Here is a 53,002-nt window from a genome sequence, read left to right on the forward strand (position 1 = left end):
CATAACTTTCTACTATGTAATAGAAAAAGTCTATATCTGTTACTTGTCCACCTAAAGCTTTGGCTTTTTTATATGCAAATATGTCCTTTGTTGCTGTATATGGTATATCCTCTGGTATTGTTACACTGTCACCCTTTGGCATACCAAAGTGAAATCTTATTCCTCCCCTTATTATATCACATACTAATACTTGATTAAACTGACTAACTAGCCTTTTTAATAGTTGCCAATCACTTTCTTTGTACTGGATTATGGGGTGTTTTATTTTTACTCCATCCCCCACGATATTGTTATAGTCTTTGTCTTTATAGTCCTTTATTATTTCCTCTATTAAAGCTGGATACTCCATTTCTTTGTCTTGAAAGGATCTATTCTTTTCCTTGGTATCTAGCATATAGCTTCCCGATATACAGTGGATTTCTGCTGTATATACTTCTGTTGTATTTTTTACTTCTATGCTATATATTATTCCCTTAAATATATCTTTTTTACCTTCATCTTCACCATATATGTATATTTCATCCCCTAGGGATGTGTTTATGGATGTATCAAACTCTTCCTCTTCTTCTACTATTGCTTTTATGTATAATTTACCGTGTTCATTTATCCCTTGTTCCATTTTCATCTCTAATAATGTATTTATCTTTAAAGGTGATTCTATCTTAATATTGTTAAATCCTATCATAGCTTATCTCACCTACTTTTTATTTATCATCAAATTGACCATCACTACAAAAGCTGATTTTCCCACCTTTTCCACATAATAAATAGGAATTGGTTGTAAGGGCTGGGATTCCCTTTACCTTTGTATCATTCTTTGTTTTTAACCATGGTCCAAGTAATACGGGTATGCACCTTTTCCCTGTGACAGGGGCTCCATTATCCGTTGCTAGGGTTATGACTGGGCTTCCATCATTTATTGGTACACTACATACTCCAAAGTAAGGTATATTCTTCTTAAACATACTATCAGTTTTCCTCATCATAGGTTTTCCATTTATATATGACCCATGACTTTTAGGTAAGTTTATCTTTCTTTCATGACTTCCAAATTTACACTTCATCGTTCCTCCCCTTACTATGTAACTTTCCTTTTCTGACATTTTTATCACCCCCTATATAGTTTTTATTTTCTCTAGGGTTATCCCTACAAAGTTACGTCTTAATATGCTTTCTGCCACATCTAGTCTTACCACTACTAGATACTCTTTAGCACCTTTAATTACAAATATATTTCTATTTCCTATTTTTTCTTTATCTAATACTAGCTTTTTTATTACACTTTTATTTAGATTAAACTCACACTGTTCATGTAAGGCTTCTACTTCTTCAAATATGGGAAGGTAATACATCTGTTGTACTTGATTTTCTAGATCTATTAGGGCTATTGTTTTAAATATTATATTTGAGTTATACTCTCCCATTAAATCTTTTAATTCTTCTGATATTATGTATATTTGTCTATGCAATATATCTAAATATTCTGCCTTTTCATCTCCTTTTATATGGATTATGGTGGGGTCTTTTATCTTGTGACAATCTAGTCTGTTTATATCCCTTACATCTATTTTTCTTATTAGGTCTAGATAGGTGGGAGTGTGGATATATCTTTTGTCCTGTTTTAATAGAAAGTATTCCATAGATTATTTTCTCCCTTCATATATGACTTCACTTTTGTCTATATATTCCCCAGCCATAATTAATATTTCTTCATCCTTGTCCATCTCTTTATATCCCTTAGTTTTAACAAGCTTTGGTATAAGCTCCTTTATATATTCTTTAGTTAATATGTTGTATTTTTCTCCTTCATATAGTTTTACCTTTTCTAATACCATGGGCTTTACCCTTTTAGATTGTTTTTTTATATCTTCTTTTATATCTTCCATATGGTGAAATAGGGACTTATATATAAAGTTTGGTTCCCAATATTTAACACATTCTATTTCATCTACATACCACTTTTTATCATATATATCTATCCTATAACGACATGTATTATGGATGATACTGGTTCTTAAGTAGGAAAAGTGTATGTATTTTGTTTTTCCCTTGTCCCCTTCTTTTTGAAGCTTAGATGCTTCTTTACATAATTTGTCAAATATATCTATCAAATTATTATCTATTTCTTCTTTATTCTCTAAGTATCTGTTTTCTATATTAGGTATCTCTTCTTTCCATCTCTCAAATAGATGTTCTGCCATAAGTTTATAGTATCTCTCATTTATTTCTTTTATGTTTATCATTCCATATTCACCTTTGCCCCTCCAATGATTACATCCTCTTTTATGTCTATATTTGCGTCCCCTTGTTTTAGGTTAATACTTTCATCTCCCTCTATTAGTACCTTGTTTTCACTGGATAGTTCTATATCATCCTCTGCTTTAAGAACTATTTTTTTATCACTTAGTATTTCTATTCCCCCTTCATCGGTTAGACGCATTAAAAGTTTGTCGTTTGCTATTATTTCTATGGCTCCCTTTTTAAAGACTATTTGTTTACCATATTTAGTTTTTATTTTTTTTATATCCGGGTCTTTCCGTTCATTTGAATCCTCCGATTCTAAATGAGCTGCATTTGCAACCTTGGCATTTTTTTCATCCCTGTCGGGAAAATATAGCCTTATTTTATCTTCTTTTTCTGGCATACAGTACCATCCACTTCCATCGGGGGATGAATATACTGTTGAATAGGGAAACCATATGGTATTTGGGTCATCTTCCCCATTATCAATATCCAGCTTAATCTTTACTTTATCCTTTTCTATCTCTAAAACATTACCTGCCAATGATAAACCTATTAGCTCTTGATTATATATCTTTTCTACCTTTAAGCCCTTTAAATCCCTAAGGGTATATCTTCCCACTATGGTTCCCTGTTCCATGGCTATTACTGCCTTTGCCACATAGTATGTTCTTGATTTAATATTAACCTTATTACATAGATCAAGTACTGTATGACTTTTTACTTCATAGTTAATATGGTCTTGTTCGTTTATCCCATCTATATGATTTTCTGATAGATATTTATACGTCCCCAGTTCCTTTCTAACTGTGTATTCATTATGTTTTAGTGTATAGCTTTTAAAACCACCGGGTATTCCCACATGAAACTTCACTTTATTAAGTTTTGAGTTGGGAACCAGTGGTGCATTAAAATATGATGCTAACCTTTTTATATACTCCCAGTCGGTTTCATTGTATTGAACATAGAGTCTTTTTGTTTTTGCACCCTTTGTGACCTCATCTATAATTTGTGCCCCTGAGTAGTCTTTACTAATCTTTGAAAATATACTTTCATATGTGGCAGTTTTATCTTTAAAGGAACGTTTTTTTAAGTTTATATCCATAAGGGAAGTGGCACTTATTGCTTCAACTTGGAGGGTTCTAACATTTCCCGTTGCTTTAATAGATATATTTTTTACCACTCCTTTAAATAATGTTTCCGTTTCTTCATCTCCCCTAAGACTCACTGCTATGGGTTCATTTTCCTTTGCATTTTCCACATACTTATCTAGATTTTCTTCCTTTGTAATTCCCCTTAAGTATAGTTTTACATGATTATTCAATTCTTTAGTAACCTTTAAGTCTAAGACCTTTTCAAACTTATATGGAGCAACAATAACGTTTAAATAAGTATATATCACATCATTCATATTAAACTATCCCCTTTAATCCTTTTTAACTACTCTTATTGTCTTTATCATCTCAAATCCAATATTTCTCCAATGGATATAATCATCATACATACAACAAAATGTTCCAATTACCGTCTTTTTATCTAGTTCAAATACGAACATTATATTGTATATGAAGTCATCTATGGCAGGGCTTTTAAACTCAAAGTAACCAATGTTTTTGTCCTCTACTTTTTCTATACCATCTGCATAAAATACACTTGCTGGATTTGTCTTTTTTATCATTACCTTCATACTATCTTTAAGCCTACCTACTAATTCTTCTGTTAGATCACTATCAATAGGATTTAATGTTATGTTTACACTATTTGTTTCATCGGTTTTAATAACCTTAGGTCTATGGATAGAGGGATATTTCATATCCATAATCTCTTTTTTCATATCCTCAAAATCTTCTGGGATATACATCCTAACCCTATCTTCTAGAAAGCTTGTCTCTTTAAATTGGTAATATCTATCCTTTATTCTTACAGGTTTCTTTGTTATATCCATATCTTCTAGTTCTTTAGCTTCTTTAGCTTTTTTCTTAAACTCTAGTATTTTCTTGTCACCATAATCCATATAACTATCACCTCAAAACTTATTTTTTAATCAACTATTATCACATTATCCCTGTTTATTGTATTTAATCTGCTCTTATTTCCTGTTTTAATTTCCCTAAGTATTTTATTTAAATTATTAAATATCCTTTCATTTGAATAATCTTTATTTTCAACCCCAAGTCTAGATGAAATATAGCTTAATATTAGCTCCCTATCTAAAGGTCTATTATTTTCCATACACTGCATACAAAAACAAATATCAAAACTATTAGTTAAATTATAGTTTAATGCCTCTTTAGCAAAGTTTCTTAAGATGATGGGAGACAATGTACTTTTTTCATAACCTGAATAGGGAGAACTTATTATATTTAATGTATTGTATTCAGTGACCATATCTTCAAAATCAGTATAGTTTGTCCTTAATTTTGCTCCTGTTTTTAATTTAAATCTACAAAGTTCCAATTCATCTTTATAAATATTTGTATCCCTATCAATAAATATTTCTGTATCATGGATTTGAAAGTCTTTATTTGATTTTTTATCACTAAACTTTACTTTTAATATAGATAAATCATTAAAGTTTTCATATTGTATCAAGTGGTTTTTATTTAATAAATAATTAACCTTATTAAACCTTATTATCCCTGGAGATATAATGATATAATCATCGTCTATTGTTAATTCACATCCAGCCACTATGCCATTTGAATATTTGTATATATATGTATCAAAAACATCTATTGGAAAATCCCTTAAACTTTCTAGCATCTGGGGCTTTAGCACCCTTCCTCTATGGAAAGTAGGATATTTATTTATAAACAATATGTTCACCCTTTTCAAAACTTATATTATTTTAATCCATCGAAAAAATTACATTCCCAGTTATCATTTTCAAAATCATAAAATTCTTCTCTTCCTATAAACAATTTTTCATCTTTTCTTAAAATAGGTACTACACAAAATCCCCATTGTTCTCTGATCGACCATACAAAAAATTTTATTTCATTATTTATTATGGTATCTGTTTCGTCCTGTACTATGATACCTTTATATTTTTCTTCTATTTCTTCAACAGTTATTCTTTCATAATCATCTAAATAGTTCTCATATTCATATTCATACCTTCTATCTCCATTACTATCCTTTAAATATAGTTTAAGGGTTACTCTATCCATAAATCTTGATATAGAACCAACTGATTGTTTATCCTTTAAACTATCTATTAACACTTTTTCAGTTCCCATATGGGTATATGCACTAATAATATAGGGAAGTATAGGCAGTTTGTTATTTATTTTAACCTTCATATGTCCAAACTGCTTTGCCTGTAGATATCTAAGACTTCCCTTTAAACAACTTAATTTTAATTCATGGTTATTATCCCGTTTGCTATTATCATTAAACTGTATTATTCTCCCTGGAACAAACTCCTTTATAGCATCTTTAAATATATCTATCTTACAGGATTGTCCTGTTAACTTTATAATGGAATAGTTTAATAATTGATTTTCTTCGTATTTACTTTCTAAAAACTTTTTAATAATATTATATATATCTGCCTTTAATAAGGTCCTTATATGGTTGATGTTTAATAATATTTCTATATCTTCTTTAGGTTGTATTAATTTCATCTGTTCATATGTATGTAACTTCCATTTATCAAAACTTATAAAAGGCTTGTCCAGTATTTTGTTGTCTTCTTCTGTTATTATTAAGTCTAAAACATCCCTTTTAGTAAAAAAGTAATGTTTCACTCTATCAGCCAAATCAAATAGAAGATAGTAGTTATCCTTAACTTTAAAATAGTCCTCTCTACTTTTATTTATATAGTCATTAAATTTGGTTGGAATGACTTCTTCATACTTAATATATTGATCATTAAGGTATTTATATATGTACTTGATTCCCTTTTCATCAACGATTCTAAATAAATCCCCATTAAAGTTATTAAAAATATCTTCTTTTAAGTCTTGCTTTTTAAGTAGTTTATTTCCTATAAGCATTTTAAGTAGTTGTAAAATCCTATAGGTTAAATTATTTCCTCCAAAATCAGTATCTCCATTTTCGTAGGCTGTATCTATATCTATTTCATAGGATATCCTATTATTTCTTATCTTAAATTCACATGATGATAAATCTGTGGTTCCTCCACCACAATCTATTATTAAAGCCCTATAGGCCCTATCTTCTATATATTTGTTTTTATATATTAACTCCCATATTGTATTAAACAGTACACAGGTTCCTTCATCCAGTGTATTATAAACTTCAATGTTATATCCCTCTGCTATTTCTTTAAACAATCTATTAAACCTGTTCTTTTGTTTTGTTGGACATGATATATGTACTTTTTTAAATTTACATTTAAATCTATTTTCAGCTATACCTATAATGTAGTTAATATATGCATCAATTATATGCTTTCTTTTTACCCAAAGTGTTTCCCCAGTTTTATCTATTAATCTTTCTTCCCTTTCATAATCACTAATCCATCGTTTTATATCATAAAAAATACATATATTACTATCTGTATAACTTTCCTTTGATAACTTTATAGCATCATATCCAAATAGGTATTTAGCAGAATCATTTTTTATAGATTTAATCCCAACTATGCTTGGGATTAAGGGGGTCTTTTTAAGTTCTCCTTTAGTATTATCTATAACTTCTACTATATCCACATCCTTTAAGTTAGATAGGTCATTGGGGTTTCCCCCAACACTATTAAATATCTCTTCATTTGAAAAAATCCCTGCTGTGGTATTTGTGGTTCCAAAATCTATTGATAGAGGCTTATCACTATCCTTTAAATCCTTGATAGCAAAATCTATTATGGGAATCTGATGAAATTTGATATATTTAGGTATATTTTTTATATCCCCATAATATATGTTATAAATTAGTTCAGAATATTTCTTATCAAAGTACAATAAATTGTAGTGTTTATTGGTACCATCTATTACTTTAATTTCTCTACTTTTAACTAAATAAAATCTTCCTTTGCTATATTCAACTAGGTTAAATATAGTACAGATTTTATAATTATCATCCACCAATAATATATTTCCCTCATCTAATTTCTCCCTAGATATTAATTCTAAACTATCGAAGATCTCCACATCTAATCCCTTATATATGTTTATGTACCGAGGAGTTTTTATTGTGGTATTATATGTTACTTTTTTATCCACCCTATTTATAAAGCTCTGTAGAGCTTCTAAGCCTTTATCATTTTGTTTATTTATATATAGATTTTTTTTAAGACCCCTATATTTCATAATTAATCTAACTAACACCCTTTTATCCGAAGTGTCAATTCCATTTGTTACCAATTTTTCCTTTCTACAGATATCCCTTAGTTGAAAGGTGGTCATGTTTTTTAGATCTTCTTCTTTATACTTGAATTTTTTAATGTTATATTTAATCTTTTTATTTTTATATAAGTTGTATGAATATCCCATATCAAATCACCTAAATCTTTCAAAATTAGTAAATTACCATTTCTTCCAGTGTCATAGTATCTTCTATACCTATTACTCCAAAATGATACTTCCAATATAAAAACACATCAAATTTTATATCAAGAAACATATCTATCAATAAATCTATCTTAGACTTTGCTGTCTTTGTTTTTTCTTCACCAATAACTACTAATATTTCCTTTTTATTGTCATTGTTTAAATATACAATACTTTTCTTAAAGATTCCCTTTACCACTTTTTTAAATAATTCCAACGATACATTTGTTTTATATAAACTTAATATATTAGAAAGAACTATATCCCTTTCATAATCAGTAAAAATACTAAAGTTCTCTTTTACTTTATCTGACACCATTCCATTTAAAATATCTGCTTTTATAAATTTTTTATAATATTCCCATTTATATAAACCTTGTTTTAAATCTATAAATCCTAAAAAGTGCATTAAGATATCAAATAGAGATTCTCTAAATTCAGTGCTTTCATCATATTCAATATGAAAAAAATCTTTAAATATGTTTAAAAATCTATAATATGGATTTACCTCTACAGTATAATCTTCTTGTATTTTTGTTTCATTCAAATTCTCAAAGGATACCTCCATATAAGGACTATAGGATATAGGATGTTTAAACACTAACTTTTCCCTATCTATTTTTTGACTATCTGCTTTTAATAATGTATCCCAAATGTAATTCATACCAATCTTCCTTCACATTTATATTCTGGATAGAACTTTTGTATTTCAGATACTAAAAAACTCATTATATCCCTTGTTATAAAGTTTATTTCTTTATTACATTTAAAATATAAAACAAGTGTTTTTTTATATTCAAAATCCCTTATTTCATCTATTATAAAGAAGTTCATATTATAGGTTTCCTCTTTAGTGACCTTATCTTTATCTATAATTTTAATACCTACCATTTCCAAATCTTCTGATGCTTTAAATGAATTTATAACCCTTGTTAATTCTGCTTTAGTTTTAATATTACTTTCATATTTATTAGCTAATTTTTCCATAAAGCTTATGTATTTTCCATTTGTCATCAAATCATATTCATATCTATCTGTCTTTGATTTTTTAAGACCTAAAACTTTAAATACATCCCAATCTCTAGATTCTTCAATATCTGTTGTTATAATAAGTTGGTCCTTTGTACGTCTTATATCTTTAACAACTTCATTTTCATAATATACTAAGTATCCATTATTATAGTTTTCTTTATTTAATTCTATGGCATGTTCATAGTTTATTTTATCCTCACAGGGATTTGGAAACCCAATGGTTTTTAACTTCAGTTTCTCAATATTCCAAACTGGAACCATATCATATAGTACATCTTTACTAAGCTCTTGAAAATTAACATTTATCTCTTCTATTGACTCATCTTTCGTAAACTCCCCTTCATATTCTACTAAATATACATCTATCATTTTATATATATAAGGGGCATTAATAGTTCTCCAGGGTATATTGTTCTTTATAAACATTTGATACAAACTATATATTTTATTTAAATACTCTTTGTTTTTCTTTATTTGAAAACAAGCTTTATATATTTTTTCACTAGTTTTTATACTACCCTGAAATCTCCTATTAGACTTTAGTAACTGATTTATTGTTAAAGCATCCCTTTTAATAAAAACTTTAAATAATTTTATTTCATTATTTTCCATCATTAAGTTCTCTATTTCATTTAAATCATACTTTTTATCCCCTATATCTGTGTCAATCATTGGGTGTAAGAAGTAGTGTATTGGGTCATAATCTCTTTTTTTCATGATAGTAGTACATATACTATAATTTTGTTGGATATACTCTATTTCATCGAAAACCCTATTTTCAAGTTTTTTATACATATCACTACTATGTTCATATAGGGGGATAAAAACATCATTTAATATTTCTTTTAATAAAGCTCGGTCCTTTAAGTTTTCAATTTTATTTATACTTTCATAAATTTTATCTTTCATTTATTCTCCTTTATCTGTCTCGGTATCTTCAATTGACCCTTGATTATGTATAATTTCCTTTACTTTTTCTATCTTCTCATTAATCCCTTTCATCTCTTCAGACATATTATATTTTTCATATATATCCCTTGCAAAGATATAGAGGGTTTGGGCTTCAAAGATATCTCCACTATCAAACTCTTCATCTCCATATTTTTCATATGCCTCTGCTTTAGACTTATCTTTGTTGGCCTGTTTTATTATTTTGTCTACTAGTTCAATTTTTTTTGTTATATCTTCCACAAGTTCTTTTTCTTCAATCTCTTTATATATCTCTTTAGCAGTTTCATAATAGATTTTTGCGTCATAATATTTGCCTATACTATAACTCATATCCCCTTTCATATATGTTTCCATTGCCTTTGCTCTTTTGGCCTCCTTCTCTTTTTCCTCTTCTTCTTTTTTCTGATTTTTTTCTGATAATTCAGCTTCTATTTCAGATATTTTATCTAATTTTTCATTGGCTTCATCCTTTGCTTCAATAAAGAACAGATCATAAGCTAAGTCTTTTGCTAAAAGATAGTTTTCCTTAGCCCCTTGATAATCCCCTAGGTCCATTTTCTTGTCCCCTTGTTTAAGTACATCCCAAACCTTTAAATGTTCCCTGGTCTTATCTAATTTTTCATTTATATATTTCTTTGCTAAGTTATCTGTGTAGTATGTTTTTTTATTAGCCAGCAAATATTTATCTAAAGCTTCTTTATATTTCTTATCCTGATAACTTTTATCTCCTTCAATTATTATTTCTACTAATCTTAAATTTTTATTGATATCACCTTTTTCTACTTTAAGCTCCAGCTCTCTAGCTAAATCTAAAGCTTCAGTATATTCTTCAAAGGCTCTGGGAAAGTTATCATCTTCTATATAATTTGAAGCATCTTCTATATGATAGTTCATGGTTTCAATTTTATCTAATCGCTTTTGATGTCTAATATACCAGATTATAAGTATAATTATTATAATCACTAATATAGGTATTAAAATGAAAATTATTTTTTTAATTCTCTTTTTTCTCTTAGGATTTTTATAAGTCTTATCTATAAATATTACTGCCAATGTATAGTTGTCTAAGTCCTTTGGTTGCTTAGACAATAGCATGTCCTCAACATTATCAACTACTTCTTGACATTCTTTGGACTCTGTTAGAACATCTAGCATTTCTCCACTGTCAATCTGTTCCCATAATCCTCTAGTTGAAAGGGATATTATATCCCCATCCTTTAGTTTAAAAGCTTTAGATATATAAGGTGTTAATCTTTTTCTTTGCCCTAAATAGCAATAAAGATTATTTCTTTCCTCATGTTTGGCTGCTTTATCTAATTCCACCTGTTCTGTTTCTATTAGCTGTTGAGTTAGGGACTGGTCTTTACTTTGATGTTTAAAAAATCCGTCTCTAAATAAAGAAAATCTAGTATTTCCTACTAAGCCATACCTTACTTTTACATAATTAGTCACAACAATGGTAATTGAAGCTTTTAACCTTACTTCTTTACTTTCATTTATCAATTCTTTATTTGCAATATTTAAAAGTTTTTTGATATATCTTCTTTTCATACTGGGTTTTTGACTAAATGAACTTATTATTTTAGATACTGCTATTTTCCCACTTTTAAAGTGTTTATCATTATCTATGCCATCTACTATTACATAAATTGCATATTTATCTAATTCAGCAAAGGCAAAGTAATCTTTGTTATGCAGTTTACTCCCCGCTTCTGATGTGAATTTTGTTATTATTTTAGAATTAATTTTCCTCATATCTTACACCCTTAATATATTGCTTTTATATTTTATTAGTATAATACTGCCATTATCCTTACCCCTTATAGATAGATTATCTAGGTATTCTATTATTTTTTTAGATATTTCCTTACAACTTAATAATCTATGTCTACTTAAATAATCTTCTAATATAGTGGATGGTACAAAGTTATATATACCATCACTCATAAGAACTATAATATCGTCTTTCTTCATTTTTATTGGAATGTTATTGATTTCTATATTTTTAAATTCATCTTGACCTATATAATTAAATATATTTTTATTTTCTAATGCCCATTGGGCATAATGTTTAGGTATCTTTCCTTCTTTAAATCTTTTTTTTGCAATCACATCCACTGTATGACCTTCATTTAAGGGTATTAACTCATTATTTCTAAACAAACATATTCTAGTATTTCCAACAGAACCATAATATAATTTATTGTTTTTTATTATTGCTGAAACTACACTTGTACCTCCACTTTTATCATCTAAAGCTTTTAGTATTTCTCTATTGGCTATGTTAAATGTCTTTTTAAAAAAATATTTTGTATTAGAAATAGATTTTTCCGACTTAAACATATCTTCAAATATTTTTACTACCAATTGGCTACAGATCTTACCTATTTTATTTTTCCCATGTCCATCTGCCAATACTGCCATAATTCCTTTATCTAAAAAAAGTACCCCTGCACTATCTTCTTGAAATTCTCTATTCCCTGTATAAAAATCAGAAAATGTTTCAATATTTAAACCATATATATTATTGTTTGATCTTAGACTATAGTATTTATGCATTGTTAAAAATGCAATCATTATACTTGATAAAATAATCAAATATATATATTCGTTTCCATTTACTGTTATATTCATTTAAGACTCCTTTATGATATATTGTTCCATTCAAAATGTTCCCCACAAAATGGTACAAATAAAAATTTACTCTTCCCCAGTTCTATTATGTCATATGGAGATAATTCTGTTGGTATATATACTGCTTCGTCATTTAAGTATGCAATCCCTGAAGCATCCCCTGGTAGTAAGACTGTATTTCTTTTTTTGGGATCATATACTACTATGGCATGATTTCTTCTTGAAATTTTATTATCTCCTATAATTTGAATGTCCATATCATCAGCCCGTCCAATAAAATTTTTACCTTCTCTTATTTTGTAGTCCTTACCTACCCTTGCCCCTTCAATACAGACAAGCCATCCACAAACCGGTTCCACCTCTACTTTCATTAGTTCCTCTTCAATGTCAAAGTCCTCCGGTGGTTGTTGCTTTTCTTTTTCCTTTGTTTCAGTTTCTATATTACAATAAGGGCATATAGTCCCATATCTTCTGGCACTAAACATATGTCCATTTTTACATCTAATGAGGCTCATTTCTTATCCTCCATTTCATTTTATTAGTAATTTAGTTTTAGCAATAAATAATATATCTCCCATTTCAATTTTACATGGTCTATCCTTTGATAGTTTATATCTAATATCATCGTTATATTTTTGTATGCTAATACCATTATCAGAATATAAGTCCTCTACATACCAATTGCCAGATGCAAAGTTTAAAACAGCATGTTGAAAATCTATTAACGATGCATATGTGGCAGAATCTAAGTTTATATCAACTTCTTCATGATTATTCTCCCTTCCAATAACTATGGAAGTTTTATTAAATAAATCCCACTCTTTTATAGTTTTATTTTCTTCATTAATGAGGGCAATTTTAGTTATTCCCTTTGATTTATCTACATAGTTATTAGCTGCTCCATTTTTAAATAACAAATCATATAAGCTTTTTATTCCTATAATTAAAAATATGGACATTAATATGTATTTTAAATATCCATCTTGTATGTACAAGTATATATATGTATTGGCGATTATGGATGTTATCAAAATAAAAATTTCCATAATTTTAATTTTGTTTGAAACTTCGGTTTTCAAACTTATCAACTCCGTTAATCTTTTTTTACTCCAAAGAAACTATTAAATATATTTGATGTATCCATTGGATTTTTTTTACTTGTTTTTTTACTATTCTTTTTCATTTTGCCCTTCTTTGGATCAAATCCAAAATAGTCCTCAAATTGAAAGTTCATATTAAATTGACTTTTAACATTACTTTTAGATTTTCTTTTTCTCGTATTTTCCCTTTTCCCTTTATAAGACGTGTTATTTTGACCTTCATCATATTTTTTTCTTAAACTTTCATCCTTTAAGATTTCATAGGCTTCTTTAACTTCTTTAAACTTTCTTGTTGCATTCTCATCATCTGGATTTAAATCTGGATGATATTTTTTAGCTAGTTTTCTATAAGCCCTTCTTATTTCATTTTGTGTAGCATTCTTATCTACTTCTAGTATATTGTATAAATTCTCCACGACACTTCATCCCTCATTTATATATAGATGTCTCGTAACGAGACATCTATATTTTTATTAGGCTCCATAGCCTCCTTCAATTTTTACTCCTGATAATTTATCTTTCTTTTGTCTAATAATTAATTCAAAGGTTCCTATACCTTCTGTATCTCCAAAATTCTCATTATAATCTATTACAAAGGCATTTGGGAAAAATATTTTTCTAACAACTTGAGAAGCTGATATTACTTCCACTGTAACCTTTCTATAACAATCTGCCTTTTCTGCTGGTATTAAAGACCACAATCCCAGCTGTTTAGTACCATCAAAAGGGTCTCCATCTACAGCCGTTAATATTTTTCCACTGATAACCATTGTTGAACCAACATCTTTTGTACGTGCATTAGAATCTATTGGTACATCAGTTTTTAATCTAACATTTTGTATACTTTCAACATTAAGTTCTATAGTTTCAGAACCTTCTATTTTCACTCTAAATCCCATAATTACACATCCTTTCTTAAGTATTTATTATTCTTCAAAACCACCTTCAAATTTAACCATCGGTGTCTTATCTTTCTTCTGTTTCATATGAAGATAGAAGGTTCCAATTCCATCTTCATCTCCATAATCTTCTGTATAATCTACTATAAAAGCATTTGGCAAATGGAACTGTCTTACCACTTGAGAGGCTGATATAACATCCACTGTGGCTTTTCTATAACAGTCTGCACTTTCTCCAGGTACTAATGACCATTGAGCCAGCTTCATAGTAGAATCTGCCTCCTCACCATCTACTGCAGTTAATATTTTTCCAGTAATTCTTAATGAAGTACCTAAATCTGTAGATCTTGCATTTGAGTCATCTGGTGTATCAGTACTAAACTCTACTGTTAAGATATTTTCTATTCCTAACTCAATAGTTTCAGGTCCTTCAACCTTAAGTCTAAATCCCATAAAAAATCCTCCTTTTATTTTATATTTATAAATGATTAAAATTAATCATTTAATACTAATTTATAATAAAGCAATTATGCTTTAGCAGTACTTCTAGTTATCTCAACCTCTAAGTTTTTAACACTACCATTAAAGGTTATATCAATATTGCAGTTTCCTGTTCTTTCATCTATCGTAAAGTTAATGTCATCCCCTTCTTGAATAACAGAGTTTATATATCCCTTATCAGCCAACCATTTACTTTTTTGACTATTTGGATTATTACTAAAGAATTTAATTATATTATCTTGCTTAAAGTCATTGGTATGGAAACGTAATATTCTTTCTATATATGTACTAACTATTGTCTTATATATAGATTCAAAGTCATTTCCCACAGCCTGAAGGCTTCTTGATTTATATACAGTAATATTATGAATATTTTCCCCATTTACTTGGGCATTTTCAGAAGAGAATACAAATCCAAAATTCTTTCTGTTTATAGCATTTTTAGTATTATTGGTAAATCCAGATATTTCTTTAGCCAGTGTAGTTGTTACATTTAGTGCATTATCATCGGCTTCGATATCAAACCTAACTCCCGGATATTCATAAGTAGCTATTTTAAAGATATCTTTTAAGTAGGATGGACATTGATATGCTGCTACTAAACCAGCTGCAACATAAGCGGCATCTACGTATACCCCTTCTATCCAGAGTTTTAAAAGGTCTTCCTTTTCCTTTGATAGCTTGGCCATACCCTTTTCTGAAACATACATCTTACTATCAAGTATTACTCCAGATTTATCCTTAGGAATTATAGTAAAATTAGGAATACAAGGAATAGCAAATTCACTATAGCTCTTCTTAGTTAACATTTGGCATTTATCCACATATTTTTCTATGCCATTTATGGCCATTTGAGAGAATGTATTTTCTTCATTGGTCTCAAAGTTGAAAAATATTTGAACTTTATAGTCTTTTACCACATCTAATAATCTAGTTAGGGATTCCATAGTATTCATACCAGTTTTTTCAGAATGTTTATTTCCCTTAAACCTTTGTCTTCGTAATTTAGCTTTTTTATTCATACTCATCTGAACCGACGGAACTATTCCAAACCATATGGTATTAGAAAAGTCGTTTTTATCATTTACTGTATTTAAATATGTAATTAAACGAGGTAAGTTACTACTCTTAACTAGCATATCTAACTTTGTATTAGTTACTAAAAGACTTGGTTTCATTTCTTTATTTTCTGTTTTATATTGTTCAAAGAACATTTTAACTCCCAATATTTTTTCAATTAAAGGTTTTACAGTCTTTATAAAGTCATCTTTAGCAGTTTTATAAAAATCTAAATATGTATTATAGTTGCTTACTTCTGTTTCTATATCAACTTTACTTTCTAAGGTTGATGTTAGTGGACAAAATGTGCGAACAACTAGGTCTCTAACATAGTCTGACTTTTCTTCATTTATAGCATCATAGTCTTCTTTAAATACTTCTATTAACCCTGAGTTGGCATTATCATCTATTTTCACTAGTGCATTTTCTTCTGGTTTGGGGGCTTCTAAAATCTTTAGTTCCCCATCATCTCCCATACTTAATATACCAGCCTTAAAAACTTCATCGTCATTATCATTGTCACCTTGGCCTAAAAGCAACCTTGTTTTTATATCTTCTATTGCCAAGGGTAGCATAGCCATAACATTGTTATAGTTTTCACTAGCTTCTTCAAACATATAGTTTAATTTATCCCCTACATCTAACTTTTTAGGATCCTCTTCATCTAATTCTTCATACTTACTATAAACATACTGTATCTCTTTTCTTGATTGTCTTATATCATCCATTACTTTTTTGGGAGAAATCATATCTAATAAGTTTTCAAATTTAAAATCAACATTACGTAGTCCTTGGGATGTTTTAGTCTCAATAAGAGTAAACAACATCTTTAAAAAATCATTAGATAGATTTATTGGTATTTCAACAATATGTTCTTCTGGCATATTCTCCGGCTTTTTAAGGGTATACATTACCTTTTGATTAGTAGCATTAAAAAATGAATATACTACTGGAGAAAACTTGTCCAAAAACTCATCAAAATTATTAACCAATAACTTCTCATTAATCTCCTTTATTTTTTCATCATCCAGACTATTAATTCCCTTAGTATCTCCAACTAATGTAATTAAATCAAGTTTCTCTGGATTTATTTCTTCAAATAACATTGTTCTATTGGTTTGATTAATTATTTCCATATGATACCTCCTAATATAATTATTAATATATAAACATTAACTAATATTAGTTAATATTTAGTTGACTTTATTGTAGTATAATTCCAATTCTGTTATTCCATCTTTAAAGGTTATATGAATTTTCATTTTATATTCTAATTCATACTCCTTATTCTTTATTGCTATATCTGAATTTATCATTACAGTAGCATTTGATTTATTAATTAATGTTATTTTTTTATCATAGCTTGGTTTAAAATAAATATTCTCAGTAAAATCATAATGTTTTTTTATCTCAGAAGATTTTAAAATTTCTTGAAGTTTAAGCTTCTTTTTTTCAAATTTATATAATGGAACTTTAAATGGAGGGATATCTTCCTCTTCCTTTAAGCTTATAAAATACCCCTTTAGACTTCCTGTAAAGGTCCTTTTTTTACTGTTATCATTAATTTTTTTCTTAATTAATATATACATAATAAGTAAAATTAAAATAGTGAAAAATATTATTTCCCTTTTATAATATTGATAAAATTTCATAACAGATACTTCTATAGAATCCGTTATAATACTTAAACCTTCAGAATCTGTAACTTTTATTTTAAATGTAGAGCTTTTAATGTCATTTCCAAATAAAATTAAGTTATTTTCTTTTATCTTAGCTAAATTATCATCATTATCTATTATTTCATAACTTAAATTATCATTATCATCATCCATAAAATAGTTATTTAAGTTATAACTTTTATCCTTTGAAAAAAGCACATTTATTTTTTCTTTAAATTTTCCCTTTGGTGGATTATTTTTTATGTTAAATCTCGTGCCATCAAAGTTAAAGTTTATATTTTTATATTTAAAATTAAGATGTACCTTATAATTGCCACTATTGTGTATAATATTATCCACATGAATTTTATTATTTAAAACTTTAGTTGGCAAAACTATCTTATTATTCGCATCAACAAACTTAATATTTGACTTTATATGATTATAAAAGTTTTTTCCGTTAATTATTTTATTATCTTGGTTATTTATAAAATGTCCTTCTATCTGAAAAGATTGATTTTTATTAATTTTTTCAGGTATATCAAGGGTCAGATTCCAATCATAATAGGATAGCTTATACATATTTATCTCAGCATTTTTATCACCTTTAAAACTAACGTTAATATTATTTGTAAACTTTTTCACTCCATCTATATAAAAATAATTATTTAACTTAGAAACTTTTATATTATTAGATTCTTCTATTTTTACATTGGGGGCAGAAGATATTGCTAGCATTTTTGATGACTTCGCTAAGTCTTCTTTTAGCTCTATATTTATATCTCCACTTTCATCTTCCAGAACCACCTTGGCTATATGTTCTACCCCCAATGACCAATATTTCATTGCAATATCTTTAAATATATTTATGTAGTTTTCATATCCCTTTGCTTCATAAAATTCTCCATTAGTTTTTGCAGCTATATCATCAAGTCTTAGTCTATTATCATATCTATTATGGGTCCTAATAGTATATATTGGTATATTTTTTATTTTGGATAAATCAACTGTTTTTTTAACATCTTTTATAGAATCATCCACATCCCTTTCTTTTATTTTGGGGGTGGATATCCCCCCATCTGATATTAAAATCAAAATAGATTTTTCATTGCTATCAGTACTACTTAATAGTTTTAAACCTTCTTTTAATCCTTTTCCTAGATCTGAGTACCCTGACATATTAATCTTGCTAATCTCTTTTGTTAAAAACTCCCTATTATTTCTACTGTTAAGGGGTACTGGCTCCATACTTGATATTATGTCTTGATTATAAGCTACAAACCCTAACTCAGTATAATCATTGGGTAAACTAGTAATAAACAAATTAGTTATGTCTTTAATCATATTTTTGTTATTTCCGTTTATAGAGTTGCTTGCATCTATAACAAACATTACCTTTACTTTTTCTAACTTATAATTAACTTCATTTCCACTTATTACAGTAACAAAAGATAGTATTAAAATAATTGATAAAAACAATGCAGCGAATTTCTTTTTCATCTTTTCTACCACCAACCCCTTCGTATTTTACATTTATATTTATTTTTAGTTTTTATTTCTTTATAAGTTTTAAAAAGTAATAGGATTAATATATTTTTTTTACTGGTAATATTTATATAAGCATAATTAATATCGAATTTATATTTTGTAATCTTTAGTCATTATTTGTTACAAAACCTTAATGAACCGTTATTTCCATTCACTTTATATATTTTATCTAGGTCTTAAGTAGTATTTTTTTACAAAATAAAAAAAGCGACCCAAGGTCGCTTTTTATCTAGTGTTAAGTCAATTTCCGATATATGATAGCTATAATTAACATTATTACTATATATATCAAAGTGGGACTTTTACACCATTTTATTTTTTTGTTGTATTCCTTTCCACTTTCTCCCTTTTTATTGATATCCATTCTTTTTTTTATTATATCATTTTCACTGTTTCGTATATCATTTTCAATATCTTTTTCATTCACTTTAGGACTAACTTCATTAATTTTCCCTTTATAATATTTAGCCAAACTATTTTTTACTATCAAGTAATATAGAACTGATATAGCCAATAATGTTATTGTATTATCTTTTATATTAATTATATCTATAGTTCCTAATACTATTACTGTCATTAAATATATAACCAATAAAACAATCAAACTGCTATAATATTTCTTTACTAATTTATTAACTTCTTTAGACATTTTATCCTCCGCTCTATTTTCCTGCTACTGATAATTTTTTTATTTTTATTGATGGAGAACCAATGTAGGATGAACCGGGCATTCCAAACTCTAGATCGTCTCCAATTTCTTCTATATCATTTAACATTTCAAAATAATTTCCTGCTATTGTTATTTGATTAACTGGTCTATTTATTTTACCATTTAGTATTTCATATCCATATGCTGATAATGAGAAGTCCCCAGAGACAGTATTAAGTCCAGAGTGCAAACCTTGGACATCTATTATTAGTATACCCTTATCTACACCTTTAATCATATTATCAAAGGTTATATCTCCCTTTTCTATATACATATTAGTTGGGGCTATTGAAATAGAAGATTTATATGATGATTTTAATGCATTTCCTGTGGAATCAACACCATCTTTTTTAGCTGTCTTTAAATTATGAAGATAGGTAGTTAAAACTCCTTTATCTATTATTTTCTTATATTTAGTTGCAACCCCTTCACCATCAAAGGACCTAGAGCCTACTCCTGCCTTCATAAATGGATCATCAACTATAGTCAGTATATCATTTCCTATTTTTTTATTCAGTTTTCCCTTTAGCATAGATAACCCTTTTTGCACCTTTTCTGCGGAGAAAATAGGGGAAAATGCCTTTAATATATTAGCAGAAACATCCCTTCTTAATACCACTTCATATTCATCAGATTTAATACTATCTGCATTTAACATTGATATAGCTTCTTCGACCGCTTCTTTAGCAAGTTTTTTAGGTTTAAATTTGCTAAAATTATTGGAGGTAATAAGCTTACCCGCCGTTTTTACATCATTTCCTTCTTTAACCACAACAGAAATATATCCAATAGCTATATTCATTTTATCTTCTAAGTCTAGCCCTTTAGTATTTACCATGATTGTATTAGATTTTTCGTCGTTATATAAACAATAGTTTACACTTTCAACCCTATCATCTAACTTAAAGGCCTCATTTTCTAACTCCTTTGCAAAATTAATTTTTTCCTCTTGAGTTACTTTATCTAAATTATCATTGTATACATCTATAGTTTTATATTCCTTAGAACCTTCAAATATTTCTTCTTCATCATCACTATCTATGACTTTAGCATTGGATATAGCCTCTTCTATAAGCATATCTATTGATGTCTCATCTACTTTTTCAGTATAGGAATAGCCCATTTTCCCATTATAGATACCTCTAAAGGAAAGTCCCTCTTGGTCTGCAATACTGTATTTATCTATCTCTTGCTTATAAACCATAAGTTCAAATTCACTACCTCTTTGAATAAACACTTCCATCTCTTCTAAACCTTTAGATTTACCCTTCTCAAATAATCTATCAATTATACCTCTTATATCCATTATTTATCCCCCTTTCTACCACCAACGGTTATTGATCCTACTCTTATTGTAGGCTGGCCAACATTGGTAGGTATAGAACCACTGGACGAACCACACATTCCTTGGCCATAGTCTAGATTATTTCCAACCATATCTATTTTCTTAAGTATATCCATTCCATTGCCTATAAGGGTTGCTCCTCTAACCGGTCTGTCTATTTTCCCATTTTTAATCATATATCCTTCCATAACTGCAAAGTTAAAGTCTCCTGTAGCTGGATTTACTGAGCCCCCACCCATATATTTTGCATATAGTCCATGTTCTGTATTTTTAATTATTTCTTCCCTTGTGGAATCTCCATTATCTATATATGTATTTGTCATTCTAGAAGTTGGAGCAAATTTATAGGATTGCCTTCTTCCTGAACCCGTGGAGTCCATATTCATTCTTCTTCCATTTAGTTTATCAACCATATATCCCTTTAATATTCCATTTTTTATTAATACATTTTTTCTGCTTTTAGTTCCTTCGTCATCAATATTGATTGACCCCCAAGCATTCGGTTGGGTTCCATCATCTATAGCAGTAACAACATCCGATGCTACCTTTTCACCAAGTTTCCCTGCATATATTGAAGTTCCTTTAGCCACCGATGATGCCTCTAATCCATGGCCACATGCTTCATGGAATATTACTCCGCCAAATTTATTATCAATTATTACTGGCATTTTTCCACTGGGGCATGGCTCTGCGTTTATCATGGTTTTAGCAATCCTTGATGCTTCCTTTGCATATTCTTCTATATCTATATTGTCATAAAATTCAAATCCCATATGGGCACCTGGTCCATAAAAACCCGATTGCATTTCTCCATCTTTAGATGCCACAGATGAGATAGCCGTTCTTGTTCTTACCCTTGTGTCCTCAACAAATAACCCATCTGAATTGGCAACTAATATATTTTGTTCCTCATCTAAGTATCTGATGGCTACCTGGGATATGCAATCATCAAAGTTTTTAGCACTATTATATGCTCTTCTTAAAAGCTCGACTTTTTTATCCTTCTTAACTCCCCTTGGTAATATCAATATTTTATGGACATTTTCTATTTTAGGTGTTGTAAAATTTAATGTTATATCTCCCTTTGTCCCATTTATGGCCTTGGCAGCCTTTTTAGCAACAGTGATTAAGTTTTCCTTCGATGAATCATTGGTATATGCATAAACACTATTGGTACTATTAAAAATCCTTATACCAACACCATAGTCTCTACCTGACATTCCATTTTCTATCTTGCCCCCTATCATAGCAAGGCTTGTATTAAATTTATCTTCAACAAAAACTTCAGCGAAATCTCCACCTGTAGATAGAGCTGCATTTATTACATCTTCTATAATACTTTTATTTAACATAAACTAACCTCCCCTTATAAAATTACTCTATTTATATTATTTCGATACTCTAATATCTATTCCTTCATATTTATTTAATATTTATTTTGTATCTTTAATTAAAATAAACTGGGGAATTACGAGTCCCAAATATTAAAGTTAAAACTTCTAAATTTCTTAATGCCAAAATTAGAAATAATTCTAATGAACTGTCCCTTTGATTCCCCCTTAACCTAAAACCTATAAATAAACTAAGGGTGTCCCATTGGAACACCCTATTTTAAGTAGTTTCAAAATCCATTATAGAAAATAACCAATAATAAAAAGAAAAATAGTAAACTTTCTTTATTATCATTATCAAATCCCATGTTATTATATAAAAGAACTAATAATAAGAAAAAGAATAATAAGCTTTCATCCCTTGGTCTAAACAATCCTTGCCCCATAAAACATACCCTCCTATAATATGTTTTGCCACTTATTTAATATATTATTATTCTAGAAAGGCATATATAGTTACAATTATTATTAAAACTCATCCTCAGACATCTTCATAACTTCCATAATTTTTTCTATTTTCTTCACTTTTTTCTTGTGTTTATCATCTAAAACAGGATCAAAACATTTTATTAAGTCTATAATAGAGTCTATTTTCTTAATATCAATTTTTTCATTACTTTCTTTATATGTTGTAATGTTATGTTTTGTTTCATCTATTCTTTTTTTTGTATCTATAATATTTTCTGCTACTTTTTTTCTATCATCATCCATATAGTCTATCATTTCAGCTAAAATTCTTTCCCCTTTATCGATAGCAGGTAAATTATTAGTACTTTTTACTTCATTTTTATATTTTGATTCCTTTATTCTTTTTACTTTATTAAATATGTCTATTATATCTTCAACCTTACTTAATGTCTCCTGTCCGTTTTCATTAAAATATCCCTTTATATTACTAACTAAAGCCTTTTTCCTTTCAAAATCATCATTTAAATCAAGGTTTAATTTAATCCCGTCACCCTTTTCATTCTTATTATTTAAAAGCATCATTAATGGTAATGCCAACCCTATTAAACTTGTTATAGAAGTTTCTTTACCCATAAAATTACCACCCTTATTGACTTTATATATTAATAGCCCTATTATATTTTATGTTAAAGTCTAAAGAGTGTGAGTAATTTAATAGGTTTTCAGGTTGGGGGATTACGAATCCCCCAACAACAAGATAGCAATCCTCCAATAATTGAATAGTAATACTCTAGTAATTGAATAGTAATACTCTAGTAATTGAATCATGATATTCTAGTAATAGGATAATAATACTCTAGTAATAAGATAATAGTACTCCAATAACAGAATAACAACCTTTTAACAGTTATATAAAATATCATAAATATGTTAGATACAATTAAGATATTATAAATCAGTTAATCCTACTTCCATCCTTAACTGTGCCAATGACTTAGATGTCACATTATCCCTAGCTAATTCTAATAATTCTATAGCTTTATTTAAATCTTCTTCATTATCTACCTCAATTTCTAAATAGGGTTCAGGATATGTTTCCTTATTCCATGTGTCTATATCAAATCTTATATTATCATATTTGTAGGATATTCTTTCCTTTGTTCCCCTATGTCTTATATCTAAATCCAAGTGTCTTAATATTTCAGTAAGGGCCTCTTCATTATCTATTTTGGTTTCTATCTCTATATTCTCCCTTAGGGCATTTTTAGCTATATTTTTCTTTAAAGTAAAAATATATTGGGTATCATTATTAATAATATCCTTTGATTCCCTTATTCTTAGATAACCTTTGTCCCTATTTTTTATAATTCTATCCTCTGTATCAAATATTGTATTTACTTGATGTTCCTTTTTTATTAGTTTAGCACCAATCTCTTTAAGTTTTTTTTCTATATTATTTTTATCTATATTTAATACCTTAACTTCAAGTTCCTTAGCCATATAATCACTCCCAGTTAAAATTTTAAAATTACATGTTTTTTAAATGTATTTTTTAATAATAAAATGTAAATCCTTTTAATATGGAGGTGTTAAAATGAATTTACTATACTCTGCCCTTTTATATTTAAGTCTTTTTACCATAATTCTTGTATATATAATCTACAAAGCTAAAAGTTTTAAAAAAAATAATAAATCATTTATACCAAAAGAAGTAAATTATCAAGACGTAGAAATAGCTTTATTAGGAGATATCGACCTTGATAATATTAATTACACTGAGTCTAAATTTGAAAATCCTAAAGAAACCGTAACTTTACCCTTAGATCTTATAATAGATGGACAAATCCTATCTAATAATTTAAATATGATTAATAAGGATCAAGATTGGTTAATAGATACATTAAATAATAAAGGTGTTTCCCATATAAACAAAGTGACCCAAGCCACATTAGAACCTTCAGGCAAAATTGTAATCTCCTAGAGTATTTTCTTTAATTTAAAATCAATATAGTCACAGGAAATACAGTGAAAGTCAATGCCTTCTATATTACCTTCAACAGCAAAATAATGTCCCTCTGCATGTAAATGTCCATAAACACATATATCTACATTATATTTTTTCATTAAATCCACAAATTCATTGGGACTTTTATCTGTGGAATTAAATGGTGGATAGTGTATCATAACTATTTTTTTACTAACATCATCTTTTATTGATGATAATGATAGTTCTAGCCTATTTAATTCCCTATTAAACATTTTTTCATCATGTTCATTAAATTCATCGCTATCCTTAGCTGCCCAGCCTCTAGAACCGCATATTCCTATATTTTTGTGTATATAACTATCATTATGTAAAAAAGTTATTGCATCAAGATCAAGATTGTTAAGCTTTGTTTTAGTTTCCCACCAATAATCGTGGTTACCTTTAGTAATAATCTTTATCCCTGGAAGTCTATCTATCTTTTCTAAATCATCCTTAGCATCCTTGAGTTTTAATGCCCAGGATATATCTCCAGGTAATAATACTAAGTCACCTTCTTTTACAGTTTCTTTCCAGTATTCAAATATTTTTTCATCATGGTTTATCCAGTTATCTCCAAATACATCCATGGGCTTTTTCCCCGATGAATCCATATGTAGATCTCCGATTCCATATATGCTCATATAAATCACCTCTATAGTCTTAATGTTAATGTCTAACATGAAAGTACAAACCTCTTATTTTACAGTTTTTAATAGTTAATGTTAAACCTCAACATAGTTATATTTCACATTTAATTTATCAAATACTTTACTTTCCCTTTCGTGGCAGGTAAATAAAATTATTTGTCTGTTTAAACTTTCTTTTGATAAGAATTTTAATATATTAGTTAATCTTTTTACATCATATTGGGTAAAGCAATCATCTAATATAATAGGTATATTGTTATCTTCTCTAATTACATTAATTATACCCAGTCTTGTGGCAAAATAAAGTTGGTCCATAGTTCCTGAACTTAATGTGTTTACATTAACTAATTTACCACTATTTTCATCGGACACTTTTATATTTATTTTTTCATTTATCTTAACTTTTTTATACTTATCCCCGGTAATACTTCCTATTAATGTACTAACCTTGGCATTAAGCTTAGGAGCGAACTCCCTATGTATGTTCTTAGACAACTTATTAATAGTTGTTTTTACAAGTTTTAATGATTGTAGCTTATCTTCATAATCCTTAATTAAACTAGATTTTCTATCTATTTCTTCATTTAGATAAGCTAATGGAGTTACACTAGATAAATAATATTTAACCTTCTCTTCTAACTTAGATAATTCTTCCCTCTTTTCTACAATACTATTATTTATCCCCTCCAATACTTCTTTGTTTTTTTCCATATCAAAATCGGCATCTTGGATATCATCCACATTATATCTAGTCAATTTTTCCTTTAATAAACTTAAAGAATCTCCATTAAGTATACTATCAAACAGTTTATTTTCACCATCTAATTTCCCTTTAATTTTTAAAAATTTATTTTTATAATCTATATTTTCTTTAAATTCCTTAATATTTTTAGCATTATTCTCTTTTAGAATATTCTCTAACTCATTTATCTTATCCATTAATCTCTTATTTAAATGTTCATTATTATCTTTTATGTTTGATATTTCTCCCTTTAGTACATTTATGTTATTTGTATCTTCATTATATATACAAAATATATCCTTTAATTTTTTTATATTATTAGTATTAATACCACCATCTATATTTGCCATATTTAAATATTTTGTTATTTCCCCACTATATTTATCAAACACTTTTTTAACATCATCTATTTTTTTATCTAAGTCATTGATAGCTTCAATATTATTACTTATTAAACCTATATCCATACTATATTGATCCATTAGTCTTCTTAAATCAGTTTTATTATCACAGTCATATTTATTTAATATCATAACTATATTTTTATCTATGTCTGAAAGTCTATTTTTTTCATCTAGCCGCTTTTCCCTATTATCCCTTAAATCTTTTTTAAAGGAATCTAATTTTTTATTTATTGATTTCATCTTATTATATCCTATTAAAGCAAGTATAATAAATAGTGGGGAAACTATACTAACTTTCATATCCACTATAAAACCAACTATAATAGTGATAAAGGCTATGGATAATGATGTAATGTTTATAGTATTTATTTTAGACCTTCTTGTATTCTCATTTTCTATTTGAACCTTTATATTATTTATCTCATCATCTCTTCTTTCATATATCAAACTTCTTTTTTTCTCTTCTAACTCTTCAATTTTATAAAAGTCTTCCCTTATATCTGTTAAATTACCCTTATCTACGTTGTCCACCTTACTTTTTAATATTTCTCTCTTTTTATTAAGCTCATCTATTTCCTTTTCCTTATCATTTATAAGGGTAAACTTGTTACTTAAGTTTTCTATATCCCCTTTATTAACATTTTCAAAGTAATTATATTTTTTTACTGTATCATTTAAATCAGATACTTGTTCTTCTAACTCTTGTAAGGTAATATCATTATCAGCTATTCTTTCCTTTAATGAATTTATTTCGCTATTAATACTAATAGCTTCTGTATATTTACTATCATCTATATGACTATATTTTTTAAGTTCTAATTGTTCCTTTTCTAAGTTTTCTATTCCTTTCTTTATTTTAATAGCGTTGTTATATCTTTTATACAGTCTAATCCCCTCTATTGATTCCATCTTTTCTTGTAAATCTAATTTTTCTTCATTTAAATCCTTAATTTCTCCTTTTATATGGTTTATTAGTATTTGACTATCCTTTATTTTATTTAAAACTTCTATCGTTTCTTTTTTATCTTCTTCTAACTCCATTATTTCTTCTGCTAATTTTCCATAGGGAGATGTTTTTATTCTCTCCTTAGTACCTATATTATCTATTTTTTTATCTATATCCTTTATTATATTTTCAACAGAAATATCCTCATCTAAACTTCCCCCTAGGTTTATTAGACTGTCTTTTACCTCTTTAGCTAAATCCCCTTCTGTTTTACATTTAAGTTGTCCTATGTTTATAGTATTATTATAGACCACAGAATTAAGCTTTAGGTGTAAAGATGCTGGGGCATGTAATCTACTAGTTTTATCATAGTCATACATATGGGTTATCTCTTCCCCTGTTTTATCATCAAATACTTTAACTTGATCTCTTCCCTTTAAAAAATTTCTATCTATTCTATATTTATCACCGTCGACAGTATACTTTAGAGTTCCATAGTATTTATCACTGTTCCATGGAAAGTATTTTTTATAATCCTTCGAGTACAATTTTCTTTTAGTATAGGGTCTAAAAAACCCAAAAAACATCCCTTCAATAAATTTATGTATGGTTGTTTTTCCTGCTTCATTATTTCCATATATAATATTTATTCCATTATCTAGATTGATTTTTTCATCTTTAAATTTACCAAAGGAGTTAAGGCTTAATTCATCTATTATCATTTTATCACCTTCTCCTTTAACAAAAGTTCTAAACCTTCATATAAGGCATCTTTAACTATGGGGTCCCTGGTATCCATAGATTTCATTTCCTTTATAAAATGACCGATTATATTAGTTTTATTTTCCCTTTCTATTTTTTCTAAGTCGTAATCTAGAACTGTATTATTTATTATTTCAACATAATAAAAGTCATTTTTAAATCTACGTTCTAAATCTTCTATATTAAGATTTATATCCTTATCTATAAATCCTGTTAATATTATCCTAAATATATTTTTAACTTCTTTATCACTACAACTTCTAATTGTATCTATAATTTCTTCATAATCCATATTCTCATTAATCTCTACTTTTTCTATTATATAGTTTCTTTTATTTAGTTCGATTAATTCTAAATCCAATTTTTCTTTAGATATAGAACCTTTTATAATTCCATGAGCACCGGTCTCACCAAAATCTAAAGGTTCTGGACTACCACAATATACAATATTATCAGTGATAAACTGATGTTTATGTATATGACCTAAAGCAACATAATCAAAGCTATCTAGCTTGTTTATATCAATAGGCAAGTATTCTGATTTAGAACTTAATGTATCCCCATGAGCTAATAATATATTCACCTTAGATTTATCTTCTATTTTTATATTATCTAAAATGTTATCCCTCTCTATCTTTTTATTCCAACTAAGTCCCCAAATATTAATATTATACTGGGGAAATTCCAGTTTATTTACGCTACTGTTCTTTATAATATAAACATTATCAGGCCACTCTATTAAATTATATAACGATCTGTCCTTTAATGGATCATGATTTCCTGCTATTAGTATAACCTTTGTTTTATTTAAAGTTTTTAATTTATTTTTAATTCTTTTTATATCTCCAATATTACAGTAATCTTCCTCATATAAATCCCCTGTTATAAATAAAAAATCTATTTTCTCTTTATTGGCTCTATCTACAATATTATTAAATGTGTCCCAAAGCTCATTTCTTCTATTATTTCTAAAACTCTTAGAAAACCTAGGGTTATTAAATTTTAATCCCAAGTGCAAATCTCCAGTGTGGAAAAAAGTTATTTTCAAATAAATCACTCCCCATTATATCCATAGAACATATATTCTATACTTTATAATATAATTCCTTCTAAAATAATATTGTTATCTGATAAATCTATATTTAAAAGTTTTACTTATAGTTAAATAAGAAAATATTATTTCCCTTATGCTATAATAATGTGTAAAATTATATAGTAATACTTTTGGGTAGTGATACCTTCAAATGAATTGGAAGCTACCTAATTACAGTGGACCATTACTGTCAATTCTCAACCGTCCACTGTCCATTATCACAATCAAGGAGGAGATTTTTTGAAAAAACTATCACCAGGATTAATTTTAGTTATAATATTATCCCTAATTTCCATGGGAATCAATGAATTTATTTTTAGTCATTTCAAAAACCTAGCAATAGAAACATTAACAATAGCAATAATATTGGGTATAATCTATTCAAATACAATAGGAGTTAAAAAGTCCCATGAATCAGGTATAACATTTTCTTTAAAAAAAATATTAAAATGGGGAATAGTTTTATTGGGTGTTAAATTAAACTTTGATGCTGTAATAAACTTAGGACCTTGGATAATACTTATAGTTGTTATATTAATTACACTAGCACTAGTATTAGCAAATGTCTTTGGCAAAATAGGAAAATTAAATACAAAGTTATCTACCCTTTTAGGGGTTGGCTCATCCATATGTGGTGCCTCTGCCATAGTTGCCATGGGGCCAGTTATAGATGCCGATGATGAGGATACTTCCATAGCGGTGGCGGTTATAAGTATGTTGGGAGCTTTAGGTGTATTTATATATACTTTTTTTGCTGCAGTTCTACCAATAACCGATATCCAGTATGGTATATGGTCTGGAAGTTCCCTACAAGGGGTTTCCCATGCGTTAGCAGCAGCCGGTGCTAAGGGTGCTAAAAGCTTAGAGATAGGTACCATAGTTAAAATGTCCAGGGTTGCTCTGCTGGCTCCGGTGGCTTTAATATTAAGTATTATTTTTAATAAAAACAATACTAAAGGCTCTAAAAAAGTTAAGTTTCCATCATATGTTCTTATGTTTATATTGGTTGGTGTATTATTTACATTAAACTCAGTTTATAATATAGTTCCAGTTGAGTTTACCATCTCAAATATGAATATAAATATAATATCTATGCTAAAGAAAATAAGTAGTTTCTTTATACTTATGGCAATGGTATCAATGGGACTTAAGGTTAACTTTAAATCATTTACATCAAAGGGAGTTAAAGCCCTTTATGTTTGTAGTATTTTATTTATTAGTATTTCTTTAATAAGTTTAGGATTAACATTAATGATATAAGTGTAATAAAGATGTGGCCTATGCCACATCTTTATTATGTGCAGAATACAAAGTTCAGAGTGCAGAGAATTTCATAAAATACATTGCAAATAAAATAACAAAAAGTTATAATGATATTAGCATATTAGAAATTTCTAATATGCTAATATCATTATATAGGTAGGTGAAAATATGAAGGATACAATTTTCAAAATGTCATCATCTTATTTAAAGGCTTTAGCCCATCCCACAAGACTGAAAATATTGGATATACTTAAAGACAAAGAGTTATGTGTTTGTGTAATATTAGAAGAACTACAATTGGAACAATCCAATGTATCCCAACACTTAAAGGTTTTAAGGGAGCAAGGAATAGTTAAAAGTCGTAGAGATGGTTCTAAGATTATGTATAAAGTTAAGGATAAAAATGTATTTATTATATTTGATAATGTTAAAGAAAGCTTATTAAATCAATTGGAAGAAACAAGTGCAGAGTTAAAGAAGGGAGGGGTCTAATTGTTACAGGAATTCTCTAATATAGTTACTCCCTATGTGATTAGATTTTTTAACTGGTTTTTAGATCTGCTTGGGGCAGATTTTAGAGCCGGGGATAAATTTAATGAAGCAGTTAACTTCTTTATATACGATACCCTTAAAATAATAATATTACTTAGTTTTATGATATTTATTATATCCTATATAAGAAGTTATTTTCCCCCAGAAAAAGTCAAAAAACTACTTGGAAAGGTCCACGGCATATGGTCCCATGTGGCTGCAGCTATATTAGGTGTACTATCTCCTTTCTGAAGCTGCAGTACAGTTCCTATTTTTATAGGATTTGTGGAATCGGGGATTCCACTGGGAGTTACCTTTACATTTTTAGTTACATCTCCTATTGTTAATGAAATAGCTTTAGGTTTATTATTAATTGAATTTGGGATTAAAACTGCCCTTATTTATACATTGGCAGGTATGCTTATTGGTATAGTATCGGGTATATTAATCCATAAACTTAAACTTGAACATTTAGTTGAAGAATATGTCTATCAACTTCATATGGGAGAGTCAAAAGTTGAAAAGATGGACTTTAAAAAAAGACTACAATTTTCCATAGATGCTGTTAAGGATATAGTTAAGAGGGTTTGGATATATATAATAATAGGTATAGGTATCGGAGCAGCCATACATGGATATGCCCCAGAAAGCTACCTTGTTAAATATGCCGGTCCTAATAACCCTTTTGCAGTATTTGTGGCAGTAGTTCTTGGTATCCCACTATATTCAAATGCCGTAGGTGTTATGCCTATAGTTACAGCCCTTATTGGTAAAGGGGTTGGAGTTGGAACAGCTCTATCCTTTATGATGTCCGTTGTGGCATTATCTTTACCAGAAATGATACTTCTTAAAAAAGTTATAAAGCCTAAACTAATAGGTATCTTTGTAGCTATAACCGGTGTTTCAATAATATTAGTTGGGTATTTATTTAATATTATCTTATAGGAGGGATTTGTTATGGATATTAAAATCTTAGGTTCTGGATGTGAAAAATGTTCTAAAACCTACAAACTAGCTAAAGAAGTAGTAGGAGAAATGGGTATTAATGCAAATGTTGAAAAAGTTGAGGACTTAAAGGAAATACTAAAGTATGGAGTTATGAAAACTCCTGGATTAGTTATAGATGATGAAGTAAAATCATCGGGAAAAACTTTTTCAAAAAAAGAACTTAAAAATATTATAGAAAAAAATAAATAGGAGGATTTCTATGGATATTAAGATATACGATGAGGTTTGCTGAGGCGGCAGTAAACTGGCGCCCATCGTTGATGCGGCTTTAGAACAACTGGGTTATCGCCCTGATTTTGAAATTATAGGAGATATTAGAGAAATAAAAAAATTAGGCATAAAAAGAATGCCCGCTCTAATGGTAAATGGTAAAATTATATTTGAAGGAAAAGTTCCTTCAATATTGGATATGCCAGATATATTAGAAAAGGCATTAAAATAAAAAGGGCTTTTGCCCTTTTTATGTAGGTTTCAGGAAAAAGTGCTGAATATATTCAGCCCTAATATCACTCTATACTTCCTTAACTATCTCATGATACATAAGCCTTCTTTCCCTTGGTTTTATTTCATTACTATTATCATGATATCCCATTGTTATAAGCATTGTAACTATTTTATCATCATCTATATCAAATAATTCCTTTACTTTATCTTCATCAAATCCAATCATTGGATGACTCTCTACTCCATGGTATTTTGCTGAGTACATAATGGACATTGCCAATAATGAACTATTTCTAGCTGCAAAAGCCACCTTTTTCTCAGATGTTGGATATAATTTTGTATCACAATGATTTATTATCCCCTTTGCCTTGTCTTCCGATAGTCCATTATTTATCTTTTCATCCCACATTATATTGTCCCTTTTATAACCATTTGTATCTCCTATTATGGCAAGGGTCACAGGGGCATCTAAAACTTTTTGTTGATTACAAGCCTTTTCATATAGTTCTTTTCTAGCTTTATCGGATTTTATGACTACTATCTCCCATGGTTGAATATTAAATGCCGATGGTGCCAACACAGCCATATTAATTATGTCCTTTAATGTATCCTCCTCTATTTCTTTATCTTTATCAAAATAGTTAACTGACCTTCTGGTTTCATATATTTCTCTTAAATCCTTCACAAAATCACCTTCCCTGTATTTATTATTATTAATTTATTTACCCTTTTATTTATTCTTTATTCTCTGATTTCCATTTCTTCTTTAATAATATTAGAGTCTAGGCATTCCTTGATCGACTTTAACATCCTATTTCTCTAGCCGTCCATTAATCTCGCTTCCATATTAAATTTCATGACCGCCCTTCTGGACAGGGCTTGCCCTGTCCCTACGGTTTCCATTTCTTCTTTCTTCTTTAATATAAGTACCGATACAATGCATTGGTATTTTTTCTAAAAAAGACATTGTATCTTCATTGTATCTATTGTATAATATTATTGTAATCATACTATACATACTAAAAAGAGGAGGTAATAATATGGAAAATACTAATATAAGATCATTTTCTAAAATGACCACACGAGATTTAGTTTTGAATTCATTATTAATAGCAATTGTCTTTGTAGCAACTTTTATGATTAAGTTTCACCTTCCAGTTTCTATTAATGATGGTGGTTTAGTTCATATGGGTACAGCTGCTTTAGTTGCAATTTCTATAGTTTTTGGTAAACATAGAGGAGCTATTGCTGGAGGGCTAGGTATGTTTTTATTTGATGTCACCTCTCCATTTTATATGTGGGCTCCATTTACTCTTGTAATAAGATTTGTTATGGGTTATACCATCGGTACAATAGCCTATGCTAATGGAAAAAAAGGTGAAAATATGTTTTACAATATTATAGCTATTTTAATATCTGGTGTTTGGATGGTGGCTGGATATTTCTGCACTAACTTAATTCTTCATCATAGCTGGGTTGGAGCAGTAAGTTCAATATACGGAGATGTATTACAGGTTGGAATAGGTCTGTTTATAGGTCTACCTTTAGCTATGATACTAAAACAAGTATTTAAAAAATCAAATTTTAAATTTTGAGAGAATATGATTTTATGCCATGAAATTCGGTCTGGGCATGCCCAGACCCTACATATAGATAGACAATATTTTATTATATAACGTTAAAACAGAGCTAGATCTATCTAGCTCTATTTTTTTAATATCTCATTTAAAGTATGCCATGCCAGCACCCCACATTTTACCCTAGCAGGCATATTTGATATATTTTTTAGTACTATGGCATCTTCTAACTTTTCTAATTCCTCTTCATCAGTTATTTCTTTTTTTATCATTCCCATAAAAGTTTCTATATCATCTATTGCTTCTTCTTTGGTTTTTCCCTTTATAAGATCTATCATCATAGATGCTGAAGCCTCTGATATGGCGCATCCTGTTCCCATAAAGGATATATCTTCTAATATGTCTTTATTAAACTTTACTGAAACAGTCAAATCATCACCACAACTGGGATTATGTCCCCTTTCAGTATAATCTGGATTATCTATCTCTTTTTTATTGTGACCACTTTTATTATGTTCCATAATCAATTGGGAATAAATACCATTAAGATCCATATCCTAACCACTTCCTCACTTTTTTTAAGCTCTCAATAAATATATCCACATCCTGTTTATCATTATATAAATAAAAACTTATCCTTGTTGTTCCCGGTATATCTAAATATTTCATTAAAGGCTGGGCACAGTGATGTCCTGATCTAACTTCTACCCCATAGGCATCTAATATACTTGCCACATCATGGGGATGAACATCATCTACACTAAAGGATATAACTCCACCTCTATTATCTACATCTTTAGGTCCATGTATTTTTATATAGGGTATTTCCATCATTTTTTCCAAAGCATGCCTTGTAAGTTCTATTTCATGATTTCTGATACTTTCTATACCTATATTTTCTATATACTCTATAGCCTTAGCTAGACCTACTGCCCCTTCTACATTTTGACTTCCACCTTCAAACTTATGGGGTATAGGGGCAAATGTAGATTCATTTTCTAAAACATATTCAATCATATTTCCACCACTTAAAAATGGGGACATTGTTTCCAATAATTCTTCCTTTCCATATAGTACTCCTATCCCCATGGGTCCCAATATTTTGTGACCTGAAAATACGAAAAAGTCAGCATCTAAACTTGTAACATCTACTTTCATATGGGGGGTACTTTGGGCACCGTCCACCACTACTATAGCCCCCATATCATGGGCATAATCTATTATGTCCTTTATTGGGTTTATTGTACCCAATACATTTGACATATGGGTTATACCAACTATTTTTGTATCTTTAGTTATCTTTTCTTTAACTTCATCCATTGTTAGCTTTTCATCTTCATTTAAATACATATATTTAATATTAGCATTTTTAGCCTTGGCAACTCTTTGCCAAGGTACTATATTGCTGTGATGCTCCATTATTGATAATACTATTTCATCTCCACTATTTATAAAGTCCATTCCATAGGAATAGGTGATAAGATTTAAGCTTTCAGTTGTATTTTTAGTAAATATAATCTCCTTACTACTCTTGGCATTTATAAACTTCCTTACCCGTTCTCTAGCATCCTCATATTTTTCTGTTGATATTACACTCAAACTATGGGCTCCCCTATGGGGATTTCCATTATGCTTTTCATTATATTCCCTTACTTCATCTAATACAGACTTAGGTTTATGGGTTGTGGCAGCACTATCTAAATAAACTAGATTATTATCATTTACCCTTTGATCTAATATTGGAAAATCCTTTTTTATATTTTCCACATTTATTTTAGTCATTGATAATTCTCCTATCTATTTCATTATTTATTATATTATGAAACTCTTCTATATTTACTCTATCAACAATGGGTTTAAAGGAGCCCTTTATTATCAGCTTTTTAGCTTCCTTTTCCGTTAGTCCTCTACTCATCATATAAAATAATTTATTTTCATCCACTTGACCGGCACTGGCAGCATGTTCCCCTTCCACATCGTCTTCTTCACATAATAGGGCTGGAATAGCATCGGCCTTTACTGTTTTATCTAGTAATATAACATATTCCTCTTCTACCCCTTTAGATCTAGTGGAGCCTTTCTTAAAGTCTAGGTTTCCTCTAAATACTTTTCTGGCATTATCCTTTAATACTCCCCTAGTCTCTATATTACTTATACTTCGTCTTCCCCTGTGGACCATTGAATATCCCAAGTCCATCTTTCTATCTCCATCACCTATATAAACACTACTTAAATTTGATTCACTGGTATCACCATTTAGGTTAGTAATATAATTGGTTCCATTTATTTCACTTCCAAAATCAACAGATATCCAATTTACCTTACCGTTACCTTCTATTTTTGCTATATTTGAATCAAGGTTAATTGATATATCACTTAATCTTTGAATCTTTATAATATTTACCACAGAACCCCTTTCGGCGAACACCTTTGTAACGCCATTATGAAATACTTTAGTATCACTATTAGAAGCATAGTCAAATAATATATTAACTTCACTATTTTCTTTAGCCACTATTATATTGTGATCTAAAACAACTGGATTATCTTTATCCATATCATATCTTACATATATATATGCCTTATTTTTGTTGCCATTAGAGGCATATGCCACTACTCCACTATTATATAGGGATTCCGATAGGGTTACTAGTTTCTCGTCCACTCCAAATTTTTCTTTTATATATAAATAGTCCTTAAGACCTTCAAAGGAATTTATATCATCTAATATACTTCTAACTTTGATATTACTTAAGTCTTTTTTATTAAAACTTAAAAATTCTTTATTATAATCCTTATATTCTGGCAAAGGAATCTCTTTTACCCTTAATCTTTTCCATTTAGGTAGACTTAAAGCATCATATCTTTTAAACTTTTCTTCTCTAAAATCAGATATTATTCTATTATTATCCATTCTATCCCTCCTTTAACCTATGGTTCCTTCTAGTTCTAGGTTAATTAGATTATTTAACTCAACTGCATACTCAAGGGGTAATTCCTTTGTTATAGGTTCAACAAATCCCCTTACTATCATTGCCTTTGCTTCCTCTTCATCTATTCCCCTGCTCATTAGATAAAATATTGCTTCATCGCTTATTCTACCTATTTTAGCCTCATGACCTATGTCTATATTGTCATTCATAAGTTCTATTATGGGCACTGTATCAGATTTAGAATCATTATCAAGCATTAAGGATTCACAGGAAACTGTTGACTTACAGTGATGGGCATTTGGTGCAACTTTTAAAAGTCCTCTATAAAAAGCATATCCACCATTTTTCGATATTGATTTTGAGTTTATTGTTGATGTTGTATATGGGGCCGCATGAACCACCTTTGAACCAGTATCTAAATGTTGTCCCGTTGATGCAAATGTAATACCTGTAAACTCTGCTCTAGCTCCTTCTCCCCTTAATATACTCATGGGATAAAGCATAGATACCTTAGAACCAAAGGACCCCGATACCCACTCTATGACTCCGTTTTTATCAACTGCTGCCCTTTTTGTATTTAGGTTATACATATTTCTTGACCAATTTTCTATTGTACTATATCTAAGTTTTGCATCTTCTTTTACAAATAATTCAACACAACCGGCATGTAGGTTATTTACAGAATATTTGGGAGCTGAACAACCTTCTATAAAGTGTACACTGGCTCCCTTTTCAACTATTATTAAAGTATGCTCAAACTGTCCTGCACCGGGAGCATTTAATCTAAAATATGACTGAAGGGGTATATCTACTTCTACACCTTCAGGTACATATACAAAGGATCCTCCAGACCATACAGCTCCATGTAATGCTGCAAATTTATGATCATTTGGAGGTACTAACTTCATAAAGTATTCCTTTACTATATCTTCATATTCATTAATTGCTGTTTCCATATCTGTGTATATGACCCCTTGTTTAACTAAATCCTCTTTTATATTGTGATATACCACTTCTGAATCGTATTGGGCTCCCACACCTGCTAGGGATTTTCTTTCGGCTTCAGGAATCCCTAAGGATTCAAAGGTTTTCTTTATATCCTCCGGTACATCTTCCCATCTACTTCCCATATCAGCATCAGGGCGAATATAGGTTATGATATTTTCAATATCTAAACCAGATAAATCAGCCCCCCACTCAGGAACCGGTTTACTATTATATATTTCTAGGGATTTAAGTCTAAAATCCATCATCCATTTAGGTTCATCCTTTTCCCTTGATATCTCCCTTATTATCTCTTCAGTAAGACCCTTTTCCGATTTATATCTATACTTAAATTCATTTTTTATATCATATACACCACGCTCAACATCTTCTATATAGGTTTTCTTTCTCTTTTCCATATTTAATCACTCCCACTATCTAGAGTATTTTGCTTTAACAGTTTCATAGCCTTTATCATCTATCTCATTAGCCAAATTAATGTCTCCAGATTCCACTATCTTTCCATCTAGTAAAATGTGAACATAATCTGGTTTTAAATATTCAAGTATCTTATTATAATGGGTTATAACTATTATTGAATTTTCATCATTTTTAAGCTCCTTAACCCCTTTTGCCACAGTTTTTATAGCATCAACATCAAGCCCTGAATCGGTCTCATCTAATATTGCCAACTTAGGCTCTAAAACAGCCATTTGAAGCATCTCGTTTTTCTTTTTCTCTCCTCCTGAAAAACCTTGATTTAAATATCTAGATGCATATTCTTCCTTTATATCTAAAAGATCCATTTTTTCTTTAAGTACTTTTTTAAACTTCATAACCATTTGTCTCTTACCTGTTACTGAGCTTTTAGCTGTTCTTAAAAAATCTTCCACAGTAACCCCCGGTATCTCTTCAGGATATTGAAAGGATAAAAATATACCTTTTTGACCCCGTTCATCTGCTTTAAGTTCATTTATGTTTTCTCCATCAAATTCTATTTCTCCATCCACTGTCTTGTATTTAGGATGCCCCATTAATGTATAGGCAAGGGTTGATTTGCCTGCGCCATTAGGACCCATTATTACATGAATCTCGCCTTTATTCACTTCCAAATCTAACCCCTTAAGGATTTCTTTATCTTCTATTTTTGTATGCAAATTTTTTATTTTTAAGAGTTTATTTGACATTTATATCTCTCCTTTAAATCTTAATTGAAAATCATTATTAATATAATACCCATAGTCAAAAATAATAAACCAATTATCCCGACCTTTTTACTGGGATTTTATATATATTATTTTTATATTGTAATTAGTTATAAACCTATTGAATAGAATCTAGTAATGGACCTTTATACAGTAATTAGTTTTTTATTTATAATAATGTTATAATAGGGTGGGGATGTGAATTTGAAATATTCTAAAAAATATAAAGATTTATTAATACAAATATTATCAATAATTATATTGCTGGTTATAATATATTTATTATTTGTTACCGTATTAAAGTTTCTAATGCCCTTTGTACTGGCATATTTAATTGCTTATATTACAAACCCAGTGGTTAATTATCTTCAAAAAAAATTTTCCCTAAAAAGAAATATTGCCAGTGCTATTGTGGTTCTTTTAACTTTATTTTTAGTGTCCTCTATCTTATTCTTAGCTTTTTATCGTATTATTTTAGAAATAAAAAGATTATCAGACAATCTACCAATATTGTTTGATAACCTCTATTATATAGTAAATGATATTATGATTAAGGGAACAAAACTTTATTCTGATTTACCTAAGGAAGTCACTCAATTTGTAGATAGCTTGTTAGAAGGTGTTACATCGGGTTTAACATCATTTATTAAGTCTTTTACCCAATTTACAACTAGATTTGCCTATGATTTTGCAAAATCTTTACCTTCTATTATGTTGTTTTTTGTTGTATTATTTTTATCTACATATTTTATAAGCAGTGATAAAAGAAAATTATCAAAATTTATTGGTAATTTAATTCCATATAATATTATTTCTAAAATTATCACTTTAAAAAACAGTTTAATAATGGCCCTACTGGGATATCTAAAGGCCCAGTTAATACTTATGTTAATTACTTTTATTGAACTTAGTATAGGTTTCTTTATTATAGGTATTGAATATGCAGTTATTCTAGCACTATTAGTAAGTATAATCGATGCATTGCCTATTCTAGGTACTGGGATAATCCTTATTCCCTGGGCAATATTTTCGATTTTTACCGGAGACTTTACAATGGGAGTTTATTTAATCCTATTATATACTATTGCATTATTGGTAAGACAATCTCTAGAACCAAAAATTATTAGTAAACAGGTAGGGCTATATCCTCTAGTGACCCTTATGTCCATTTATATTGGTCTTAAAGTATTAGGTGTGTTGGGAGTTATCTTAGGTCCTGTTATTGTTTTAGTTATCAAAACTATTTTAGATTCTAATTTAATTAATATATGGAGGAACAAGGAATGATAATATGGGTTTTTTAAAAAATTATAGTAAAGATAAATTAATAAATATTAAAAATAAGGATTTATTTCATTTATTTATAACCATATTTTCCTTAGTATTACTTATACTTTTAGCTAAATACTCTGGATTAACTAAATATGCAAATATGAATAATATAACTGAGCTCCAACAATGGATTAAAGATTTAGGTATAATAGGTCAACTAATATATATAATTATAAACATAATAACCACACTATTAATGCTTCCTGTAACTCCCATAAAGATATTAGGAGGTCTTGCCTTTGGACCTATTATTGGGACCATATTAATATGTATCAGTACAACTATTTCGGCAACCCTACCTTTTTTGGTATCAAGGTATGCCCTTAGAAATATAGTTAAAAGAAAACTTAAGGATAATGAATATTATAAAAAAATTCATAGGGGAGTTGAAAATAAAGGTTGGAAAATGATAATGACCACAAGGCTTATTATACTATTTCCTTTTACATTACAAAATTATGCCTATGGTATAACTGGAATTAATCTATTTACATATGTTATAACGTCTTTTATATTTATGATTCCTTCCAATATCGGTGTTACCATATTTTCTGCCATAGTAAGTCATGGTGGTAGTATAGTTATTGGGATTATAATCTATGTTATGATATCTGCGTTATTTGCAGTCTTGGGAGTTTTCTATTCAAATAATAATGGACAAAATCATTAATTAATGATTTTGTCCATATTTATTATTTTTGATTTTCCTCAACATATTCTTTAGCATTTTCAACTTCTAAAAGACTTGGTATAGGCACCCTTGAAACTCTTTTGATTTTTTCTATATTTGCCCATGCCGCTGTTTTATGATTTTCAATTGGGATTTCCATTTTCCTTTGTTTGTATCTATTTTTAGCCATAAAACCCCTCCCATTATTAGTATCTCTAATAATGGGAGGAATATTCTAATACTCCAACTCCGATAACTTTCTATATATCTTATACCTCTCTTTAGCATCCTTTTCTGCTGAATTATATAATCCTTCCGCGATATCAGGGAATGTATTTGATACTTGAGAAAATCTTAGTTCTGTCATAATAAAATCTTTAAATGATTTTTTAGGCTCTTTAGAGTCTAAAATAAATGGATTTTTACTTTCTTCTTTTAACATAGGATTAAATCTATATAGATGCCAGTAGCCACTTTCCACCGCCTCTTTTTCCTGTCTAACACTGGTTCCCATACCGGTTTTTATCCCATGACTTATACAGGGTGCATAGGCTATTATTAGGGAAGGTCCCTTATAGTTTTCTGCTTCTTTTAATACTTTTACTGTATGGTTCATATTGGCACCCATGGCTATTTGAGCCACATAGACATATCCATAACTCATAGACATTAAACCTAAGTCTTTTTTCCTTATTTTTTTACCCGATGCTGCAAACTTAGCTGATGCTGATTTGGGAGTAGCCTTTGATGACTGTCCTCCAGTATTTGAGTAAACTTCAGTATCAAATACTAATATGTTTACATCTTCTCCAGAGGCTAAAACATGATCTAGACCTCCATAACCTATATCATAAGCCCATCCATCTCCACCAACAATCCATTGAGATTTTTTAATTAAGAAATCCTTTTTATCTAATATTTCCCTTATAATAGGATTGGTTTTATTCTGTGATTTATCTATTGCATTTAATAATTCTTTAGTGGCAACCTTTGAACCTTCACCATCATCCCTTGATTGTATCCAATTATTAAATGCACCTTTAATATTATCATCTAAATTACTATTAAGCCCATCTTCCATTAAGGCATATAATTTATCTCTTATTTGTTCCACTGCCAAATACATTCCATATCCATATTCCGCATTATCTTCAAATAATGAATTTGCCCATGCTGGACCCTTTTCTTCAGCATTAACAGTAAATGGCATTGACGGTGCACTTGCTCCCCATATTGATGAACAGCCCGTTGCATTTGCAATAATCATCCTATCTCCAAATAGTTGAGTTGCAAGTTTCAGATATGCAGTTTCTCCACACCCTGCACATGCTCCATGGAATTCTAATAATGGTCTATTAAATTGACTTCCTTTAACAGAATATTTATTCATCAAGTCACTTTTATCCGTAACATTTTTTCTTGCAAATTCCCAGTTATCTTTCTGTCTTTCAATTTCTTTTTCTGCTTCAACCATAACTAGAGCTTTATTAGGTGCTGGGCATATGTCTGCACAGTTGCCACATCCGGTACAATCAAGGGGACTTACTTGTATGCGATATTCTAACCCATCTAGTCCTTTTCCAATTGCTTTCTTTGTTTCAAATGTTTCAGGCTTACTTTGACTCTCCTCCTTATTTAGTACAAATGGTCTTATTACTCCATGGGGGCATACATAGGAGCATTGATTACATTGAATACATTTATCAGTTTGCCATTGGGGTATCGTTACTGCTATTCCTCGCTTTTCATATGCTGTTGTTCCCACTGGGAATGTACCGTCTTCCATTCCTTTAAATCTTCCTACAGATAAATTATCTCCTTCTTTTTTAGCCATAGGTCTTTGTATATCTTTTATAAAGTCCGGTTCTTCTTTTATTGGTGGTTTATCCTCTATTATATTCTTCCAATTCTCTTTAACCTCTACTTTTATAAGACTGTCTAAAGCTCTATCCACTGCTGAATAATTCATTTCCACTATTTTACGACCTTTTCTGCCATAGGTTTTTTCTATAAAATCTTTAAGGTAGCTTATAGCATCATCTATTGGAATTACATTAGTTAGCTTAAAAAATACAGTTTGCATAATCATATTAATTCTTCCACCTAACCCTATATTATGGGCTATATTAACAGCATCTATTATATAAAATTCAATATCATTATCTGCTATATAATTTTTAATTGCACTGGGAAGTTTTTCATCTAATTCAGTTTCATTCCATGGACAGTTTAAAACAAATGTACCACCCTTTTTAAGTCCCTTAAGTAAGTCATAATGATAAATAAAAGATTTATTGTGACAAGCAATATAGTCGGAATCATATACCAAATAAGTAGATTTTATTGGTTTTTCTCCAAACCTCAAATGGGATACTGTTGTTCCTCCAGATTTTTTACTATCATACTCAAAATATCCTTGGGCATATAATTTGGTTTTATCACCTATTATCTTAATAGCCATCTTATTTGCTCCAACGGTACCATCGGAACCTAATCCAAATAACCTACAACTAATATTACCTTTAGGTGTAGTATCTGTATTTTCCACTGATTTAAGGGATGTTTCAGTTATATCGTCAATAATTCCTAAAGTAAAGTCATTTTTAGGACTATCATTTTTTAAATTATTATATACTGCTACTATTTGACCAGGGGTTGTGTCTTTCTGACCTAGACCAAATCTCCCCCCTACAATAACTGGATTTTTTTCATTATCATAAAATAAGCTTTTTACATCTTTATATAAAGGTTCCCCCCCTGAGCCCGGCTCTTTGGTCCTATCTAATACTGCTATTTTCTTCACACTATCTGGCAATACATTAAAGAAATATTTAGATGAAAAAGGTCTATAAAGATGTACTTTTATAAGTCCTACCTTTTCTCCTTTTTCAATTAAATAATCAATGGTTTCTTCAATAGTTTCACATACAGAGCCCATTGCCACAATTATATTTTCTGCCTCTTTATGTCCATAATAGTTAAATGGATGATAGTTCCTTCCTGTTACTTTGTTAATTTCATTCATATAATTTTCAACCTTATCAGGAACCTCTTGATAAAATGGATTTATTGACTCTCTTTGTTGAAAATATATATCTGGATTTTGGGCTGTTCCCCTTATTACTGGCCTTTCAGGATTTAGCGATCTATTTCTAAAGTCATTTACCGCCTTATAATCAATTAGTTTATCAAATTCCTCATAATCTATAACCTCTACCTTTTGGACCTCATGGGATGTTCTAAAGCCATCAAAAAAATGTAAAAAAGGCAATCTTAATTTTATACTACTAAGATGGGCTACTCCAGCTAAATCCATAACCTCCTGAACACTACTGGATGCCAACATTGCAAACCCTGTTTGCCTAGTGGCCATAACATCCTGATGGTCCCCAAATATTGATAAGGCATGGGCTGCTATTGCCCGAGCACTTACATGGAATACTCCTGGGAGTAACTCACCAGAAATTTTATACATATTGGGAATCATTAAAAGTAATCCTTGAGAAGCTGTATAGGTTGTTGTTAGTGCTCCCCCTTGTAATGCCCCATGGACTGACCCTGCAGCTCCAGCCTCCGATTGGAGTTCAGCAACTCTAACCGATTGCCCAAACAAGTTTTTCTTTCCATTTGCTGCCCACTTATCTACCAATTCAGCCATTGGTGATGATGGAGTTATTGGATAAATAGCCGCTATATCAGTAAAAGCATAGGATACATATGCAGCAGCTTCATTTCCATCCATGGTTTTCATAATTTTAGTCATATATTCAACCTCCTTAATTGTACAAATCTAATATTTTAGTAATTTACTGGGGGATTACTAATATCCCAGCAATAAAATAATAATAAGATATCAAATTTTATTATTTGACAAACTAAAATAATAATACATAAATACATGAAAAAACTTCTATTAGGTTTTTATATTATTTTTTATAATAAATTAGAGGATTTTATATATTATTATCGAATATATTTAATAGTAAAGAATTTTCACACTTTTTTAATTTTTCAATTCTTGTGATGTTATATTATGGAATATTATATTATTTTATTATAACTTTTAATTATGTTTTAGTTTAAAAGGGGGAATTGTTAAATGGTTTTACAAAATGGCAAAAGTCTAAAAATTAAAGAAATTACTATTAATAATGATGTTTATGAAGTGGAAATTATCAATAAACAAAATGAACTACTTCTCTATGGCTTATTAAACGATAGACAGGATTTAGAAATAGAGTCTACTTTACAGAAATACCCTATGTCTATATACTATTTAAGATTATCAGACAAAAAAAATAATAAGTCACAAGAGTTATTAATAGGTACAAAAGAACAGGATTGTATAAAGGCAATAGAAATAATTAAAAACCATGAAATAGCTTTTGACCATATAGAAACAGTTTTAAATGAGATGGGGATTCCAAATTTACATGAGATTGATAAAATGACTATTGACTCCATTGAAAAAGCTGTTTTAGACCAGGATAACTAAATAAATTAAGGGCATCGCTTAAGCGATGCCCTTAATTTATTTAGTTATCCCCACTAACATCCAATCTCCATTTATCTTTACTTATGCCATTTTTAATATATAAATCCATGGCCACTGAATCCATATTAAAGTTAAATAGTTTATACCAAAATGGATGTTCTGACTTAAAGTTTATATTATTTTTGTCACTATTAATTTGTGATTTAAATTCCTTCCAACCTAACCTTTCTTCTATATATCTAAATTTTGATTTAGCTTTAATATCATTCCAGGTATTACTGTCTATCAAATATATACTTTCATTTTCATTGTTTTGAGCAGCTTTTATGATCTCCTTTGCAACTTTATAAGGCTTATTAAATTTTAAATTTACATATAAAACTCCCGTTCCCACCATAAGTATCATAATAATTATTATTGATATAACTCTCTTTCTCCCCATTATTATCCCCCTTTTGGCTTTAGCTTATCTCTTTATTTATTTCTCTTATAACATGGATTATACTTTTCTTCTTTTTCCTTAAATCTAGTAATTTATCATTTTTATAAAATTTTATTCCTATTTCTACAGCTTCACTACACTCCTCCTTCCATCCCCGTAATACTTTCTCTGCTTTATTAGAGTTTCTTAAGATAAAGTCTGTTAATAATACAATCTGTATAAAGTCAAATTCTTTGTTAGGACCAAATATATTAGTCTTTGTTTTGTCAAAGAGTTTATTTTCAAAATCCATTTCTCTACTCTTTCTATTACCGGCTATAAATTTTATAGTACCTATATTACTTGTCAAAATGGCACCATAACACATAATACACGGCTCCATGGTTAGATATATAGTATACGACCTTATATTTTTGTACTTATATTCATTTAACTTAAGAATTGCATTAATTCCTCCATGGGCAATCCTGTTACCTGAAATTTGTCCTATGATATTTTTCCTTTCATATGTTTTATCCCTTCCTTTAGCTACTATATTATTCTTATCATCTACGATAACAGCCCCTATAGGTCTTGAACCTTTACAATATGATTTCCAAGCTTGGGAAAAGGCAAGCTTCGTAGGTTCTGGCATATTTATATCCATATATAAACCCCTTTTTAAAAATTATTAAAATAACTATTATTTTATATTTCTTCATTTTTTTAATATTTCCTGCATATATTAGCCGTTTTTAAATTATTTTTCAAATACCAATTTTTGATATGATCATCATCTTATATTTATCATTTTTTTACAAATAATATATTTAGTAAATAATAAATGATTTTTGGAGGTGCAATATGAAAAAAAGTTTAGTAGTACTATTGGCTCTTTCTTTATTATTAGTTTCATGTACTGAGCCAGAGGAAAAACCACAACAACCACAACAGAAACAGCAACAACAATTGGAAACCGATGAGTCTTATATTTTTGACACCGCAGATGTTCAAAATTGTAGAATTACAGCTGACAAAACCCCAGTTAAATCAGGTAAAGGTAATAATTTTAGTACCATAGCCTACCTAAAGAAAAATGATGTAGTTAAAGTTTTAGACGAGCAGGATAACTGGTACATTATTCTTCTTGATAATAACCAAGTTGGCGCATTACCTACTAATCAAGCAACACCTGTAGTTAGAGAGAATCAAACATCGGGGAATGAACCTAATGGTGAAACAAATGATAGACCAAATACCAATGTTAAACCTAGAGAACAGCAAAATGAAAATCAAGATACCCAAAATAAAACTGAACCTAATAACGAACCAAATAATATAGCTAGAAATAATACAACTACAAACTTGGCATCCAATGAGCAACAAATGGTTAATTTGGTTAATGCTGAGAGAAAGAAAAACAATCTACCTCCTTTAACAGTGGATCCAGAAGTCACAAGGGTAGCTAGAATAAAATCTCAAGATATGGTAGACAATAATTATTTTAGCCATAATTCTCCTAATTATGGTAGTCCCTTCGAAATGATGGATGATTTTGATATTGAATATTTACATGCTGGAGAAAATTTAGCAGGTAATTCAACTGTTCAAAGGGCCCATAATGCATTAATGAACTCCAGTGGCCACAGAAAGAATATTCTTAGTCCAAATTTCACCCATATAGGTATAGGAATTAAACCAAGTGAAAAGTATGGATATATATTTACGCAAATGTTTATAAGTAAACCACAATAAAAAATCGGCTATATAGCCGATTTTTTATTGTTAATAAATATTTATTTTTCCTCTATTATCATAGCATAACTTCCTATTTCATAATATCTTTGTATAAGAGTATCTTCATCATAAATAACATGGCCTCTTAACGGGTCCATAGCATAAATTTTATCATCTACGTACCCTTTAATTACAACAGTATGCAAGTTTGTAGGCGCTTTAAAATATTCTTTACTACCACTGAGATACCATGAATAGTTAAACTTCCCTTTCTGCATATCAATAGTTACCCAAATAATTATCGGTATACCCCTATTAATATAGTTTCTTAACTCTTCTTTACTCGAGTTACTAATATTAATAGCTTTTTTATCCTGTGAAATATCATTAAAATAACGATTAGCTGCATCTATAATTGGAGACGGAAAGGAAAACCATCCGTTGGCATCACTGGGATCTCCAACAAAAGCCTTATGGGGATTAGGTCCATAAAGTTTTCCATCTTTATGATAAAAGTACTTTTTATCTAAATATTTATCTGCCATCTCTACTTTTTCTACTTCGTAATTATAATAATTTAATAGAGCCGTTAATGACGTTATCTCACATCCATTTGGCAATTGGGGATTTTGCAGAATTGTTTCAACTGGCATATATACCTTTTTTATATTTAAACTTCCATCTTCTAGCCTTTCATAATCCTTTATATAATCAAATACTTTATTTTCAAATATAACGTCATTATTATTACTTTTAATTTCAATAATATGCTCCTCTTCACTGGTTTGATAATATTCAGGGCTTCTTACTTGTTTTATCTTATACTTTTTATAATAACTTAATGGAGCTGAAGTTGCCTTTCCATTATTATTGGTTATCAGCTTATCTACTACAGTATTTGATTTAATTTCTATAATGGAGTATTCAGACCCTTTAATAGGAACTTTTGTTTTAAAATCAATATTTTCAATAGTTATAGTGCCCTTTTTATTAATATCATTTATCTCTTCAAAGTGATAGCCAACTATAAAAATCTCTATAAACAATATAATAACTAATATTAATAAAGTTTTCTTTAACTTCCTCTCCATTTTAGTTTCCTCCATATCAATATTTAACTATATTTTAGCAACTATATAGCCCTTTAGTTATATACTATTTATAAAGCCCTTATATAATACCATATTATTATAAAACCTAATATTTAGATTTATTATAATTCTATAAAAAACTTCTTGTACCATATAAGAAATACATATACTGTCCATACACGTCTGGCATTATCACTTTCTTTTCTATAGTGAGCATCTAAAATTTCAATAAGGTCTCCTTTATTGAAAAATTTACCTGCTATATCAGATTGGAACATGTCCTTAACTATGTTATAGTATTTTTCATCCCTTAGCCAGTGTCTTATAGGTACTGGAAAACCTAGTTTTTTCCTTTTTGCCCATTCATCCGGTAGTACCTCATTGGCCGCTACCCTTAAAGCATATTTAGTCTTTTCACTATCAACAAGTAGCTCACTAGGAATTTCCGATGCAAGCTTCTGCACTTCCTTATCTAGAAAAGGTACCCTTAGTTCTAAAGAATGGGCCATACTCATTTTATCTGCTTTAAGAAGTATATCCCTTGGCATCCAAAGATGTAGGTCTAAATATTGCATTTTACTTAAATCATCTTCACTATTTATATTTTTATATATTTTCTTAGTTATCTCTTGTGCAGATGGACCATATTTATATTCATCATTTAAGACTTTTAAAGCCTCATCTTCTTCAAATACTATGGCATGTCCAATAAAATGCTCTTCTATAGTTTGTCCACCTCTAACTAAAAAGTCAGTTATCTTATTCTTTGGTAAAGCCTTAGATAATGATGACATCCCTTTACGTAAAAAGTGGGGCAGTTTTTGATATTTAGTCATTTTTCTTGAGGTTTGATACCATAAATATCCTCCAAAAATTTCATCTGCTCCCTCTCCCGATAATACAACCGTAACATGTTCACTTGCTAATTTAGATAAGAAATATAGGGGAACCACAGAAGGATTAGATTGGGGCTCATCCATAAAATACTGTATTGTTGATAGATTTTCAAAACACTCCTCAGCTGTAACCATTGTTTTATGATTTTCAATTTTTAAAATATCAGATAATTCTTTTGCTAGATTTGTTTCATCAAACATAGCCTCATAATCATTGAATCCTACGGAAAATGTATTATCCGGCTTTAGTAAAGAGGCAATATAGCTGGAATCTATTCCCCCCGATAAAAAAGACCCTACCTTTACATCACTAATCTTATGATATTTAACTGATTCCTCCATACTTTGTTTTATTTTATCAACATAATAATTCAAATTATCATCTGTCTTATCAAAGTTTGGTTTCCAATAGGGTTTAGTTTCTATATTCCCATTTTTATAAATCATATAATGTCCCGGTTTCAGCCTATATACCCCTTTAAAAAAAGTTTCATCAAGAACTGAATATTGAAAAGTTAAATAGGGCTTTAATGCTTCATTATTAAATTCCTTTATATAAGAAGGATGTTTTAAAAAGGATTTAATTTCTGAACCGAAAATAAAAGAACCATCCCTAGTATTTTGTGTATAGTATAGGGGCTTAATGCCAAAAAAGTCCCTTGCCATAAATAACTCTTCATTATTTCTATCCCATATGGCAAAACTAAACATCCCCCTAACCTTTTTTAATAAATCTACTCCATACTCTTCATAAGAATGGATTAATACTTCACTATCGGTATCACTTTTGAATATATGACCCTTGTTCTCTAGTTCTATCTTTAGTTCTTTATAGTTATATATCTCACCATTAAATACTAATATACAACTACTATCTTCATTATGAATCGGTTGGCTCCCATCCTCTGACATATCTATTATCTTAAGACGTCTAAATCCCAACGATATATTACCATCATTATATATTCCAGAACTATCTGGTCCTCTATGAATTATAGTATCCATCATATTATTAATTATATTTTTTTTATCTATAGGCAAATTACTACCCGTAAAACCAACAAAACCACACATATTTACCACCCCTTAACAATTTTCATGTATATCAATAAAAAAACTAAATCTATTCTACAAAATACAAATCAAACCTTTTATTGTAAATATAACTCAGGTTTTTCCCTATTAGAATATCGAAATTATACCACCTAAATCCTCAAATTTCAAGGATTTATATATTAATATTTATGAGCTTAATACTTTTTTAGTAGAAACAAAGGCGCCATCGGCACTTTTTTGTCCAGTGCAGGGTGCGAAGAGCAGGGTAGTTGGTAAGACCATGAATGTATACAAGAATTTACCACTTTATTATGGCCACTAATTTTTTCTAAAAACACAGGTGTTTTTATCTCCTATATAAACTATTTTCATATCAAAGATATTGCCTAATATTTTTAAAGTTTTAGGAGTATAAAAGGATATATGGGTTGGATCCCTTCTATACCACCATTTTTTAAAATCCTCTTCATCATTTGTATGAAATAATGTCATTATTGATAATATTCCCTCTCTATTTAAATGTTCCTTTAACATTTTAAAGGTTTTCCTAGGCTCTGATAAATGTTCAAATACTTCTGTGGATGTTATTAAGTCGTACTTTTTATTTTCAAATACTTTCTCCGGTTGAAAGTAAAAGTCATAAATATCCACATCAAAACCTTCACTCTTTAACAACTCTTTCAATACTGGTCCAGGGCCACAACCAAAATCTAAGGCCTTTTTTATATTATCCTTCCAAGGTAAAACTGCTCTATTTAAAAAGTCTTTAAACATATTAACGTATCCTTCATTGTCCAATGTATTTTCGTGTTGATTATATTGTTTTACCTCTCTTTTTTTAGACACCATGTGATCTTCATCAATAAATATAAATTCACATTCTGTACAGCTATAATATTTATTATCAAATTTTTCATCATAGATTATATCGACTTTATTATTACATATCTTACAACTTATTTTATCCATAAAAATTTCCTTTCTTATAAGCTTTATGTTATTTTTTACTTTTTATATATCATTTTAACATGGGGTATCCCGTCTTCTAAATAACCTTCCGATACTACTTTGAACCCTATATCTGTATAAAATTTAATAAGATATTGTTGAGCCGAAATAGTTATACTATCCTCCCTAAGATCATTTTCAATAAACTTAATGGCTCTTTTCATTAATTCTTTAGCTATTCCCCTCTTTCTATACTCTTTCTTTACCAAGACTCTGCCTATTGAAGTATTTTTATATGACACTCCTGGGGACAATATTCTTAAATATGATATTATCTCATTATTATTTGTAAGATATAAGTGATATGCTTTTTTATCTTTATCATCACACTCTGGATATGGACAATCCTGTTCCACAACAAAAACATTTGTCCTCTCTTTTATAATATTATATAACTCTTCTAAGTCTAGTTCATTAAACTCTTTTATATGCCACTTCATATTCATCTATCCTTCCTGTTTATTATATATTAATTATAGCATTTGCTTTTATGTTATTCAAAATAGTAAAATATATTTAAGGATATGATTAAGTGAATATATACAATTCAATATACAAAAGAAAATCTATAAGGAAATATACTAATAAAAGTTTAAAAGTAGAAGATTTTAACCATATAGAGTAGGAGGTAGATAATTAATTTATCTACCGGCCTCTCACACCACCGTACGTACCGTTCGGTATACGGCGGTTCACTAAGACAATCTGAATTTTTCATACTGTGAAGATAAACTTGTAAAGC

At 29.2% G+C, this 53,002-nt stretch carries 53 protein-coding genes and 1 pseudogene; 11 read left to right on the plus strand and 43 right to left on the minus strand.

Annotated elements, in window-relative coordinates:
• From V6137_RS11315 to V6137_RS11435, 25 genes are all read right to left on the minus strand, one after another.
• Window positions 1–685: hypothetical protein (locus V6137_RS11315; protein ID WP_425448046.1), on the minus strand; the 685-nt coding region annotated here is incomplete at its 3' end.
• 19 nt (window positions 686–704) lie between these two features.
• A complete protein-coding gene (locus V6137_RS11320; RefSeq protein WP_425448047.1) occupies window positions 705–1,103 on the minus strand; it encodes a DUF4280 domain-containing protein in 399 nt (132 codons plus the stop codon).
• A gap of 12 nt (window positions 1,104–1,115) precedes the next feature.
• A complete protein-coding gene (locus V6137_RS11325) occupies window positions 1,116–1,640 on the minus strand; it encodes an imm11 family protein (protein WP_425448048.1) in 525 nt (174 codons plus the stop codon).
• Between the two features lie 3 nt (window positions 1,641–1,643).
• Window positions 1,644–2,243, minus strand: coding sequence for a hypothetical protein (locus V6137_RS11330; RefSeq protein WP_425448049.1), 600 nt, complete (start codon window positions 2,241–2,243; stop codon window positions 1,644–1,646).
• Window positions 2,240–3,652 (minus strand): contractile injection system protein, VgrG/Pvc8 family, encoded by a 1,413-nt coding sequence (locus tag V6137_RS11335; RefSeq protein WP_425448050.1) that lies wholly within the window; start codon window positions 3,650–3,652, stop codon window positions 2,240–2,242. The genes V6137_RS11330 and V6137_RS11335 overlap by 4 nt, the downstream gene beginning before the upstream one ends.
• A 15-nt stretch (window positions 3,653–3,667) precedes the next feature.
• Window positions 3,668–4,255: a hypothetical protein gene (locus tag V6137_RS11340; RefSeq protein WP_425448051.1), complete on the minus strand. Its 588-nt coding sequence runs from the start codon at window positions 4,253–4,255 to the stop codon at window positions 3,668–3,670.
• 26 nt (window positions 4,256–4,281) lie between these two features.
• Entirely contained in the window at window positions 4,282–5,076 is a 795-nt protein-coding gene (locus V6137_RS11345) for a hypothetical protein (protein ID WP_425448052.1), read from the minus strand.
• Window positions 5,077–5,084: 8 nt separating this feature from the next.
• Entirely contained in the window at window positions 5,085–7,697 is a 2,613-nt protein-coding gene (locus V6137_RS11350) for a hypothetical protein (protein WP_425448053.1), read from the minus strand.
• Between the two features lie 25 nt (window positions 7,698–7,722).
• Window positions 7,723–8,418 carry a hypothetical protein gene (locus V6137_RS11355; RefSeq protein ID WP_425448054.1) on the minus strand — a complete coding sequence of 232 codons (696 nt, stop codon included), beginning with the start codon at window positions 8,416–8,418 and terminating at the stop codon, window positions 7,723–7,725.
• Window positions 8,415–9,695 (minus strand): hypothetical protein, encoded by a 1,281-nt coding sequence (locus V6137_RS11360; RefSeq protein WP_425448055.1) that lies wholly within the window; start codon window positions 9,693–9,695, stop codon window positions 8,415–8,417. The genes V6137_RS11355 and V6137_RS11360 overlap by 4 nt, the downstream gene beginning before the upstream one ends.
• Window positions 9,696–11,492, minus strand: a complete 1,797-nt coding sequence (locus V6137_RS11365) for a PP2C family protein-serine/threonine phosphatase (RefSeq protein WP_425448056.1) — start codon at window positions 11,490–11,492, stop codon at window positions 9,696–9,698. It lies immediately after the preceding gene.
• Between the two features lie 3 nt (window positions 11,493–11,495).
• Window positions 11,496–12,371, minus strand: coding sequence for a PP2C family protein-serine/threonine phosphatase (locus tag V6137_RS11370; RefSeq protein WP_425448057.1), 876 nt, complete (start codon window positions 12,369–12,371; stop codon window positions 11,496–11,498).
• Between the two features lie 11 nt (window positions 12,372–12,382).
• The gene (locus V6137_RS11375; RefSeq protein WP_425448058.1) at window positions 12,383–12,886 is read right to left on the minus strand and encodes an FHA domain-containing protein; all 504 of its coding nucleotides are present in this window, start codon (window positions 12,884–12,886) and stop codon (window positions 12,383–12,385) included.
• 15 nt (window positions 12,887–12,901) lie between these two features.
• A complete protein-coding gene (locus V6137_RS11380; RefSeq protein ID WP_425448059.1) occupies window positions 12,902–13,450 on the minus strand; it encodes an FHA domain-containing protein in 549 nt (182 codons plus the stop codon).
• Window positions 13,451–13,464: 14 nt separating this feature from the next.
• On the minus strand, window positions 13,465–13,887 hold the full coding sequence (locus V6137_RS11385) for a J domain-containing protein (RefSeq protein WP_425448060.1): 423 nt from the start codon (window positions 13,885–13,887) through the stop codon (window positions 13,465–13,467).
• A gap of 57 nt (window positions 13,888–13,944) precedes the next feature.
• On the minus strand, window positions 13,945–14,370 hold the full coding sequence (locus V6137_RS11390; RefSeq protein ID WP_425448061.1) for a hypothetical protein: 426 nt from the start codon (window positions 14,368–14,370) through the stop codon (window positions 13,945–13,947).
• A 27-nt stretch (window positions 14,371–14,397) separates the two neighbouring features.
• On the minus strand, window positions 14,398–14,823 hold the full coding sequence (locus tag V6137_RS11395) for a hypothetical protein (protein ID WP_425448062.1): 426 nt from the start codon (window positions 14,821–14,823) through the stop codon (window positions 14,398–14,400).
• A gap of 74 nt (window positions 14,824–14,897) precedes the next feature.
• Entirely contained in the window at window positions 14,898–17,066 is a 2,169-nt protein-coding gene (locus V6137_RS11400) for a hypothetical protein (RefSeq protein ID WP_425448063.1), read from the minus strand.
• A 57-nt stretch (window positions 17,067–17,123) separates the two neighbouring features.
• On the minus strand, window positions 17,124–19,088 hold the full coding sequence (locus V6137_RS11405; RefSeq protein WP_425448064.1) for a vWA domain-containing protein: 1,965 nt from the start codon (window positions 19,086–19,088) through the stop codon (window positions 17,124–17,126).
• Between the two features lie 283 nt (window positions 19,089–19,371).
• A complete protein-coding gene (locus tag V6137_RS11410; RefSeq protein ID WP_425448065.1) occupies window positions 19,372–19,785 on the minus strand; it encodes a hypothetical protein in 414 nt (137 codons plus the stop codon).
• A gap of 13 nt (window positions 19,786–19,798) precedes the next feature.
• Window positions 19,799–21,151 carry a TldD/PmbA family protein gene (locus V6137_RS11415; protein ID WP_425448066.1) on the minus strand — a complete coding sequence of 451 codons (1,353 nt, stop codon included), beginning with the start codon at window positions 21,149–21,151 and terminating at the stop codon, window positions 19,799–19,801.
• The gene (locus tag V6137_RS11420; RefSeq protein ID WP_425448067.1) at window positions 21,151–22,542 is read right to left on the minus strand and encodes a TldD/PmbA family protein; all 1,392 of its coding nucleotides are present in this window, start codon (window positions 22,540–22,542) and stop codon (window positions 21,151–21,153) included. Before V6137_RS11420 ends, V6137_RS11415 begins: the two co-directional genes overlap by 1 nt.
• A 269-nt stretch (window positions 22,543–22,811) precedes the next feature.
• A complete protein-coding gene (locus V6137_RS11425) occupies window positions 22,812–22,967 on the minus strand; it encodes a hypothetical protein (protein ID WP_425448068.1) in 156 nt (51 codons plus the stop codon).
• 82 nt (window positions 22,968–23,049) lie between these two features.
• On the minus strand, window positions 23,050–23,622 hold the full coding sequence (locus tag V6137_RS11430; protein ID WP_425448069.1) for a hypothetical protein: 573 nt from the start codon (window positions 23,620–23,622) through the stop codon (window positions 23,050–23,052).
• A 315-nt stretch (window positions 23,623–23,937) separates the two neighbouring features.
• Window positions 23,938–24,489 carry a class IV adenylate cyclase gene (locus V6137_RS11435; protein WP_425448070.1) on the minus strand — a complete coding sequence of 184 codons (552 nt, stop codon included), beginning with the start codon at window positions 24,487–24,489 and terminating at the stop codon, window positions 23,938–23,940.
• A gap of 94 nt (window positions 24,490–24,583) precedes the next feature.
• Between V6137_RS11435 and V6137_RS11440 the strand changes: the two genes are divergently transcribed.
• Window positions 24,584–24,970, plus strand: coding sequence for a YetF domain-containing protein (locus V6137_RS11440; RefSeq protein WP_425448071.1), 387 nt, complete (start codon window positions 24,584–24,586; stop codon window positions 24,968–24,970).
• Here the strand turns inward: V6137_RS11440 and V6137_RS11445 are convergent.
• From V6137_RS11445 to V6137_RS11455, 3 genes are all read right to left on the minus strand, one after another.
• Window positions 24,967–25,656 carry a metallophosphoesterase gene (locus V6137_RS11445; RefSeq protein WP_425448072.1) on the minus strand — a complete coding sequence of 230 codons (690 nt, stop codon included), beginning with the start codon at window positions 25,654–25,656 and terminating at the stop codon, window positions 24,967–24,969. The genes V6137_RS11440 and V6137_RS11445 overlap by 4 nt on opposite strands.
• Window positions 25,657–25,737: 81 nt before the next feature.
• Entirely contained in the window at window positions 25,738–28,476 is a 2,739-nt protein-coding gene (locus tag V6137_RS11450; RefSeq protein ID WP_425448073.1) for an ATP-binding protein, read from the minus strand.
• Complete coding sequence (locus tag V6137_RS11455) at window positions 28,473–29,564, minus strand: metallophosphoesterase family protein (RefSeq protein ID WP_425448074.1); 1,092 nt, start codon at window positions 29,562–29,564, stop codon at window positions 28,473–28,475. Before V6137_RS11455 ends, V6137_RS11450 begins: the two co-directional genes overlap by 4 nt.
• A gap of 285 nt (window positions 29,565–29,849) precedes the next feature.
• Between V6137_RS11455 and V6137_RS11460 the strand changes: the two genes are divergently transcribed.
• From V6137_RS11460 to V6137_RS11480, 5 genes and pseudogenes are all read left to right on the plus strand, one after another.
• The gene (locus V6137_RS11460) at window positions 29,850–30,869 is read left to right on the plus strand and encodes a YeiH family protein (RefSeq protein WP_425448075.1); all 1,020 of its coding nucleotides are present in this window, start codon (window positions 29,850–29,852) and stop codon (window positions 30,867–30,869) included.
• A 171-nt stretch (window positions 30,870–31,040) separates the two neighbouring features.
• On the plus strand, window positions 31,041–31,364 hold the full coding sequence (locus tag V6137_RS11465; RefSeq protein ID WP_425448076.1) for an ArsR/SmtB family transcription factor: 324 nt from the start codon (window positions 31,041–31,043) through the stop codon (window positions 31,362–31,364).
• A 36-nt stretch (window positions 31,365–31,400) separates the two neighbouring features.
• A pseudogene (locus tag V6137_RS11470) lies at window positions 31,401–32,348 on the plus strand (permease).
• Between the two features lie 12 nt (window positions 32,349–32,360).
• Window positions 32,361–32,600 (plus strand): thioredoxin family protein, encoded by a 240-nt coding sequence (locus V6137_RS11475; protein WP_425448077.1) that lies wholly within the window; start codon window positions 32,361–32,363, stop codon window positions 32,598–32,600.
• Between the two features lie 64 nt (window positions 32,601–32,664).
• Entirely contained in the window at window positions 32,665–32,853 is a 189-nt protein-coding gene (locus V6137_RS11480; protein ID WP_425448098.1) for a thioredoxin family protein, read from the plus strand.
• 69 nt (window positions 32,854–32,922) lie between these two features.
• Here V6137_RS11480 and V6137_RS11485 read toward each other — a convergent pair whose 3' ends face one another.
• Window positions 32,923–33,540 (minus strand): nitroreductase family protein, encoded by a 618-nt coding sequence (locus V6137_RS11485; RefSeq protein WP_425448078.1) that lies wholly within the window; start codon window positions 33,538–33,540, stop codon window positions 32,923–32,925.
• Between the two features lie 162 nt (window positions 33,541–33,702).
• Window positions 33,703–33,864 carry a hypothetical protein gene (locus tag V6137_RS11490; protein ID WP_425448079.1) on the minus strand — a complete coding sequence of 54 codons (162 nt, stop codon included), beginning with the start codon at window positions 33,862–33,864 and terminating at the stop codon, window positions 33,703–33,705.
• 31 nt (window positions 33,865–33,895) lie between these two features.
• Here V6137_RS11490 and V6137_RS11495 point away from each other — a divergent pair, with 31 nt between their 5' ends.
• Window positions 33,896–34,450, plus strand: a complete 555-nt coding sequence (locus tag V6137_RS11495) for an ECF transporter S component (RefSeq protein WP_425448080.1) — start codon at window positions 33,896–33,898, stop codon at window positions 34,448–34,450.
• Between the two features lie 110 nt (window positions 34,451–34,560).
• On the opposite strand, the gene sufU is transcribed toward V6137_RS11495, so the two are convergent.
• Genes sufU through sufC form a run of 5 tightly spaced genes read right to left on the minus strand, consistent with a single transcriptional unit; the run spans window position 34,561 to window position 39,536 of the window.
• Complete coding sequence (gene sufU, locus V6137_RS11500) at window positions 34,561–34,986, minus strand: Fe-S cluster assembly sulfur transfer protein SufU (protein ID WP_425448081.1); 426 nt, start codon at window positions 34,984–34,986, stop codon at window positions 34,561–34,563.
• On the minus strand, window positions 34,976–36,214 hold the full coding sequence (locus V6137_RS11505) for a cysteine desulfurase (protein ID WP_425448082.1): 1,239 nt from the start codon (window positions 36,212–36,214) through the stop codon (window positions 34,976–34,978). Before V6137_RS11505 ends, sufU begins: the two co-directional genes overlap by 11 nt.
• Entirely contained in the window at window positions 36,207–37,346 is a 1,140-nt protein-coding gene (gene sufD, locus V6137_RS11510; protein ID WP_425448083.1) for a Fe-S cluster assembly protein SufD, read from the minus strand. The genes V6137_RS11505 and sufD overlap by 8 nt, the downstream gene beginning before the upstream one ends.
• Window positions 37,347–37,358: 12 nt before the next feature.
• A complete protein-coding gene (sufB, locus tag V6137_RS11515; RefSeq protein ID WP_425448084.1) occupies window positions 37,359–38,768 on the minus strand; it encodes a Fe-S cluster assembly protein SufB in 1,410 nt (469 codons plus the stop codon).
• A 15-nt stretch (window positions 38,769–38,783) separates the two neighbouring features.
• Entirely contained in the window at window positions 38,784–39,536 is a 753-nt protein-coding gene (gene sufC / locus V6137_RS11520; protein ID WP_425448085.1) for a Fe-S cluster assembly ATPase SufC, read from the minus strand.
• A 222-nt stretch (window positions 39,537–39,758) separates the two neighbouring features.
• On the opposite strand from sufC, the gene ytvI reads away from it, so the two are divergent.
• Both ytvI and V6137_RS11530 read left to right on the plus strand, forming a co-directional pair.
• Window positions 39,759–40,841: a sporulation integral membrane protein YtvI gene (gene ytvI / locus V6137_RS11525; RefSeq protein ID WP_425448086.1), complete on the plus strand. Its 1,083-nt coding sequence runs from the start codon at window positions 39,759–39,761 to the stop codon at window positions 40,839–40,841.
• Window positions 40,842–40,845: 4 nt separating this feature from the next.
• Window positions 40,846–41,556 (plus strand): TVP38/TMEM64 family protein, encoded by a 711-nt coding sequence (locus tag V6137_RS11530; RefSeq protein WP_425448087.1) that lies wholly within the window; start codon window positions 40,846–40,848, stop codon window positions 41,554–41,556.
• 22 nt (window positions 41,557–41,578) lie between these two features.
• Here V6137_RS11530 and V6137_RS11535 read toward each other — a convergent pair whose 3' ends face one another.
• Window positions 41,579–41,746 (minus strand): CDIF630_02480 family spore surface protein, encoded by a 168-nt coding sequence (locus tag V6137_RS11535; RefSeq protein WP_425448088.1) that lies wholly within the window; start codon window positions 41,744–41,746, stop codon window positions 41,579–41,581.
• Between the two features lie 45 nt (window positions 41,747–41,791).
• Complete coding sequence (gene nifJ / locus V6137_RS11540) at window positions 41,792–45,319, minus strand: pyruvate:ferredoxin (flavodoxin) oxidoreductase (protein WP_425448089.1); 3,528 nt, start codon at window positions 45,317–45,319, stop codon at window positions 41,792–41,794.
• Window positions 45,320–45,655: 336 nt separating this feature from the next.
• Here nifJ and V6137_RS11545 point away from each other — a divergent pair, with 336 nt between their 5' ends.
• Window positions 45,656–46,051, plus strand: coding sequence for a hypothetical protein (locus tag V6137_RS11545; protein ID WP_425448090.1), 396 nt, complete (start codon window positions 45,656–45,658; stop codon window positions 46,049–46,051).
• A 40-nt stretch (window positions 46,052–46,091) separates the two neighbouring features.
• On the opposite strand, the gene V6137_RS11550 is transcribed toward V6137_RS11545, so the two are convergent.
• Window positions 46,092–46,493: a hypothetical protein gene (locus tag V6137_RS11550; protein WP_425448091.1), complete on the minus strand. Its 402-nt coding sequence runs from the start codon at window positions 46,491–46,493 to the stop codon at window positions 46,092–46,094.
• Between the two features lie 19 nt (window positions 46,494–46,512).
• Window positions 46,513–47,139: a nucleoside deaminase gene (locus V6137_RS11555; protein ID WP_425448092.1), complete on the minus strand. Its 627-nt coding sequence runs from the start codon at window positions 47,137–47,139 to the stop codon at window positions 46,513–46,515.
• 197 nt (window positions 47,140–47,336) lie between these two features.
• On the opposite strand from V6137_RS11555, the gene V6137_RS11560 reads away from it, so the two are divergent.
• Window positions 47,337–48,227 carry a CAP domain-containing protein gene (locus V6137_RS11560; RefSeq protein ID WP_425448093.1) on the plus strand — a complete coding sequence of 297 codons (891 nt, stop codon included), beginning with the start codon at window positions 47,337–47,339 and terminating at the stop codon, window positions 48,225–48,227.
• A 41-nt stretch (window positions 48,228–48,268) separates the two neighbouring features.
• Here the strand turns inward: V6137_RS11560 and V6137_RS11565 are convergent, their stop codons facing one another.
• From V6137_RS11565 to V6137_RS11580, 4 genes are all read right to left on the minus strand, one after another.
• Window positions 48,269–49,300, minus strand: a complete 1,032-nt coding sequence (locus tag V6137_RS11565; RefSeq protein WP_425448094.1) for a C39 family peptidase — start codon at window positions 49,298–49,300, stop codon at window positions 48,269–48,271.
• A 122-nt stretch (window positions 49,301–49,422) separates the two neighbouring features.
• Entirely contained in the window at window positions 49,423–51,270 is a 1,848-nt protein-coding gene (gene asnB, locus V6137_RS11570; protein WP_425448095.1) for an asparagine synthase (glutamine-hydrolyzing), read from the minus strand.
• A 300-nt stretch (window positions 51,271–51,570) separates the two neighbouring features.
• Window positions 51,571–52,221: a class I SAM-dependent methyltransferase gene (locus V6137_RS11575; protein WP_425448096.1), complete on the minus strand. Its 651-nt coding sequence runs from the start codon at window positions 52,219–52,221 to the stop codon at window positions 51,571–51,573.
• A 35-nt stretch (window positions 52,222–52,256) separates the two neighbouring features.
• Entirely contained in the window at window positions 52,257–52,706 is a 450-nt protein-coding gene (locus V6137_RS11580) for a GNAT family N-acetyltransferase (protein ID WP_425448097.1), read from the minus strand.
• Window positions 52,707–53,002 lie beyond the last annotated feature (296 nt).

The sequence above is a fragment of the Dethiothermospora halolimnae genome (assembly GCF_037577855.1).
Taxonomy (GTDB): Bacteria; Bacillota; Clostridia; order Tissierellales; family VENL01; genus Dethiothermospora; species Dethiothermospora halolimnae.

Bases quoted from the DNA above. Each gene is read 5' to 3' on its own strand.
- V6137_RS11320 (WP_425448047.1), bottom strand. From the start codon at position 1,103: ATGTCAGAAAAGGAAAGTTACATAGTAAGGGGAGGAACGATGAAGTGT.
- V6137_RS11325 (WP_425448048.1), bottom strand. From the start codon at position 1,640: ATGGAATACTTTCTATTAAAACAGGACAAAAGATATATCCACACTCCC.
- V6137_RS11330 (WP_425448049.1), bottom strand. From the start codon at position 2,243: ATGATAAACATAAAAGAAATAAATGAGAGATACTATAAACTTATGGCA.
- V6137_RS11335 (WP_425448050.1), bottom strand. From the start codon at position 3,652: ATGAATGATGTGATATATACTTATTTAAACGTTATTGTTGCTCCATAT.
- V6137_RS11340 (WP_425448051.1), bottom strand. From the start codon at position 4,255: ATGGATTATGGTGACAAGAAAATACTAGAGTTTAAGAAAAAAGCTAAA.
- V6137_RS11350 (WP_425448053.1), bottom strand. From the start codon at position 7,697: ATGGGATATTCATACAACTTATATAAAAATAAAAAGATTAAATATAAC.
- V6137_RS11355 (WP_425448054.1), bottom strand. From the start codon at position 8,418: ATGAATTACATTTGGGATACATTATTAAAAGCAGATAGTCAAAAAATA.
- V6137_RS11360 (WP_425448055.1), bottom strand. From the start codon at position 9,695: ATGAAAGATAAAATTTATGAAAGTATAAATAAAATTGAAAACTTAAAG.
- V6137_RS11365 (WP_425448056.1), bottom strand. From the start codon at position 11,492: ATGAGGAAAATTAATTCTAAAATAATAACAAAATTCACATCAGAAGCG.
- V6137_RS11370 (WP_425448057.1), bottom strand. From the start codon at position 12,371: ATGAATATAACAGTAAATGGAAACGAATATATATATTTGATTATTTTA.
- V6137_RS11375 (WP_425448058.1), bottom strand. From the start codon at position 12,886: ATGAGCCTCATTAGATGTAAAAATGGACATATGTTTAGTGCCAGAAGA.
- V6137_RS11390 (WP_425448061.1), bottom strand. From the start codon at position 14,370: ATGGGATTTAGAGTGAAAATAGAAGGTTCTGAAACTATAGAACTTAAT.
- V6137_RS11395 (WP_425448062.1), bottom strand. From the start codon at position 14,823: ATGGGATTTAGACTTAAGGTTGAAGGACCTGAAACTATTGAGTTAGGA.
- V6137_RS11400 (WP_425448063.1), bottom strand. From the start codon at position 17,066: ATGGAAATAATTAATCAAACCAATAGAACAATGTTATTTGAAGAAATA.
- V6137_RS11405 (WP_425448064.1), bottom strand. From the start codon at position 19,088: ATGAAAAAGAAATTCGCTGCATTGTTTTTATCAATTATTTTAATACTA.
- V6137_RS11410 (WP_425448065.1), bottom strand. From the start codon at position 19,785: ATGTCTAAAGAAGTTAATAAATTAGTAAAGAAATATTATAGCAGTTTG.
- V6137_RS11415 (WP_425448066.1), bottom strand. From the start codon at position 21,151: ATGGATATAAGAGGTATAATTGATAGATTATTTGAGAAGGGTAAATCT.
- V6137_RS11420 (WP_425448067.1), bottom strand. From the start codon at position 22,542: ATGTTAAATAAAAGTATTATAGAAGATGTAATAAATGCAGCTCTATCT.
- V6137_RS11425 (WP_425448068.1), bottom strand. From the start codon at position 22,967: ATGGGGCAAGGATTGTTTAGACCAAGGGATGAAAGCTTATTATTCTTT.
- V6137_RS11430 (WP_425448069.1), bottom strand. From the start codon at position 23,622: ATGGGTAAAGAAACTTCTATAACAAGTTTAATAGGGTTGGCATTACCA.
- V6137_RS11435 (WP_425448070.1), bottom strand. From the start codon at position 24,489: ATGGCTAAGGAACTTGAAGTTAAGGTATTAAATATAGATAAAAATAAT.
- V6137_RS11440 (WP_425448071.1), top strand. From the start codon at position 24,584: ATGAATTTACTATACTCTGCCCTTTTATATTTAAGTCTTTTTACCATA.
- V6137_RS11445 (WP_425448072.1), bottom strand. From the start codon at position 25,656: ATGAGCATATATGGAATCGGAGATCTACATATGGATTCATCGGGGAAA.
- V6137_RS11450 (WP_425448073.1), bottom strand. From the start codon at position 28,476: ATGATAATAGATGAATTAAGCCTTAACTCCTTTGGTAAATTTAAAGAT.
- V6137_RS11465 (WP_425448076.1), top strand. From the start codon at position 31,041: ATGAAGGATACAATTTTCAAAATGTCATCATCTTATTTAAAGGCTTTA.
- V6137_RS11475 (WP_425448077.1), top strand. From the start codon at position 32,361: ATGGATATTAAAATCTTAGGTTCTGGATGTGAAAAATGTTCTAAAACC.
- V6137_RS11490 (WP_425448079.1), bottom strand. From the start codon at position 33,864: ATGATTACAATAATATTATACAATAGATACAATGAAGATACAATGTCT.
- V6137_RS11495 (WP_425448080.1), top strand. From the start codon at position 33,896: ATGGAAAATACTAATATAAGATCATTTTCTAAAATGACCACACGAGAT.
- sufU (WP_425448081.1), bottom strand. From the start codon at position 34,986: ATGGATCTTAATGGTATTTATTCCCAATTGATTATGGAACATAATAAA.
- V6137_RS11505 (WP_425448082.1), bottom strand. From the start codon at position 36,214: ATGACTAAAATAAATGTGGAAAATATAAAAAAGGATTTTCCAATATTA.
- sufD (WP_425448083.1), bottom strand. From the start codon at position 37,346: ATGGATAATAATAGAATAATATCTGATTTTAGAGAAGAAAAGTTTAAA.
- sufB (WP_425448084.1), bottom strand. From the start codon at position 38,768: ATGGAAAAGAGAAAGAAAACCTATATAGAAGATGTTGAGCGTGGTGTA.
- sufC (WP_425448085.1), bottom strand. From the start codon at position 39,536: ATGTCAAATAAACTCTTAAAAATAAAAAATTTGCATACAAAAATAGAA.
- V6137_RS11530 (WP_425448087.1), top strand. From the start codon at position 40,846: ATGGGTTTTTTAAAAAATTATAGTAAAGATAAATTAATAAATATTAAA.
- V6137_RS11535 (WP_425448088.1), bottom strand. From the start codon at position 41,746: ATGGCTAAAAATAGATACAAACAAAGGAAAATGGAAATCCCAATTGAA.
- nifJ (WP_425448089.1), bottom strand. From the start codon at position 45,319: ATGACTAAAATTATGAAAACCATGGATGGAAATGAAGCTGCTGCATAT.
- V6137_RS11545 (WP_425448090.1), top strand. From the start codon at position 45,656: ATGGTTTTACAAAATGGCAAAAGTCTAAAAATTAAAGAAATTACTATT.
- V6137_RS11550 (WP_425448091.1), bottom strand. From the start codon at position 46,493: ATGGGGAGAAAGAGAGTTATATCAATAATAATTATTATGATACTTATG.
- V6137_RS11555 (WP_425448092.1), bottom strand. From the start codon at position 47,139: ATGGATATAAATATGCCAGAACCTACGAAGCTTGCCTTTTCCCAAGCT.
- V6137_RS11560 (WP_425448093.1), top strand. From the start codon at position 47,337: ATGAAAAAAAGTTTAGTAGTACTATTGGCTCTTTCTTTATTATTAGTT.
- V6137_RS11565 (WP_425448094.1), bottom strand. From the start codon at position 49,300: ATGGAGAGGAAGTTAAAGAAAACTTTATTAATATTAGTTATTATATTG.
- asnB (WP_425448095.1), bottom strand. From the start codon at position 51,270: ATGTGTGGTTTTGTTGGTTTTACGGGTAGTAATTTGCCTATAGATAAA.
- V6137_RS11575 (WP_425448096.1), bottom strand. From the start codon at position 52,221: ATGGATAAAATAAGTTGTAAGATATGTAATAATAAAGTCGATATAATC.
- V6137_RS11580 (WP_425448097.1), bottom strand. From the start codon at position 52,706: ATGAATATGAAGTGGCATATAAAAGAGTTTAATGAACTAGACTTAGAA.